Source organism: Moritella sp. (assembly GCF_013215705.1).
Taxonomy (GTDB): Bacteria; Pseudomonadota; Gammaproteobacteria; order Enterobacterales; family Moritellaceae; genus Moritella.
Genome location: NZ_JABSQR010000034.1, coordinates 1 through 56318 on the forward strand (window position 1 = coordinate 1; position 56318 = coordinate 56318).

Sequence of the window (56318 nt, forward strand, 5' to 3'; positions counted from 1 at the left end):
TAACTGGCTTAGTTACTTCAGCAGTAACTGGCTTAGTCACTTCAGCAGTAACAGGTTTAGTCACTTCAGCAGTAACAGGTTTAGTCACTTCAGCAGTAACAGGTTTAGTCACTTCAGCAGTAACAGGTTTAGCTACTTCAGCAGTCACTGGTTTAGCTACTTGTTCTGTTTGTACTTGAGCATGTTCAGTTTTTTGAACATCACTAGTCTTAGCATTTCGAGGGCTACGACGAGTACGCTTAGCTGGTTGAGCGTTTTGATCACGCTGAGGCTTATCAGAAATAACTGATGTTTCAGAATTTTGCTCTGACTCAGTTGTTACTTTCTGCTCGTTGCTGGTCACTCGTACTTTTTTACGCAGAGTGCGGCGTTGACGGCGTTCAGTTAAAACAGCTTGATTTTGAGCGCTACCTTCTTCTTTTGTTTCTTTTGTTTCTTTTACGTCTTTCGACTGTCCAGCTGGTTTGCCTTGAGTCGGTGTTTTTTGTTTGGCTTCGAACTTATTATGTTGTTTTACTTCAACGTCTGCTTTTTTATTGGCGTCTTGTTGTTTGTTCTCAACATTTTCAGGGTTGCGAGGCTTGCGATTACGACGATTGCGTGGTTTACGCTGCTCATCACTATCACGGTTACTCGGGGTTTTATCCGCTACCGGTTTTTTAGGTGCTTGTTTAACTGTTTCTTTAACCACAACTTTTTCATCGCTTGCAAAGAAACCTGTAATTGCTTTACCAAGACGACTAAATACTGATTCTTTATGAGCAACTGGTTTCGCTGGTTTCGCTTGAGCAGGTGCTTTAGGTTTTGTATCGGATGTTGCGTTTTTAACCGTTTGACTTGGTTTAACTGATGCCGCATCAGGTGTATTCATTTGTTGCACAAGCGGCTGAACTGTTTCGTTATTTACTTTTGGTTCGTAACGGGTGAATTCACGAGGTTGTGCTAAATCAGTACTCGATAATTCTGAGCTATCATCATCAGCTTTAACACGAGAAACTTCGAAATTAGGTGTTTGTAAGTTCTCATTTGGAATGATGAAGCTTTTAACTTTATAGCGTTTCTCTAAACGTAGGATTGAGTTACGTTTTTCATTTAACAGATAAGCAGCAACAGGAACAGGAACTTGCGCTACGATGTGATTGGTATTTTCTTTTAGCGATTCTTCTTCGATTAATCGAAGAATAGACAGTGCTAAAGATTCATTATCACGGATCGTACCTTGGCCATCACAACGAGGGCAGACATGCGTACTAGATTCGCCAAGAGAAGGGCGGATACGTTGACGAGACATTTCCATTAAACCAAATCGTGAAATGCGGCCTAGTTGAATTCGAGCGCGATCTTGTCGTACTGCATCTCTTAAGCAATTTTCAACTTCGCGTTGATTTTTAACCGGCCCCATATCGATAAAATCGATAACAACAAGACCACCTAGATCACGTAGACGTAGTTGACGAGCAACCTCATCTGCAGCTTCTAAGTTAGTAGTTAACGCAGTCTCTTCAATATCACTACCGCGTGTTGCACGTGCAGAGTTAATATCAATTGAAGTGAGGGCCTCAGTTGGGTCAATAACAATTGAACCGCCTGATGGAAGACGAACTTCGCGTTGGAATGCGGATTCGATTTGAGTTTCAATTTGGTAATGATTGAATAAAGGTACATCACCTTGATACAACTTAATACGGTCGATAAAGTCTGGACGTATTAATTTGATGCGGTTTTTAGCTTCTTCAAACGCTTTTGGATGATCGATAAGGATCTCACCAATATCACGACGAAGATAATCGCGGATAGCACGGGCTATCACGTTACTTTCTTGATGGATTAAGAAAGTACCTTGTCGATCTTTTGCGCTGTCTTGAATGGCTTTCCAGTGATTTAACAGTACCTTAAGGTCCCAATCGAGCTCTTCTGCAGATTTACCAACACCAGCAGTACGAACAATGAGTCCCATGCCTTCTGGTAATTCTAATGTAGCAAGAGCAGATTTCAGTTCAGTACGCTCATCACCTTCGATACGACGTGAAATACCGCCTGCACGAGGGTTGTTTGGCATTAGAACAAGATAACTACCGGCTAAACTAATGAAAGTTGTTAATGCTGCACCTTTATTACCACGTTCTTCTTTTTCAATCTGAACGATAACTTCAGTGCCTTCAGCAACTACATCCTTAATACTTGGACGTCCGCGTTGCTTACCAGTACCTGATTTGAAGTAAGCTCGAGAGATTTCTTTAAGAGGGAGGAAACCGTGGCGGTCAGCACCATAATCAACAAAAGCAGCTTCTAAGCTTGGTTCTACGCGGGTAATTTTACCTTTATAGATATTTGCTTTTTTTTGTTCATGGCCTGGGCTTTCAATATCTAGATCATAAAGGCGTTGGCCATCTACTAGCGCAACGCGCAACTCTTCTTTTTGAGTTGCATTAATTAACATTCTTTTCATTTTATTATGTTCTTATAAATTAATTTTCATGCTTGGATAAATTAGTTAGATGTACATCTGGCCTTGTGTCTGTAGATAATCAACCTCTCGGCTGTTTAAATTAAGGCGCTGTTAGATGCTCTAAATGTGATCAAGTGTCTTACGATTATTTCTGCACTTATTAGATTCCATCAATAACTAACGTGTATAATTGCATTCGAAAAGGTGTCATACATAGAAGTTGAATTGCGGGAGGTGGTATCCAGCTGGATAAATGAAACTCCCTATCAACGTACACCTTATATACAAAATGTACGCTAAAAATCCGCAGCAAGAATAACGGCATCCTGGTTATTCTGAAATTATTGGTATAAATAAATGATTATTTATACCAATAGCAGATATACTAAAGCCATTATCATTCTTGGCTGTATTTTTTTAGCAGTACAGAGGGTATTATCCCATTGCCTGCATTAATATAGCAAGTTAACTTTCCATTCAATTTAGAAATACTTTTCAAATTGATACTTATACGCATTTTGAGTTAGACAATAAAATAATTATGACCGATAAAATTTCACCTAAAGTAGCATTTGTAACCATTACTGAAGACTATCAAGGACAGCGAATTGATAACTTTTTACGCACCAAGTTAAAAGGTGTGCCAAAAAGTATGATTTACCGCATCATACGTAAAGGTGAGGTGAGAGTTAACAAAGGTAGAATTAAACCTGAGTATAAATTACAGCCAGAAGATATTGTACGCATACCGCCAGTACGCGTTTCTGAAACTGAAGCTATTTCGCCATCAGCGAACCTTGATTCTGTTCGTGCGCTTGAATCGCAAATCATTTATGAGGATGACTACTTAATTGTCATCAACAAACCATCTGGAATGGCTGTTCACGGTGGTAGTGGATTAAGTTTTGGCTTAATTGAAGGATTGCGTGCGATCCGTCCTGATAGTAGATTCTTAGAATTAGTTCACCGTTTAGATCGCGATACGTCAGGTTGTTTACTGGTTGCTAAGAAACGCAGCACGCTTAAAGCGTTACATGAGCAACTGCGTTTAAAAACAATGAGAAAAGATTACCAAGCACTTGTTGCTGGTGCATGGCCACGCAGTTCTCGAATTGTAAATGCACCACTATTAAAGAACACAGTAAGCTCAGGTGAACGACTTGTACGTGTTGACAGCGAAGGTAAGGAATCTCAAACGCGTTTCAGCATCATACAGCGTTATGAACATGGCACGCTAGTGCAAGCAAGTCCTATTACAGGTCGTACGCATCAGATCCGTGTTCACGCATTACATGCCGGTCATCCGATTGCCTGTGATGATAAATATGGCGATACAGGGTTTACGAAGTACATGAACGGTTTAGGCTTAAAGCGCTTGTTCTTACACGCAGCACGCTTACAGTTCTTTAACCCTGGCACTCAAGAAACCCAGGAAGTTGAAGCGCCATTAGATATGGCGTTAGTTAGAGCGTTAGAAAAATTGAAAAAGTGTTAATCATATAAGTAATTAAGTGACATTCACTTAGTCATATTTGATTTTAAAGCCAGTATCTTTGATGCTGGCTTTTTTATGTTCTCTATTTGTTCAAGCTGTTTTCATTTAAGCTTCTAAAACGTTATATCCTTGTTCTTGTAGAATTTCCACTAAACTAATCAGGGGTAATCCAATCAAGGTATTTGGGTCTTTTCCTTCTAATTTCGAAAATAATGCAATGCCAAGTCCTTCACACATAAAACTACCTGCGCAATTATAAGGCTGTTCAGTTTCAAGGTAGTAACGAATTTGGCTCTCAGTTAAGCTTCTGAAATGCACAATAAACTGTTCTACGATCGTATCTGTGCGACCTGTGCATTGATTCACAACAGAAAGCCCTGTGTAAAAAGTTATATTTTGTGCAGAAACGGCAGATAATTGTGCAAAAGCTGTTTCAAAGTCACCTGGTTTACCTATTATTTTGTTATTAATGACACAAACCTGATCCGATCCAATGGATATTGAGTTACTATACTCCCGACTGGCAGATTGAGCCTTTTCTAGTGCTAGGCGTGATACTAGCATTTCAGCCGTTTCGTTTGGTTTGACGGTTTCATCAACTTCTGGGTTGAAGGTATCGAAAGGGCAGTTTAGTTTTTCTAATATCTGTTTACGAAATGGCGATGTGGAAGCAAGGATCAGTTTAGGTTTCATGGTTTATCTATCATCAATTATTTAATTATTTGGTGATTTTAACGACAAGTGACCTATTTTTGTAGGGAAATGTGATTTTTTTTCATTTTCCTTTTGACTCTAACATGATGAATCTATATTATCCGCAACCTATGAAAAAGGTAAAACTACCAGTAACTGTTGATCCTTATCGTACTGCTCAACTAAGATTGGATTTCAACACTTGTGTTGAAGGCAGTCTGTTGAAACGTATTACGGATGCAACGGCAGGTGAACCAAGTGATGCTGATGTATCAATATCGTTCAGTAAAGACAATCAAGGTCTTATAGTGATACAGGGTAGCGTATCACTAACCGTTAATCTTGAATGTCAGCGCTGTGGCGGGATATTTACGCAAGCTTGTGAAACCGAATTTAGATATAGTCCTGTGAAAAATGATTCACAGGTCGACGATCTGCCAGATGCTTATGAGCCCATTGAATTGGACGCAAATGGCGAAATCAATCCGATTTCATTGATTGAAGATGAAGTGATTATCAGTTTACCGCTTGTTGCTTTGCACCAAGAGGAAGATTGTTCAGTGAATCCAAATGATATGAGTTTCGGAGAAATCGAGCCTGCTGATGAGCAGCCCAACCCATTTGCAGCTTTATCTAAATTAAAGCGCAAGTAATCAGGAGTATAGGCCAATGGCTGTACAAAAAAGTAAAGTAACTCGCTCTCGCCGCGGTCAACGTCGTTCACATGACGCTCTAACTGCAGCAGCTACAACTGTTGACGTGACTTCAGGTGAAACTCACCTACGTCACAATGTAACAGCTGATGGTTACTACAAAGGCGTTAAAGTAATTAACAAATAAGTTATATTACTTTGCCTAATCTAACAATTGCGTTAGATGCCATGGGGGGCGATTTCGGCCCCCATGTCACTATCCCCGCCGCAATCAATATACTGAAAAAGTATAAAAATATCTCTATTTACCTTGTCGGTAACGAAACTGAAATAACGCCATTATTGCAGAATACCTCTACATCTATTAAATCTCGTTATACGATAATTCCAAGTCTCGATGATATACCCATGGATCTTGCCCCTGCGCTATCACTGCGTAACTTTAAGCAATCCTCTATGCGTATGGCATTGAACCTTGTCCGTGAGGGCAAAGCACAAGCTTGTGTCAGTGCAGGGAATACCGGTGCACTGATGGTGCTGTCTCGGCATTTGCTTAAAGTCCTGCCTTTTGTTGATAGACCCGCTTTAGTCTCTACACTACCTTCTGTTACAAGACAGCCGGTATATATGCTTGATCTCGGTGTTAATGTCAGTTGCGATGCCGATGCATTATTGCAATTTGCCTTAATGGGTTCTGCACTTGCTGAGCATGTCGGTAATATACCCAATCCAAAAGTCGCTTTACTTAATGTCGGACAAGAAGACATTAAAGGTAATGATCTCGTCAAACATGCCGCTCAATTACTTTCTAAACATCATAATTTAAACTATATTGGTTTTATTGAAGGTAATGATATTTTTTCTGGTAAAGCAGATGTCATTGTTTGTGATGGTTTTACCGGCAATGTAGCGCTTAAAACAAGTGAGGGTGTTGTTGACTTGGTTATTTCTCAATTAACATCTGTATCAAATAAGAACATATTTACTAAATTGTTATCATTATTGGTCAAACCACTGATAATGAACAGTCTGAGACGTTTGAAACCCGACCAGTATAACGGAGCAACTTTGTTAGGATTGCCGGGTATTGTAATTAAGAGTCATGGTAATGCTGAACAGGTTGCCTTTGAGTTTGCAATTGAACAGGCTGTAAAAGAAGTGGAAAGTGGATTAGTAAGCAAAATATCCGCAAGTCTTGATGTGATTGATTAAGATCCAACTTTTATCATTTTATTCGTCTCTTCACTTGAAAAATTCAACAGATATCCTCATATTACTTTTTAGTTAGATAAGTTCATTTTCAAATTGATATATGAATTTTTATTGATTTTTTATAGGTAATTTATGTCAAAGTATGCAGTCGTATTCCCAGGTCAAGGCTCACAAGCAATCGGCATGCTTGCTGATCTTGCTTTAGATCATCCAATTGTAGAGCAGACGTTTTCACAAGCAAGTGAAATTCTTGGCTATGACCTATGGGATTTAGTGCAAAATGGAACAGTTGAAGATTTAAGCCAAACCCATATCACACAACCCGCATTATTGGCTACCTCTGTTGCATTGTGGCGAATTGCCGCCGCGAAAGAAACGTTTAAACCATCATTACTTGCTGGTCACAGTTTAGGTGAATACTCAGCATTAGTATGTGCTGGTGTGATTAAATTCGAAGACGCAATTGCACTTGTGGAATTACGTGGACAATTAATGCAACAAGCCGTACCACAAGGTATTGGTGCAATGGCCGCTGTTATTGGTTTAGATAACGATGCGACAGTTGCAGCTTGTGCAAAAGCGGCTGAAGAAGAAGTGGTATCAGCGGTAAACTTTAATTCACCTGGTCAGGTGGTTATTGCCGGTAATAAAGCCGCAGTTGCGCGTGCGTCTGCATTATGTATTGAAGCGGGTGCAAGACGTGTTATGCCTTTACCAGTAAGCGTACCGTCTCATTGTTCATTAATGAAACCGGCTGCTGATGAATTAAAAATCGCATTACAACAAGTTACTTTTAATACACCTGTCATTAAGTTGATTAATAATGTTGATGTAGCGTCACCAACGGATGCGGATAGCATTAAAGATGCGCTTATACGTCAACTTTATATGCCAGTACGCTGGACTGAAGTGATAGAAGCTATGGCGAAAGAAGACATTACAGCGTTATATGAATTCGGACCTGGTAAAGTACTTACAGGTCTTGTTAAGCGTATTGATAAAACGATTAAAGGTAGTGCAGTCAATAATCAAGCAACAATTGCTGATTTTGCATAACAGTAGGAATAAATAAATGAGTTTTTCAAGTAAAACAGTACTCGTTACAGGCGCAAGCCGTGGTATTGGTCGCGCAATCGCGGAACATTTTGCAAAGTTAGGTGCCAAAGTGATTGGTACCGCAACTTCTGCACAAGGTGCTGAGCGTATTGGCGCTTATTTAGGTGAAGCAGGATTTGGTTTAGAACTTAATGTGACAAATCAAGATTCTGTCGATGCATTATATGCTGAAATAAAAACCCGTGTTGGTCACATTGATATTTTGGTGAATAATGCCGGAATTACAGCAGATAATATCTTCTTGCGTATGAAAGAAGATGAATGGTGTAATGTTATTGATACTAACTTGACCTCTTTATACCGTCTATGTAAGCCTTGCTTACGCGGTATGATGAAGCAACGTTTTGGTCGTATCATTAATATTGGTTCGGTTGTTGGCTCTACTGGTAATGGTGGTCAAGCTAACTATGCTGCGGCTAAGTCAGGCTTATTAGGTTTTACTAAATCACTTGCAATTGAAATCGCGTCTCGTGGTATCACTGTGAATGCCGTCGCACCTGGTTTTATCGAAACTGATATGACGAGTGAATTAACGGAAGAACAAAAACAAACAATATTAGCTCAAGTACCAACCAATCGTCTTGGTAGTACTGCTGAGATAGCTGAAACCGTTGGATTTTTAGCATCTGATGGTGCAAGCTATATTACGGGTGAAACTATCCACGTAAATGGCGGCATGTATATGGCTTAGCCGTTTATATTTGATTTTGTTTGTAAATTTGCGATCTTTTTCACCAATCGTGGTTTGACCACCGAGTTAGGGGTTGCAAGTTTATGAGTAATCAATAAACTACTAATCAAAGCATTAAATATTTTTCAAAGGAAAGTAAACATGAGTAACTTCGAAGAACGCGTAAAAAAAATCATTATCGAACAACTAGGTGTTAAAGAAGAAGAAGTTAAAAACGAAGCTTCTTTCGTTGATGATCTAGGTGCTGATTCTCTAGATACAGTTGAACTTGTTATGGCTCTAGAAGAAGAATTCGATACTGATATCCCGGATGATGAAGCAGAGAAAATCACGACTGTTCAAGCTGCAATCGACTTCGTTGTTTCTAGCGCTGAATAATTCAGCTGATTAGTTTCTCACTGAGAAATAATCAAATTAAAGTAATTATAATGGTGACGTTATAATTATTTTTATAAATATTAAAAGCGGTCGCAAGACCGCTTTTTTTTTGTCTATTTGGAGAACGAGTGTGGCTAATAGAAGAGTTGTAATTACAGGATTAGGTATTGTTTCACCGGTTGGTAACTCTGTTACGACTGCATGGGAAGCAATTAAATCTGGTACCAGCGGCATTGAAAATATTGAGCACTTTGATACCACTAATTTTTCAACAAAATTTGCTGGCTTAGTTAATGATTTTGATGCTGAAGCGGTTGGACTCAACCGTAAAGACTGCCGTAAAATGGATTTATTTATCCAATACGGGATCGTAGCGGCAGAGCAAGCAATTAAAGATTCAGGGTTAGTGATCACTGAACAAAATGCAACCCGAGTTGGTACTGCAATTGGTTCTGGTATCGGTGGACTAGGCCTGATCGAGAAAAATGTGCATAATTTTGTTAAAGGTGGTGCACGTAAAGTGAGCCCATTCTTTGTACCTTCAACGATTGTTAATATGGTTGCTGGTCATGTGTCTATCCGCAACAACCTGAAAGGTCCAAACATTGCCATTGCAACTGCTTGTACTTCAGGGACACACTGTATTGGTCAATCTGCGCGTATGATTGCATATGGTGATGCCGATGTAATGGTTGCCGGTGGTGCTGAAAAGGCATCAACAGAAATGGGCATGGCGGGCTTTGGCTCAGCAAAAGCATTATCAACACGTAATGATGACCCACAAAAAGCCAGTCGACCTTGGGATAAAGACCGAGATGGTTTTGTGCTTGGCGACGGTGCAGGAATTTTAGTACTAGAAGAATATGAGCATGCAGTAGCACGTGGTGCAACGATCTATGCTGAATTAGTTGGTTTTGGTATGAGTGGTGATGCTTTCCATATGACATCACCTCCTGAAGACGGAGCCGGTGCTGCTCTTGCAATGAGTAATGCAATTGCTGATGCGGGTATTAAAGCCAGTGATGTGGGTTATGTGAATGCGCATGGTACGTCAACACCTGCTGGCGATAAAGCTGAAACCGCCGCCGTTAAATCTGTATTTGGCGAGCACGCTTATAAACTTGCTGTTAGCTCAACAAAATCAATGACAGGCCATCTTTTAGGTGCCGCTGGTGCAATCGAGGCGATTTTTACAATCTTAGCTTTAAGAGATCAGATCTTACCGCCTACGATCAACTTGGAAAATCCGAGTGAAGGTTGTGATCTGGACTTTGTCACTGATGGCGCTCGTGCTGTGAGTATGGAATACGCGTTATCCAACTCATTTGGTTTTGGTGGCACCAATGGTTCTCTGCTATTTAAAAAAGCGGACTAATATATCAAAGACCTAACGTGAGATGCTTAATTACTCATTTTGGTATAACAAACATAATAAATAAGTGTTTTCGTTATTTGTTATTCACATGCAAGGTGATTAAACACACCTTGCATGTATCAAACAATTTTTCATTGGTGTAAAATGTGTGCTGAATTTAATTTATGCATCGAGCTATGAAAAAGATAATTACTGCTATTTCCTTACTGTTTACCGTTCTATTGATTGCTGGTGTACTTTTCTATTCACGCTTCCAATCATTTGTATCAGCTGAACGCGTACAAACAGATCATATCCTTACTGTTTCTTCGGGTGATACCGCGCAATCAATAGCTAATCAAATGATTGCGGAGAGTAACTTTGAATCTAAAGTCTTTCTACGTGTCTTTTTTAAACAAAATCCCAGTATTACCAATATTAAACTTGGTTCGTATCAAGTAACAGCAGGCTGGAATTTCCAAACGTTATTCGAGCACCTGGTATCTGGAGATGAATTTCAGCATAAAATCACCTTCATCGAAGGCTCAACATTTAAAGAGTGGCGTAAGCAGTTATCTCAAGCAACGGGTATTATTGATGATACGGCTGACTTATCTGAAGTCGAATTAGCGCAGTTATTACAAATAGAAAACTCAAAGCTGGAAGGCTTGATGCTGCCTGAAACCTATTTTTATCCGCAGGGGATGTTAGTTTCAGCGCTATATTTAAAATCACATAAAAAACTCCAAGCATATTTAAATTCTGCATGGGAAACACGAGATAAAAATTTACCGCTCAAAACACCTTATGAAGCGCTGATTCTTGCTTCTATCATAGAGAAAGAGACGGGATTAGAAAGCGAAAGAACGACAGTATCGTCTGTGTTTATTAACCGATTGAACCGACGTATGCGTTTACAGACTGACCCCACTGTTATTTATGGCATGGGTGACGACTATAAAGGTAATATCCGTCGTAAACACTTACGTCAAAAAACAGATTACAACACCTATGTGATTAGAGGTTTGCCGCCAACACCGATTGCAATGGTTGGAAAAACATCGATTGATGCGGCATTGCATCCAGCCAAAACAAGCTATTTATATTTTGTTGCCAGTGGTGACGGTGGTCATTATTTTTCAAAGAATTTAAAACAACACAATCGTGCTGTTCGTAAATACATTTTAAAAAAATAAATTGAAGAGAGTTATTGTGCAAGCAAAATTTTTAGTAATCGAAGGCCTTGAAGGCGCAGGAAAAAGTACTGCAGTAAGCACTGTGATTAATTGGTTAGCGGAGCAGGGGATCACCGATGTGATAACCACACGTGAACCAGGCGGAACAAAATTAGCCGAAAAGATGCGTGCTATTGTTAAAGACGTTGATACCGAAGAGCCGTTGACTGAATCAGCCGAGTTAATGCTAATGTATGCAGCACGTGCACAATTAGTGGAAAATGTCATTAAACCAGCCCTAGCGAAAGGTCAATGGGTTGTTGGTGATCGTCATGATCTTTCTTCTATTGCTTACCAAGGTGGCGGCCGTGGTTTTGATATTGGTGTGTTGAATACACTACGTCAAGTAGCTATTGGTGACTTCAAACCGGATATGACGTTATTGTTAGATATCGATCCCGCAGTGGGCTTAGAACGCGCCAAAGTACGCGGTGAATTAGACCGTATTGAATTAGAGCAACTGTCTTTTTTCGAGCGTATTGGCGCAAAATACCAAGAACTTGCAGCCGCGGATGACACTATCTATAGTGTTGATGCGGGACAGAATATTGATAATGTTCAAGCACAGATCCGTGACGTATTAGCCAATCATGTTGATTGTCATAATAGAAATGTAGATTAATTAGATGCTATATCCTTGGTTACTACCTCATTGGGAAAAACAACAGACGCAAATGACAGCAGGTCGTTTACATCATGCTCTGTTTATTACCAGTGCTAGCGGTATGGGTAAACTGTCGTATGCGCAGACACTTGCCCAAACATTATTATGCAAAGAGCCAATCGGTTGGGAACCTTGCCATCAATGCCATTCTTGTCAGTTATTCGAGACAAGTGTACATCCTGATTATTATTTGGTTTCCACCGAACCCGGTAAAGTGATTGGTGTTGACAGAATAAGACATATCAGTCAGAAGTTGAACGAGCACTCACAACTTGGTGGTAATAAAGTGGTGATCATCGAGCATGCTGAAAGTTTTAATTTAGCCTCTGCTAATGCATTGCTTAAAACATTAGAAGAGCCGAGTGATGGTAGCTATCTCATTTTGCTTGCCGAAAATAAGTCCCAGGTTCTGCCTACTATTTATAGTCGTTGTCAGAAATTGCATCTTCCGGCCCCGGCTGAGCAGGAGTCAATGGCATGGTTACAACAACAGTTTCCGATAGAAAGTCCAACGCTGACCGCTATTCGTATTAATCATGGTGCACCGTTGCACACGCTAAGTTACTTAAATAATGGCGATGATGATTTACGTAAAGAGATATTCTCTAATATTACGTTGTTAACAACACAGCCAGCGGCGATCACCCGATTATGTGAAATAATCTCTGATCGTACTTTAGAGAAGCTATCTTGGTTACAATTTATCTTACTTGATTTACAGAAAGTTAAGCGTGGGGTGAGCATTGATTATATTGTCAATACTGATCAGCTTGAATGGTTAACACATTTCTCAACGCAATTATCACAAGATAAAATTACTCAACTACAATCAGAATTAACAGGGTTACGTCAGCTATTAATGCAAAATAATAATTTAACCGCTGAAACATTGGTTCTGTCATTTTTAATTAAACTAAAAAGATTCATAAATTAATATGTTAGTAGATTCTCATTGCCATTTAGATGGCCTAAATTACGATACCATTCATACCGATCTTGCCGACGTTGTTAACAAAGCAGCGGAGCGTGGTGTGTCGCATTTATTAAGCGTGTCAGTGACATTACCACGCTTCAAAACCATGATTGAACAGATTGCCGATTTTGATAATATTCATGCTTCATGTGGTGTTCATCCACTTAATCTTGAAGATGAATACGAAAAGTCAGAGTTATTGGCATTAGCACAACATGAAAAAGTTGTCGCTATTGGTGAGACAGGTTTAGATTATTTCTATTCACCTGAAAACAAAGATATTCAGCAAGCATCATTTCGTAATCATATCCAAGTTGCTATCGAACTGAATAAACCGCTTATTATTCATACGCGTGGCGCAGTTGATGATACGATCCGTATTTTAAAAGAAGAAGGCGCAGAAAAAATTGGTGGCGTGATCCATTGTTTTACTGAGTCTGATGCAATGGCTGCTGCGGTATTAGAAATGGGCTTCTATATCTCTATTTCTGGCATCGTGACGTTCAAATCAGCAAAAGATCTGCAAGCCGTGGTTAAAACTATCCCGACTAATCGTTTGTTAGTTGAAACAGATTCACCGTACTTAGCGCCTGTTCCTTACCGTGGTAAAGAAAACCAACCTGCTTATGTGCGTGCTGTCGCCGAGTTCGTTGCTGATTTACGCGGGGTAACCTTTGCAGAATTAGCAGAATCAACGACAGAGAACTACTTTAAGCTGTTTAACGCTAAAAAGTAATATCGACTTGATATAGCATCTTGACGTAACTTGGGTATATACCGCATTCAATTTTTGACGACTGAGTTGAATGTGGTATTATCCACGAAAATTACAGTACTATCTCGATATTCGTGTGACGATGTATCGAATTAAATCATTTTTTGGAGGCATTTTGGCCCACCTAATTACCTATACATATAAAAAACAAGATAAGAAAATTCCATTTTCATACAGACAGTTCCACCATATCTATGAAGCGGCAGCTGCAGAAGAAGGCATCGACTTAACGCAATATTTGATAATGGAAAAACAAGTTGAAGATGTATCGAAAGGTACTAAATCAGTAAGAGAATTCCGTAAAAACCATTTTACTAAATTAGGCTTTACTAATATGTGGTTTATTAAAGATGGTATTGAAGAATAACAAGTAAATGATAAATTGTTTTAACCATTCATGAGTAATCTATGAATATGTTAAAACTACACAATAGGTGGTCAATGAAGACCACCTATTAAATTCAGCATTTATTGAATATTAAGACAGTAAGGTTAAACCTGTAGGTAAACTGTCACCAAAGATACGCTTCATTACCGTGTTATCTGACGACTGTACATCACGTACTAATGCTAACCAAGCGTCCGATAATTTACTCTGTGTTAATTTATCTAGCACAGCTTCTCTTACCTTATCTTGAATATCCATTTCTCTATCACCGGTTTTTCTGGCAATCATCACAGCTGCAAAAGCAATGTGCGGTTCTTTTTGCCAATTAGCGTCAAGTAATGTATTTAGCCAGGTTTCAACAATATGACGTGGGATGACATTATGCTGGCTACCATAAAACGCAACACGAGATGCGACACGACCTAATGCCCACCAATGTAATTGCTGGTTTTGTGGTTTCTTTAATTTAGCCAGTAAGTATTCACCAAACTCAACTTTTAGTGCCACGGGAATATGTTCAAGTGAGGCGGCAAGTCGAATAATATCATCATAGCTGCGTTGTTTCGCTTGATTGATGATTTTGGCATGTTTATTACTGTCTTCAACAAAGTAGATAGAAAGCGTATCGTATATTTCGATCTGCTGTTGTTCGTTAAGGCCACCTGCAATACGGCGCCATAAATTCCACCAATCACTCCATGACTGGGTTGATTTATTATATTGAATAGCGGATTTGAATATTGGCCAAATTTGTTCAATACGCCAATCATCAGCAGGGTAGCCAAAGCCCGGACGAAGTAGGAAGCTGGTTAGCTTTAACCAATTACGTTCATGTTGTTCTGTGCGGCGGCGGTTTTTAGCAAATTGTAAACAAGGGGCTGCAAGTTCACGTAATAAATCGGTATCCCAGGTATCACGTTTGCCCAGACGTTTATCCAGATCATTGCGTAATGATTTAACTAACTTAGGGTCACTCTTTTTACTACTGGCACCATACACAGCTTCAATTAATTGAATTGCATCGGGCAGGTTAGGGTGAAGCTGCTGAATATCCTGGATATCTTTAGAGTCATTTGCTGATGTTTTTTTGGTTCGGCTTGGACGAACAGAGAATTCTAATGCCCAACGTTGTTTACTGTTGGTTTCACTCACACATTCAAGTTGTAAAGTACCAATGCTGCTTAGCTTACAAGACAAGTACACTGATTCAAAACGTTTGTGATCTTTGTGCTCTGGGATCGTGACAACAAAAGGCGGTAACGGCGTTTTACCTTTGAGTTCTGTTTCAATGATATCACCAGGCTTGAAATTGTTTTCATGACTGGTGGTAGCAAGATTAAAGCGAATGGGCTCACCGATCGTTAATGAAAATAAACGGCTATCTAAATTGATAACTTGTTCATCTTCGGTGCCCTTAGGTAACAGGCAAATAGACTGGGGTTGACCCGAACGGTCGGTTATTTCAATGAAATAGTTACGAGGGCTACCACCGCCAATTTGTTTTTGCTTACCCATTTTAGCAAAACCAAATTCAACCGCGCCATAAGCAACCGATAAATCAGGGTTACCATTGTGCAGCATCTGAACTTTTTGTTGTTTCCAACCGGATAACACTTTTTCAATTTGCAATTTCACTTGCTGGCTATTAAAAATACCACCGTTAACAAGGATTGCCGCGGGCACGATTGCGGGATCATAATCTTCAGTTGCGTCTACGTCGTAATAAGTATGGATGAACTCGGCAATGTGTTTTGAAATCGCAGGATCAGACGTATAAGGTAAACCAAATTCCACCACCGCATTTTTTCTGTGTGTTGGTAATTCGTTAAAGCTACTATTTGGTAAGAAGCCATTAAACACCATGTCGATGACTTCATTTTTTGTCAGTTCGCACTTCTTCGATTGTGCGATCAGTTTCGAACCACGTCCAAGTAAGGTAATTGATGTCGTGCTTGGTGGTTGCTCAGACAAAAACAGTTCTTTTGCTTGGCGTGTCTGTTGTATTAGTTGCCCTAATGCAGCAGATTTTAACCGTTGATCTGGTGATATTCTTGATTCAACAATATGAGCTAACGCCAAGTCGATGTTATCACCACCGAGCATTAAATGATCGCCCACGGCAACCCGGTTTAAATTCAATTCACCATGTTCTAATGACATTTCGATTAAACTTAAATCTGTTGTACCACCACCGATGTCACAAACTAGCATCGTTTTATCGTGTTCGATTAAATCAATTTTGGCTTGTTTATTACGGTGATACCAGTCGTAACAAACGGCTTGTGGCTCTTCCAATAGCGTCACGCTTGTTAAGCCGACCAGATCTGCGGCTGCCAGTGTTAAGGCTCGGGCTGTATCATTGAATGACGCTGGCACTGTGATGGTGATGTTTTGATCGGCAAGTAAATGGTCTGGATTGTGGTAATTCCAAGATGCTTGAAAATGGGCAAGGTAACTTGCACTGGCAATCACAGGCGATACTTTTTCAATATTATCTTCAACAGCCCAAGGCAAAATCGCAGCTTGGGCATCGATACTTGGATGGGACAGCCAACTTTTGGCGCTTGAAACTAAGCGACCTTTGGTTTTTGTGCCTAAATCGCGGGCCCATTGACCCACAATTACATTGCTAATTTCACCGTTAAAGTTAATTTTTTTCCACGGTAAAACACAATCGGTTGGGGAAATTTCGTTGTCATTAAAGTGATAGCGGAATGAAGGCAATAACGGTTTTCTTGCGACTTCGCCAGGTCCAACCAATTGGTCTACGAGAAAAACGGACGCGCTGGCTTGATAATCATCGATATTTTTATAAGAAAGAACACTGTGGGTAGTGCCAAGATCGATGCCAATTACATATTGCGCTGTTTTAGAAACAGGTGAGGGCATTAAAAACTCCATATAATAAAACTCAGGGCAAAGCGCCCTGAGTTAAGTACACGTGGTATAAATATATAGTATCAATATAAAACGGTGTAGTAATGATGCTAAATCATGTTTATTGGCGAACAGTTAGTTCAATTTCCCAAATTTCATCACTGTCGTTCGCGATAGCTTCAACTTTAAGTGTACCCACTTCAGTGACAGTCACTGACAGTGATACAGGGACTACATCACCGCTATTGCGGTTAGCAGAGTCAAGCGTCACTTCGATGTCGGGTAGTTGCTCAAGATCTTCTGGTTGCCAGAAATCAAGGTGGGTACCAACAACATCTTCACGGCGGACTGTTGAACCGAAAAACTTAAACTTAACCGGTTGACCGACAACTAAACCAAATTGGTGCGTTGCCACATCAACATTCGTCCCTTCTTCAAGACCAAATGGGGCGATACAAACAGCTTCTAATGGCGGTTCAAAACCGGGAATTGCTGGCATTGAGCTTTCAACACCCACGTAATATGAGCTCGCTAGGCCGCCTTTAATACGAACACCTTTACCTTGTTTTGCATAACCGTGATAACAAGCGCCATTGGCAACGGCAAGATCGAGATCAATACCGGTCAATAGTTTTGCTTCTTCTTCAACGTCAGCTGTAATTAACCAGTCGTTAATAATACCGATTAACTTAGAACTAATCGCATCAGATTTAAACACACCGCCATTAAACAATACCGCCGTTGGCTTAATGAAATCACCAGCATCTGACTCGATAGCGTCATGCTGTTTATTCAAGAAATGGGCAATGTGTTTGGTGATCGCCGCATCTTGTGCATACGGTAAACCAATCTGGGTTAATGCCGAACGGGTAGTTTGTTGTGGCATTTCGGTCACTGCTGTCGCAGGGAAGAAACCATCGAGAATAGTTTGCTTAACTTCATCGCGTGTAAGTTCTGTTTGCATGGTGCCCGCAATCAGTTTCGAGCCACGACTTGGAATAACAATTGGCATTACATCAATGTCAGCGTCGGATAACAACTTCTCTTTTGCATCACGACAAGCATGGGTTATCGCTTGAATTTGCCAAGGTTGTAATTGTTTACCTTCTTGCATTAATTTCATTTTCAGACGATACGCAAGTGCAAGATCCATATTATCACCGCCAAGTAGGATATGTTCACCTACGGCAATACGTGATAATGTTAAATTGCCTTCTGACTCTTCAACCGAAATTAATGATAGATCCGTTGTACCCCCACCGATATCGACAACTAAAATGGTATCACCAACATTGACTTGGTCACGCCATTCATCACCGCATGCCTCTAACCAGCTATATACCGCCGCTTGTGGTTCTTCAAGTAGATTTAAGTGTTTAAGGTTTAAATCTTGTGCCGCTTGAGCGGTTAAGTTACGCGCGGCGGGATCGAAGGAGGCCGGAATGGTAATGGTGACATCTTGCTCTGCAATCGGTGAATCAGGGTGTGCATGATTCCAAGCTTCAGCTAAATGGTTTAAGTATTGAGATGTTGCTGTTACTGGTGATATCTTTTCAACTTCATCAGGGCTTGCGAAGGGTAATATGGCATCATGCGGGCTGACTGTTGCGTGACTTAACCAGCTTTTAGCACTCGACACTAAACGAATCGGTGTTTTAAGCCCAAGGTTGCGTGCTACATCACCAACCAGCGCGGTATTGTCCGCGTTCCAAGGTAATGGCGTTTGATCTTTACCGATCTCATCTTCATGCGCTTGATAGACAAAAGAAGGCAGTTGATATTGTTCAGTTACCGAGCCAAGTGTAGATAATTGAGGAATTGCAAATAGCTGTTTAACTGCTTTATCACCTTCGTGCTCTAAATTGATATACGATAATACACAGTGTGTGGTACCTAAATCGATACCAATACTGTATTTTGGCGCTATTTCACTCATCGTTATGTCGCTCATAGTTCCACCTCTGCAGCAGCAACGATATTAGCGTTGTGGCCTTGCGCTAGTTTAGGCAAGTTAACGTTTGTTATTTTCCAACCTGCGTGTACTAAAATGCCTTGGTAAGGGGCTGAGCCCAACACATTACCAATTAGCTTAACTTCAGATGGGTTAAAGCCCTCTGCTACGGTTACTTGGCTTTCTTCTTCTTCACTGCGGATTGGCGTGAGACTAAAGTATTCATTGATTACTTTTTTACTACCCGTATGAATAATACGTGCAGCGGCACCGATTTGTTCGTCAGTGGCAGCCGTTAAATCTTCTTGGATAAAATCGACGAAACGTGCTTCACTTTGTAGTAGTGATAACAGCTGACAAGCGGCTGCAGGACTTGCTTCTTGTAAGGGTGCTTTGATTTCGACAATCTTTTCAACTTCAACGATTTTCTCAATTTCTACGTGTTTGATAACCTCTACAATCTTTTCAACTTCCACTTCTTTTTCAACAATTTTTTCTATTTCAATTGTTTTTTTACCACCTCTAACGAGGGTAATTAATAGCAGGATAAGGGTGATCGCGAATAAGGCTATATGCGCTGCATCAGGGCCTGTCGGGAGTTCAGAGATATTTGTAAGGTCGAAGTTCATATATTTTACTCAAGTTTGTATACATCAATATTATCGGCAATTTTATCATAGTTATTTATGTTACGGAGTATAATGTGATTTTTTAGCTTATTTACCTTGTACTTAGGAACAAAGAATAGCCATATTAGCGGGATTAATTAGAAACGTATTTTAAAGCTTAGTTATTTTTTAAAATAAATAAAAAAAAGCCCAGTACAAATCCATGTAATGAGCTTAGGGAAATTGGTATCGCTGTAATATTAAATATAGTAAATTATTTACGTATATCAAATTAGCATTAAGTTATTGTGCGCCACATCGTAACAAACGTGACAGAATAACTGACGAACTTATTCGTTAAACAAGTTGTTATCACGCACCAGATCACGCGGGTAGTTGTTTTTTAAACGTTGGTTTACGCGTTTACCTAAACCAAGCACACTGCCTTCAAGCAAGACGACAAGTTCACCTTGGAGTTGATCTAAATTATCAATCTCGATATCAGAGAAGTTAATATCACGTCCCATGATGTATTGTTTCGCTTGTTCAATGCCGAGTGACACGGTATTTCTATCACACTGATGACCAAAGGTACGCGCCCATTCATGTTGCGCACGGAAGCCTTTTTTGAATTTCTCAGCAATCTTAATACCGATACGATCGAATTTAAACTTACCAATGAACGCAGGGAATTCTTTCGGGAATAACCAGATCTCGCTATCGCGATGATAGAAAACACCACTTTCAAATTCAAAGCTAAATGCATCGCGGAAATAATCACGAATTGCGTCATTTTCATCACGGCTAACGGGACTGAATGGAAACACTAAACGCTTTTTCTTTTTAATAGGGCGTAAACCCAGCGTTTCTTTTTTGGTGAACTTAGCAACAAAGAAGCCTTCACTATCATAAATTTGTGGCCAAACGTGTAAGAAGCCTTCGGCAGTTAAACAATTATTCGCGGTTGGGAATAAATCGTTAAGCGGGATAACTTCTGCATTGTCAGGGTATAAATCAAGTAGGTGTTGGCAAACAGCTTGGTTTTCAATTTCGTTTAATGTACAGGTTGAATAAATTAAAGTACCACCTGGTTTTAACGCTTTAAATGCACTGTCAATTAACTCTTTCTGAATGTCGGCGATGTCATTGATACTTTTTAAAGACCAATTAAGCATTGCTTTGTCGTCTTTACGGATAGCGCCTTCACCAGAACAAGGCGCATCAAGCAATACGGCATCAAACATTTCTGGTAACCAAGTACCAAACACATTTGCATCATAGTGACTAAGCGCTATATTTTTGATACCACAGCGTTTAATGTTCGCACTAAGCACTTTTAAACGGCTTGATGATAATTCGTTAGCCACGATGAAATTGTTATTATTACAGAGTGCTGCGATCTGACTTGTTTTTGAACCCGGTGCGGATGCGCAATCGAGGATGGTATTATATTGTGCGGTTGGGCCTGAAACTTGCTCTTTGAATAGTGCTGTAACAGGCAGCATCGAGCTTGCTTCTTGAATATAGAAAAGGCCCGCAATATGTTCCCAACTATTACCGAGTTTGGTATCGGTATTTTCTTGTTCTAACCAAAAACCTTCTTCACACCATGGCACTGGAGTTAATAACCATTGTTTTGTTTTAGCTAGTTGCTTAAATGCTTCAACAGAGATCTTAAGTGTATTGACACGTACACTGGTTTTCAATGGTGTTTTGCAGCAAGTTATAAAGTCATCCATAGAGAGATGGTCGGGAATAATGTTACCCATTAACGTCAGGTAATCTTCAGGCAGTTTTATATTGGAATGCACTTTACAGGCTCAATTGAATAATTAAGGGGGCATTTTATCATATACCCAAGTTACTTCAAGATGCTGATTGTGTATATTGAGATAGCTTGGGTATATACCGCAGCTACTTCAAGGTTGGGATGGTTGAAGTAGCTGGAATGGCAGGTTTACATCACTGGTTTTTCTATCTTAGTATTCCACTCAAGCCAATCTGGATTAACTTCTTGGGCTAAATCAAATGTTGAAAAGGGCGCTGCAATCTGACTGTTTTGGTTTGTTTTAGGTGTCGCAAACGCAATACCACCAGATAAAATTGTTTTTAATGACTCGGCTTTTAAGGTCGCACCTGTGAGACCAATATCAACATTAAATCCAGAAACAGCCCAAAATTGACTATCGTTGCGCACTAAGTGTTGATACTTAGGTTCAATATTCAAGGTGATGAGTACTTTATCACTTTGCGCTGACAATTCTGAGTGGGTTATTGAGCCGACTTCTATCTGACGGAAGTAGACTGGTGTACCCGTAGTTAACCCCATTAATCGTTCACTGATGACGGTGACAGATAATCCGACATCAGCAGACGCAATTTCGGGTGCGCTGTTGAGGACTTTAAAGCGTTTGACAGTATTGCCGTTACCTTTCGTCACGTTGATATAAGCACCTGATAGTAAGGTATTCGCATTTTTAATACCATCTAACCCTACTTTAATACGTTCTAACCAGTACTGGCTGCCTTGTTGTATGAAGTATTGTGCATAGTCAGTGTCTAATTTCGCGGTTGCTTCGATAAAACCTTGCTCTACTTTTAGTTTTATCGCGCTAATCTCGCCCACCCGGATACCCTTGTGTTTGATTTCAGTGCCCACATTGATATCAGTACCTGATGTGAAGGTTAATGTCACTGTTGGGCGGTTGTCGGTTGCGGCCGCAAAGCTACGAAACAGTTTGTAATGTGTTGCGTGTGATTTAGCAAGGCTGACTTTGTTGTTATTAACCGGTTTGATGTTATCAAAGTTAATGCCACCAGCGATAATAGTCAGTAACGATTCAGTTTGCACTTTTAAGTTACTTAAACTACCAGAAATATCAATCCCTGATACATCCCAAAACACGCTGTTTTTATTAATTAAGTGTGCATACTGGCTGAGGATATTCAAGGTGATTACAATATGCTCATTGTCGGCAGCCAAACGGAAATCAGCTACCGAACCCACTTTTAATTTACGATAATAAACTGGCGCACCATTTGCTATCACATGGCTAGGCTTACTCAATAGGGTAATGGTCTTATTGGCCTTAAACGCATTGCTACCTAATTTTGCAAGGGCAAGGGAAGGGTAAAGTTGATATTGTTGGTTGCGTCTTTTCGATTTGAACACCGGATCATTAACAAGTTCGATACCACCACTGACTAATGCTGCAATGGGTGACGATTTGATATTAAGACCTGAGATACTGGCATCGACTGATACACCGCTGATATTAATAAAGCGTGTCGAACGGCGAAGTAGATGTGCATAGTCTTGATAGATGTGGACGTTTAAATCAATCAAATTGGTTTTGATGTTAAACGTCACACGGCTGATGTGACCTACCGGGTAATTTTTGTAATAGATTTTATTGCCTACCGCTAAACCATTAGCATCATTAGCTGAAATCGAAATTTGTTTATGCGGAATGAGATCGTCAACGTTTGATACCAGATCAAATGTGGTTTGTAGTTCGCCTTTTCCGGGGGTGAAGAGTATAAAGTTACCTGTGACAAGGTTCGCTACATTCTTACTTTCGGAAAGTGACAGGGTGGCTTTTTCCACCCAGAATTGGGTGCCTGTACGCAATAACGCCACAACTTCGGGGTCTATATCTGCAAATGCTTTTGCCGTTGGTGTTGTTTGTTGGGTTTCAACGTCAATCAATTGGGTGATGACTTGGGTTATTTCACCGACCTGTTGGCCATTTAAGTAGATATTGTTACCAATTTTAATGTCATTGGTATTCGCCAAATTAAATTCAATTTCAACCGCTCGCTCAGCATCACTGACATTGTTATATAAATTATAGGCGCGGTTATTTTCTGCTGGTTTACCATCAACCGGGGAATCAAACGCCAGTGCACCACTGATAATCGCGGTCAGACTTTCTGTTTGAATTTTCACCCCATCAAAACCAAACTCAGCATGGATACCACTTGCATTCCAAAAGCGCGAAGTGTCTTTTACCAGGTAGCTGTATTGTTCCTTAATCACGGCTTCAATTAATATTTTATCGGTGTCTTTATCTAGTTTGAAGTTATGTACTTGGCCAACGGGGATCTTTTTATAAAAAATTTCTGACCCAGGACGAACTGACGCTAACTTATCTGCAGTTAAGCGTACAATTAAACCTTGGTCGTCAGGTAAGGTATTCGGTGCCGTTTGTACCGCATCAAATTCAATACTATATTCACCATCGCCGGGTAATAAATTGATATAATTACCCGTGACCAGCGCATCCAAACCTGAAATTCCAGCGATTGAAGCTTTGGGTGCAACTAACCAAAACTGTGTTTCACGGCGTAAAACGGGTTCCGCTTTACTGTCTATTTCGGCGGTAACATAAACACCTTTAAGGTCATCATCTAATGCGATTTTCTTCACTTTACCGATATTCAAACCTTGGTACTTGATCAGGGTTTTACCTTCAACAATGCCATTCGCATTGTCAAAATGAACACGTATTTCAATGCCAGCTTGCGCAATGCTTTGGTACATGAGGTAAATCCCAAGTAAGACGGCGACAATTGGCAGTAACCAGATAGGCGACATCACATTCGGTTTGTGTAATACCGGTTTAGGTGCATGACAGTTATCCGGCATTTGTGGTTCGTTATTTTCTTTCATTTTTATGGTTTAAATCCCAAATTAAACGTGTGTCAAAACTTTCAGTGGCTAAGATTGTTAATACGACAACCAAACCAAAGCAAGTTGCTCCATATCCGGGGTCGACTGAGAGTAAATTACCTCGGTTGATCACCGCGACCATAATCGATATAACAAACAAATCCATAATGGACCATTTGCCAATCCAATGAATTGCATTAAATAATAATAATTTTCGTTTTGGTGCAATAAATATCTTATTTTGAACAGATAATAAAATAAGCATTAAACCAATGATTTTAAATAAGGGCACTAAAATAGACGCGATGAAAATAATAATCGCGATGCCTAAGTTATCACTTTTTGCCAATGCGATAGTACCTGACATGATGGTATCCGGCGTGGACTTACCGGTACTGGTCAAGGTGCTAATAGGTAAAAAATTGGCAGGGATCATCATGAACGCTGCTGTGATTAACAAGGCCCATGTTTTTTGGATACTACGTGGTATTCGAAAGTGAACACGGGTAAAACAACGCGGACACCGCTGACGTTTTACATCCTGCTCAACACTGATAAGTAGGCTACATTCTTGGCATCTTACGATTTGATTGTCTTTAGCGTTTTGCATTTCTTTCCATCTTTTGCCAGAAAAGTTCCAGGTTGAGTCCATACATAATAAGGCTTGAAATAAACATAAGTGAGACGAAACTCAATAAACCGAGTTGTAATTCAATGTCTGCAATGTCAGAGAGTTTAAAGACGGCAATTAAAAAACTCACCAGATAAACTTCTAACATACTCCATTCGGTAAAAAATTTAACCAGTTTGAGTAATAATATTAGCTGTGGCGTATTACGTTTGGTGAGTAATAGTAAACAAACTTGTACCAGACAGGATAAAAATAGAAAAGGCGCAATAAAACTACAAAAGATAACGAGTAGACCGACGAAGTAAAATTTTTTCTCGAATAAAACCCATGCCCCTTGAATAAGTGTGGCTGATTCTTCAACCCCCAACATGGTGATGGTAAACATTGGAAATATATTCGCAATCATCACGAGAAAAAGGCCTGTTAATGACAGTGCGAGTATAGTGCTGATAGAAAAAATTGTATTGGTATATAATAGTGTATTACAGCGAGGACAATGCGCATGTTTGTTTTTTTCTAACATAACGTGCTCAACAATCAGATCACATTTATTACAGACATTAATATTGGTCATTTATACCCGCTAATAGCTAATTTACTATGTTTTCTTCGTATGTTGAAATGCAGCACATATGTAGAGCGTTCATTAATAGCATTATTTTATCGTAAATATCAACAGCATCACAAGTTATCATCATAGGTTTCTGCTAAATAAGGCTTATTTAGTATGTGGTAACGACAATCAAGCATATTTTATGCGTTGTTTACGTGATAGCTCTAAAGTGGTTTGTCATACCCCAACTGCCACGTGAAGACGATTTATAGTCTGTTTGGATAAAATCAATGAAGCAATCTGCCATCGAATGTTGGGTGATAATCCCGTCACCTTCCATCATGGTCAATGCTTCATAACCTTCTTTACCTTTCATGGTATAAGCGGAGGAGCTTCCGTAATAAATCATGTCATGATCGATATCGTTCCAACCATCTTCTTCTGTATAAATAGTAAGCTTAGCAATTCGCCCCCCAAGGGGGCGCTGAGCGTAATAGCTAAAATTCAGGTTGTAGGTATAAGGGTAACTTCCCGAGCCAGAGCCAAGAACCCCATTATTGGTGGCGTTGTTGATTGCACCCTCTAGTGCCTGTGCAATGTATTTGCCTTTGATGCGATAGACACCAATGGGTACGGCAAAGGGCAGTAGCTTACCTGCAATATCACCAATTGAAATATTACCGCGGTGTAAAGAGGTTCTCACACCGCCAGCATTATGAATTGCAAAGTCGACGCGATGACCATTTTTATTCATCATATGAGCAAAAGATTCAGCGACGAGCGGGGCAATATCACTGCCTCCCTTCAGGTCGGGAACGCGGATGTGTCGCATATCCTCTGCTAACTTAGCGATCACGGTATTTTGCAGTTTATGTACTCTAGGGATATATTTATCCTGTAGCAAGCTTTGTAGTATCGGATCTTTTTTACATACAACCACGTTTTTATGTTGAGTTAGGTAGAGGCTCGCCTTTGCATGGATGTCATCATCATTGGCTGTTAACAAACTTGCATCGATACAAAGTCGGCGACCAATAAGCAGTTCATTTTTGCCCTTGAAAGTGCTCACCGAACCATCGGCGGCGAAATCAATGTCACAGTGACCAAGTGCCTGTGAGTGAAATCCCGCTTGAACAATATAAGTGCCATTAACCTGATGTCCGTATTCAGATTCTTTTTTTAGTCCTAAATCACTGAAATCTCCGAGAAGAGTGTGGCTATGACCACCAATAATTAAGCCGATACCATCCACTTCTTTAGCTAATTCACAGTCACCATAAAAACCAAGATGGCTCACTAATATTATCTTATTAATGCCTAATTTTCGGATAGCTCGAACAGTATTTTTGGCGGTTTCAAAGGCATTAACAAATGGCGTATCCGGATCTACATTCGCTATATCGGCCATCTTATCCAATGATACCCCGAATATTGCCACGGGCTCGCCATCTACAACACGAGTCATCCAGCGTGCAGTTTGCTGATCAGGCTGATAAGAGAATAAATTAGGGCGGCCGTTTAAATGATGCGACTTCGTTTTTATTTCGTTAGAAAGGTCCCAGTTACCCGCTAACAGTGGAAACTGAATACGATCTAAAAATGCCGCCACAGGTTCATTACCCATATCTAATTCATGGTTACCAATTGTCATCACATCAATGCCCAGTGCGTTGAGCATATCTGAGTTGGCCTTACCTTTAAATAGCGAGAAATAGAGCGTCCCTTGAAAGCAATCTCCAGCATGAACAAATATAAAGTCGCGATCATGTTGCAGGGCTGTCGCTTTAAGTTGTTTAGCTCTGGTTGCTATACGGGAAAACCCGCCATTACTGACATAAGGCGATATACTCTGGCCATCAATGTTAAGCTGTAATTGCAGTGACTGAGGTTCAAAGTAGGAGTGCGTATCATTTATATGTGCGAGTGTTATCCTAACTGGCTTATTATTCTTTATCATCATGTTTCAATTTTCATCTGTATTTTAATCGTTCGTTTTCACTGAATGGAAAGCCCTTCCAGATAAGTTTAACATATTTGATAATATTGAATATAGGAACCTTGTTGCGCATAATCCTGTGTCAGATACAAAGTATTAAAATTTATCTTTACTAGCCTTGGTATAAACAACTATGACAAACCGACTGCCTCAGAAAACCTTTTCGACTATATCGACGCTCAACGATCTTGCGAAGTTGGCAAACTATTCCCTCATGGACACGCTCAACTGTGATCCTGATGCGACAGAAAACGGTGCCGACCACGCGCCGCGACAAGTCTTCACGGGCCATTATGTCCCCGTCAATCCTACTCCAATCAAAGACCCAGAGTATGTAGCGCACAGCAAAAACTTTTTTTCCGAGCTTGGCTTCGCCGACAGTATGGCAGAGACCTCTGACTTCGTCCGCATGTTCTCCGGCGACATTTCTCAGGTCCCAGAGCCGATACGCAAGGTCGGTTGGGCGAGTGGGTACGCACTTTCCATCTACGGCACTGAATACATCCAGCAGTGCCCGTTTCAAACCGGTAATGGATATGGAGACGGTCGTGCAATTTCTGTGCTTGAGGCCGTCATCAACGGTCGACGCTGGGAAATGCAGCTGAAAGGTGGCGGCCGCACGCCATATTGCCGCGGCGCGGACGGTCGCGCGGTCTTGCGGTCTAGTATCCGCGAGTTCTTGGCTCAGGAGCACATGCACGCACTGGGTGTGCCCACATCACGGTCTTTGAGTTTGTACGTTTCAAAAACTGAGAAGGTGAAGCGACCGTGGTACTCGGAGGGCTCGCGCTCGGAGAATCCCGACATGCTTATATCTGAAGCCGTCGCCATCTCGACACGTGTCGCACCGTCGTTCATCCGCGTCGGCCAACTCGAACTTTTCGCTCGCCGTACCCGTAAGAACGAAAACCTGAAAGCGATGGAAGAACTCGAGAAGATTGTGCTGCACTTGATTGATCGTGAGTACGCTGACGTTGTCGATAGGCAACTCACCACCCCAGAAAAAGTGGTGTTGCTGGCGCGCGAGTTTCGCAGCCGTCTCACGTCACTGATGGCCAACTGGATCCGCGTCGGATTTTGCCAGGGTAACTTCAACAGCGACAACTGCGCAGTCGGTGGCTTTACACTTGATTATGGTCCCTTCGGTTTTTGCGATGTGTTTAACCCGTATTATCAGCCTTGGACAGGTGGCGGTCGTCACTTTTCGTTCATGAACCAACCAAGCGCAGCGCAAAGAAACTTCGGCATGTTTTGTTCGGCGTTGCGGCCGTTGCTGACGTCGCATCAGGACTATTTGCAAGAGCTCGACGAGATTCAAAGTGGATTTTCGAAAGTAATGCACACGCAAATGGAAGAGATGTGGGCTGCCAAGCTGGGTCTTAGCACGTTAAACACCGCGTCTCACAAGGCACTTTGCAACGTACTGCTCAGCGAGCTAGAAACACTCATGATGCAAACGCCTGTCGATTACACTATTTTCTTCCGAGAGCTGTCGTCGATACCCGACGACATTGGCCCACTCAAGAAAAGCTTTTACGATAGCTTATACAATAATAGGGCGCATGACTCTGACCCCGAAAAGAGGGATAAGCGCTGGGCGCAGTGGCTCGCAAACTGGAAAATGCTCCTCAACAGCGCCTGTGACGTGAATGCGACTTCGCCCCGAACCCGTGAGGAAATATCGAGGCAGATGAAGCTCGTCAACCCAAAATACATTTTGCGAGAGTGGTTTGTTATGCCGGCTTATCAGCAAGCAACTGCGGGAAATTACTCTCTAATTCGAGAGCTGCAGGACGTGATGACACAGCCATATGCAGAGCAGTCGAAGGACGTGGAGGATAAATACTATAGGTTGACACCGACTGAGTTCTTTGAGGTGGGTGGATTGTCCCATCTTAGTTGCTCGTCGTGATTCTTTGAACTTAAAAAAGTAATGCCAGAAACAACTTAATAGTGAACGCGGCGTTCAGTAACGCGAATCATATCCTTTAAGCCCTAACTCTAAGCCATTGTTGTCCATCAATGGCTTAGGAAGCCGAAACTGCCTCAAAGTGGCTTGGAGTCGTAACTCAGACTCGATATTCTTACCTTCTATTTCTTTTTTTAACCTTTTTTTTGACTTTTTTAGGCGCTTTTGAAAACTCTTTATGGAAAGGCTGTTCTGTAACAACAGGAATGGCTTGCCCTATGATCTTTTCAATATTATTTAATAGCGTTATATCATTTTCTACAGCAAATGAAATGGCCATTCCACTTTTCCCGGCACGAGCAGTTCGTCCTATACGGTGTATGTAGTTTCTTGGATCTTCAGGAAGGTTATAGTTAATGACTAAAGTAATATTATCAACATCAATTCCACGAGCAGCAACATCAGTTGCAACTAATACGCTCAAATTAGAATCTTTAAAGTTTTGTAACGCTTCTTCCCTAACTGCTTGTGTTTTACCACTGTGAAGGCTAGCGGCAGTGATTGATGCTTCTTCTAGTGCTTGAACAATGATGTCAGCGCCAGGCTTTGTTTTACAAAAGATGAGCACTTTTTCATAGTTAGTTTCTTTCAGGATATTAAATAGCAAAGGTACTTTATTCGATTTTTCAAGATGGTATATACTTTGATTAATCAGATCGATAGTAACCGTTTCCGCCGTAATTTGAATTTTTGTCGGGTCCGTTAATATGGCGTCTGCAAGTATCTCTATTTCAGCAGGCATAGTAGCTGAGAACAATAGTGTTTGTCGGTGCTTTGGCAGTTTAGATATGATGCGTTGAACATCCTTAAAGAACCCCATATCAAGCATTGTATCTGCTTCATCTAATACAAAAACTTCTAACGCCTTAAAATTTATATCGCCGGTTTTAATTAAATCCAATAACCGGCCAGGGGTGGCCACTAAAATATCAAGTCCAAGTGCGATAGAGTCAACTTGATCTTGTCTTCCTACACCACCATAAACCACCTTAGTTTTAAGCCCTAAACCATCAGCGTAGTCATCAATGTTTTGCATTATTTGTGAGGCAAGCTCTCTCGTGGGCGTTAGTATGAGCGAACGCGTGCTCTTAGCGTTGATATCTATTTTATTTTGCCCAAAATTATTGATAATAGGCAATGAAAAGGCCGCAGTTTTTCCTGTTCCCGTTTGCGCTATACCAAGAAGATCATTCCCATTAATAAGAACTGGGATACATTCTTTTTGGATCGGTGTGGGCTGTTTATAGCCTTTAAGACTAACGCGGTCAATAATTGACTCTAAAAGTGAAAATTCTTTAAACTCTGACATGCTGCCTCGGTATTCTTTAATCAATAGCCTATTATTCTAACAGAATGCTTTAACATATTTAAGACGTATTCAAGGTGGCTTTTCTGACAAATTCCCACAAAACATCTCACAAAAATAGTTCAGTAATCAAGTGTTTTGACTCCTTGTAATTCGCCTTTATTTTTCGTTCACTGCAGATTTTTTAAGGGATTAGATAATTAAAAAATGGATGTATTGACAGTAAGCCTTATTAGAGCAAAGCATGTAGATTGGATTAAATAATTATCAATCACTTGAATAAATCAGGAATACTAAATACACTGTCATAATATACAGTGTATTTAGGGGATTGGCTCATGGCCGTAATAGTAAAGTATGTAGTTGAACGAAATGGTGTGGAAAAAATGACGTCTACAAGTAAAAAAGAAGCTGATACATACGACAAAATGTTAGATGTAGCCGATGGTCTTACTGACCTGATTAGTTCATCATCACTTGATATTGATGATCGCCTTACTGAAGAATTATCATTATATCTGGCACAAAACAGTGCATCACTACAGATAATATTGAAGGGTGGTAAATTAAAAACGCCTGAAGAGAGCAAAGAAAAGACACCAAAAGCGAAAAAGGCGTCAAAAAGCGCGGTAGAAAAAGAACCAGCTTAATCTTTCATGCGGTTAAATATTGTTTATCAACGCATAAAAAACCACCAGAATAGTTATTTTTTAACACCTTGTAGGGTGAAGTTAACGGATTAAAGATAGCATTTAATTGCAATCGCTCTATAATAGCGATAAATTTTATACATGCGATATAGCAAGATTACTGTTTTGTTATATCTGAACAATTAGAAGTAATTTAAGGTCATTCATGGAAAACATTGAAAAGCTAAAAAATAGCAAAGAAGTTATCGCTTATTTGGTAGAAATATTCCCAAAATGTTTCAGCGCAAAGGGCGAAGCTAAACCGCTAAAAATTGGCATTTTTCAAGATCTGGCTGAGCGTCTTAAAGAAGACTCTAAAGTTAGTAAAACGTTATTACGTACGGCTCTTCGTCAGTATACTGCAAGCTGGCGTTACCTTCACGGCGCTAAAAAGGATGCTGTACGAGTTGACTTAGATGGCAACGACGCAGGTGTTTTAGATGCTGAGCATATCGAGCATGCACAAAAAACACTTGAAGAAAGTAAAACCAAATTCTTCGCTGAACGTAATAAGAAAAATGCAGAACAGAAGGCCAACGCTGAAAAGAAAAAGCCTGCTGTTAAAAGAGCGCCTAAAAAAGTAGTTAAAAAATCTGCACCTAAAGCGGATCAAAAACCTACGATTAAAGTTGAACGTCCAATAAATGAGTCGGAACTTAAATCAGGCCAATCTGTCAAAGTTGTAGTTGGTAAAGCACCGGTACAAGCAACTATCGTTGAAGTATCTAAAGATGGCGTTCAAGTTGAACTACTATCTGGACTTTCTCTAAAAGTAAAAAGAGAGCACCTTTTTGTATAAAGCAATAAGCGTGTTCTAAATTTTTAGTAGTTGAGTGTTAGCTAAATATATGAAAATTAGCTAATACTTGACTATTATTAATTTAGCGTTACTTATTCTCAAAAGGATTTTTAATGAAAAAAGTTTTAACACGAACTTTTATCAGTGCTTCGGTACTATTAGCCACTTATGCGCAAGCATTTGAACCCGCTATATCAATTCAAGAACTCCCTACATTAAAGCAAGAAGCTCAGCATTCTGAAGCAAGCAAACGTCTCGTTAATCTTTTCACGCGCTCTCACTATAAATCGGTTGATTTTGATAACGCTTTTGCGGTTGAAGTTTTTGATCGTTATTTAAAACAGCTTGATGCTTATCGTACAATCTTTTTGCAGAGTGATATAGATAGCTTTAATAAGTATGCGCTTTCGTTCAAAAACGATTTCCGTCAGGGTCGTCTTGCACCTGCTTATGATATTTATACGGTTGGCTTACAACGTCGTTATGAACGCTTTGCTTTTGCATTATCCTTACTTGACACTGAAATTAAATTCGATACAGATGACGAATATTATTTCGATACATCTGAATCAGAATGGGCTAAAACGACAGCACAACTTGATGAACTATGGCGTCAGAAGGTTAAATATGAAGCTCTTAATTTAAAGTTAACCGGTAAAGACTGGCCTGAGATCAAAAAATTACTGCATAAGCGTTATGATACTGCAATCAAACGGTTAAAACAGACACAAAGTGAAGATGTTTTCCAAACATTGATGAACTCGTATGCTCGGAGCATCGAGCCGCACACGTCCTATTTATCACCACGTAATGCTGATCGTTTCAAAACAGAAATGAACCTTTCTTTAGAAGGTATTGGTGCTGTACTGCAAACTATTGATGATTACACCGTGATCCGCTCTTTAGTCGCTGGTGGACCGGCTGACGCAACAAAACAATTAAAAGCTGAAGATAAAATTGTTGGTGTTGCACAAGACGATCAAACAATTGTTGATATTGTCGGTTGGCGTCTAGATGATGTCGTTGATAAGATTAAGGGTCCCAAAGGCACCAAAGTCCGTCTTGAGATTGTGCGCGGTGAAGGTGCAAGTGCCAAGCACAAAATTGTGGAAATCATTCGAGACAAAGTACGTCTAGAAGACCGAGCTGCAAAATCAAAAGTTATCGATGTTGATGGCGAGAAGGTTGGTGTTATCGAAATTCCAAGCTTCTACGATGGTCTAACTAAAAATGTGCTCACTGAATTAACTAAGCTAAACAAAGACCATGTGAGTTCTATTATTGTCGATTTACGTGATAATGGTGGCGGCGCTTTAAAAGAAGCAAACTTGCTTTCAGGATTATTCTTTGATTCAGGCCCAACGGTTCAAGTGCGTGATGCCAGAGATAAGGTTAATGTATTAGAAGACCGCGATGGTAAAACTTACTACGCTGGCCCGCTTGTCGTATTAGTTAACCGTTATAGTGCTTCTGCATCTGAAATTTTTGCCGCGGCATTACAAGATTATGGTCGTGCATTAGTTGTTGGTGAACAAACATTTGGTAAAGGTACTGTGCAGCAACATAGAACCTTAGCACGTTTATATGATCTATATGACAAACCTATTGGTAGTGTGCAGTATACGATTTCTAAATTTTATCGTATTAATGGTGGTAGTACTCAGCTACGTGGTGTACTGCCTGATATTACCTTCCCATCGGCTGTAAAACCAGAAGATACGGGTGAATCAATAGAAGATAATGCACTGGCTTGGGATCAAATCCGTAAGGCTAGTTACCAGCAATCACTGGCTCTGCAATCCTCACTTAATACGTTGACACTAAAGCATGATAAACGTGTTGCAGTAAACCCTGAATTTAGTTATATCCAAGAAGATATTATTAAATATAAACAAGAACTTGATGTCAAAACTATTTCTTTAAAAGAATCTGTGCGTATTAAAGAGCGTGAAAATAACGAAGCGATTCGTTTAAATCGTTTAAATGAACGCTTAGAACGTAAAGAATTACCTACGGTAAAATCATTAGATGACAAACCTGAAGATTTTGAATTTGATGATGCATTCCTGTTAGAAACAGCCAACATAGCCATTGATTTAAGCAAATCTAGCTAAACCACTTCTATTTTTACTCCAAGTGCAGCAGGATGCTGCACTTTTTTTCTTTATTTTACGTCTCTATCCATCGATAGATTAGGACTATAAATGACAATTACGCCTAATGCTAAGCATTTAAAAGACTATACAGCACCAAATTATTTTATTGATAATATCGATCTCGACTTTAATCTTGATGATTGTAAAACTAAAGTTGTTGCTATTAATAAAGTACGTCGTAGTGGTAGCCATAATGATCCGCTTATATTAGATGGTGTTGACCTAACTTTACTGGCCGTTTCTATCGATGGTCATCAAATTGATAATTACTTAGTTAAAGATAACCAACTGATCATCTCTGACTTACCTTCTGAATGTGTATTAATCATTGAGACCGAGATTAACCCTTTAGAAAACACCAGTTTAGAAGGGCTCTATAAATCAGCTGATGCATTCTGTACACAATGTGAGTCTGAAGGTTTCCGTAAAATTACTTATTATCTCGACCGTCCAGATGTGCTGGCTGTTTTTAGCACCAAGATCACGGCTGATAAAGCGGCATTCCCATATTTATTATCGAATGGTAACTGCGTTGATCGTGGTGAATTAGATAACGGCCGTCATTGGGTACAATGGCGTGATCCTTATCCGAAACCTGCGTATCTGTTTGCTTTGGTGGCGGGCGACTTTGATGTACTAAGCGATAATTACATGACGACGTCTGGCCGTGATGTGAAGCTAGAATTGTTTGTTGATAAGGGCAACTTATCACGTGGTCATCATGCAATTGAATCACTGAAAAAGTCAATGAAGTGGGATGAAGATCGTTTCGGTTTAGAATACGATCTGGATGTCTACATGATTGTTGCGGTTGACTTCTTTAACATGGGCGCAATGGAAAATAAAGGCCTGAACGTATTCAATTCTAAGTATGTATTAGCGGATGCGGCAAGTGCTACTGACGTTGATTACTTAGGTATTGAAGCGGTAATTGGTCATGAATATTTCCATAACTGGACGGGTAATCGCATTACTTGTCGAGATTGGTTCCAGTTAAGCCTTAAAGAAGGCTTAACTGTATTCAGGGATCAAGAATTTAGTTCTGATCTTGGGTCTCGTGCCGTTAATCGTATTCAAAACGTTAAAGTGTTACGTTCTGCACAATTCCCTGAAGATGCTGGCCCGATGGCACACCCAATTCGTCCGGCCTCAGTCATTGAAATGAATAACTTTTATACTGCGACTGTGTATAATAAAGGTGCTGAAGTTATTCGTATGATCCACACATTATTAGGCGAAGCTAATTTCCGTGCGGGTATGGATCTATACTTTAAACGCCATGACGGACAAGCGGTTACCTGCGATGATTTTGTAGCATCCATGCAAGATGCATCAGGTATCGATCTAACACTCTTTAAGAATTGGTATTCGCAGTCCGGTACACCGCAAGTTACGGTTACTGATCATTACGATGCGAAAAATAACACTTATACCTTATCAATGCAGCAGCATACCCCAAGTACTGCTGACCAAAAGGTAAAGCAAGTACTGCATATCCCTGTTGATATTGAATTACTTGACGAGCAGGGCAACAACATTGCTTTAACCTGTGAAGGTAACCCTGTTCACCATGTATTGAACCTTATCGAAAAACAGCAAGACTTTGTATTTGATAATGTCATGTCACCACCCGTACCAAGCTTGTTTAGAGAGTTCTCTGCGCCGATCAAGCTTAATTATGCTTATACCAATGAACAACTGGCGATGCTAATGGTGCATGCAAGTAATGATTTTGCGCGTTGGGATGCTTCACAGTTATTAATTAATAAACATGTAATTGAAAATGTTGCCCGTGTTGGTGATAAGCAGGAACTGGAATTGCCCGCAGCATTTGGTCAAGCTTTTCGTGACTTAGTTGATAATGAACAGTTAGACCCGGCTTTGAAAGCAGAGATGCTACAGTTTCCATCAACTAATAGCTTGATGGGCTTGTTTGATGAGGTCGATGTTGATGCTTTGTTAACAGTAACTGGTTTTATTAAGTCTCAAATTGCCGTAAATGTAGCGCCAATATGTAGTGCTATTTATGCCAATATGCCAACACGATCTTATGAAATAGCGCATGATCATATAGCATTACGTTCATTAAAAAATGTATGTCTAGAGTATATTGCATTGGCGGATGTTACTGGTGTTAATGAATTGGTGTTAGGTCAATTTGAACAATCAGACAATATGACCGATACCATGGGCGCGATCAGTGCTGCCAATAAAGCCCAATTGCCTTGCTTTAAAACCATGATGTCTGCATTTGAAACTACTTGGTCGCATGACGGTTTAGTCATGGATAAATGGTTTGTGCAAATAGGCGTTAGTCCGAGTGAAAGCTGTCTGACGGTTGTCAAAGAAACCCTCGAACATGGTAGTTTTTCTTTAGCTAATCCGAATCGAACACGTTCATTAATAGGTAGTTTTTCTGCGCTTAACACTAAATCCTTTCATGCAATTGACGGTAGTGGTTATGTGTTTTTAACCGACATTCTGTGTAAACTAAATAGCAGTAACCCGCAAGTTGCATCGCGATTAATCACGCCGCTTATTGAATTTAAGAAATTTGATTCAATACGCCAAGCATTAATGAAAGCGCAATTGATTAGACTCAGTAAAATTGATGCTTTAGCAGCCGATTTGTTTGAAAAAATAGATCGTGCTTTAGCTTAACCTTTTCCACTAAACAACAAATTTAACATTAAGTTAAACGTTTGTTTTTATAAAAAGTGGGTATTTCTAGCTATTTTGGCGACATATACCCACCTTTAGTAATTATTCAATGTTTTATTCTTAAAAACCTGCATTTATCTTTCTATCTTGTTGCCTCTGTAGCATTTTTATTACAAATATTAATGTTAGAATGCCCGCTTGAAATACCTCATAAGTTACTTTTTTAGCTAGACTTAATAAACCAAGATTTAAAGGATTGCTAGTATGTTGAATAAAACGCCTATTCCCGTGTTACTGGAAAACGTAATCAGCCTTGTAAAGACCAAAGTAGATGCGAAAAGCAATACTTTAGTCGAGCAGTTTGTCACTGCATTATATGCTGGAATGAGGCAAGAAGATCTCTCTTCGCGTAGTGATAGTGATCTGTATTGTGCTGCAATTAGCTTGTGGAACAGATTAAACAGTGGAAACAATAGCGGCCCTGATATTTGTGTTTACAATCCTGAAATCAGTCTTAATGGCTGGCAATCAACACATACGATTGTCGAAATTATTGTACCTGATTCACCTTTCCTCACTGAATCTGTCATTATGGCGCTATCTCGACTTGGCGTTATTTCACATTTGATGTTGCATCAGCCGATTGCGTTGAAACGAGATGATCGCGGTCGTGTGAACAAAATTCTAACAAATCCTAAAAATGCCAAGAATTTTACTTCTGAAACAGTATTTTTAATTGAAATCGATCGTCAAACAGATAGCAGTAAATTAGATGCAATTAGCGCAGAGTTAACGTCTGTATTAAATGAAATTGCGTTAGCAGTTAACGATTGGTCTCCGATGCAAGATAAATTGCTTTCCGTTATCGAGCAGTTGTCTGCAAAACCAAAGAAAAAAGGTATCGATTATACTGATACGCTTAAATTCTTATCATGGTTAAGTGATCATAACTTCACCTTGCTGGGTTATCGTCATTACGATATCGAACCGGTAAAGGGTGACTACGTGATCACGCCTGATTGTGACTCTAGCTTGGGTATCATGAAAAACTCGGTAAATAACCAAGGTTATGGTTTATCTAATTTATCTGCTGACGCAAAAAGTGAAGTATTATCACAAAATACGCTTATTTTGACAAAGAGTGATGCAAAATCACGCGTACACAGACCTGCAAATATTGATTATGTTGGCATTAAACTGTTTGATGAAAACAATAATGTTATTGGTGAAGAGCGTTTCATTGGTTTATACGCGTCATCAATTTATAACAGCAGTGCAATTGATATTCCGTTAATCAGCGATAAAATTAAACATGTGCTGGATGCATCGGGTTATAACCCTGCTAATCACTCATACAAAGCACTGTTAAACATTTTAGAAACCTATCCTCGTGATGAACTAATCCAATCTAGCGAAGCAGATATTTTGCATTGTGCGTTGGGTGTTCTGCACATGCAGGATCGCGATCAAGTTAAACTGTTTGTTCGTAAAGACTTATTCGGTCGTTATTATTCTTGTATGGTTTACGTCACTAAAGAGCGTTACAACACGCAATTACGTGAGAAGACACAGCAGGTACTGGCTGACTACTTAGGTAGTGAAAAGGAAGTTGAATTTAATACCTATTTCTCTGAAGGTAATATGGCTAGAACACAATATCTTGTACACGTCGGTTCAAATGATAAACATATAAATGTAAACCTGGCTGAAATTGAGCAAAATTTAACAGAAGCAGCTAAATCTTGGAATGACAAATTAAAAACATCCATTGTAAGTCATTATGGTGAAGAAAAAGGTCGTTCTCTATCTGAGAAATACATCCATGCTTTCCCACAGTCTTATAAAGAGTATGTGTTACCAAATTCAGCGGTAGCTGACATTATTAAGTTAGAAAAGCTGTCTTCTGAACATAAGCTTGAAATGATCTTCTACCGCGCGCAAGAAGAACAACATGACTCTAATCACGTACGTTTAAAGTTATTCCATAAAGATCAACCGATCCATTTGTCAGATGTACTACCTATGTTAGAAAATATGGGATTAAAAGTACTTGGCGAAACCCCGTTTAAAGTTAAAACAGCTGACGGTACGGAATATTGGGTACTTGATTTCACCATGCTTTATACGGGTGATAATGTACTTGATACCACAGCGCGTAGCGCTGACTTTATGTCAACTTTTTATCAAGTATGGGAAAACCGTTTAGAAAATGATGGTTTTAATAAATTAGTACTTAAGACTAACTTGTCTGGTCGTCAAATCTCGGTACTGAGATCATATGCAAAATACATGCGTCAAATTGGTAATAATTTTAGCCAAGCGTATATTGAGAATACGTTAGCGTCGTTACCTGAATTGGCGAATAGCTTGTATAGCTATTTCCACCAAAAGTTTGCAATTGATCAGGGTGAAATTGATAGCTTAGATATCATCGCTAACTTTGAAACTAAGCTCGAGCAAGTTAACAACTTGGATGATGACCGTATTATTCGTCGTTTCATCGACCTTATCACGGCTACATCACGTACTAACTTCTATCAAGTTGATTCAAAATTAAAAACGGCAGATCAAAGCAAAGCGTATATCTCATTCAAATTTGATTCATCACAGATCCCTGATATGCCATTGCCACTGCCAAAGTTTGAAGTGTTCGTATATTCACCGCAAGTTGAAGGTGTTCATTTACGTGGTGGCAAAGTTGCACGTGGCGGGTTACGTTGGTCTGACCGTCGTGAAGATTTCCGTACCGAAGTGCTTGGCCTAGTAAAAGCACAGCAAGTGAAAAACACGGTAATTGTACCTGTTGGCGCTAAAGGTGGTTTTGTTTGTAAACAAATTCTACCTTCTCACAGCCGTGATGAAGCGTTCAATATCGGTAAAGAGTGTTACCGCACGTTCATCCGTGGTTTACTTGATATCACCGATAATATTATCGATGGTGAACTGGTTCATCCAGCAAATGTCCGCTTCTATGATGAAGATGATTCATACTTGGTTGTTGCCGCGGATAAAGGGACCGCAACTTTCTCTGATATCGCTAACGAAATCAGTGATGAGTACAACTTCTGGCTCGGTGATGCATTTGCATCTGGTGGTTCAGTCGGTTATGACCATAAGAAAATGGGTATTACGGCTAAAGGCGCTTGGGAGTCAGTTAAACGTCACTTCCGTGAAATGGGCATAAACTGCCAAGAAGAAGAGTTTACTTGTATTGCTATCGGTGACATGGCGGGTGATGTGTTCGGTAACGGCATGCTGTTATCAAAAAGCACTAAGTTAATCGCGGCCTTTAACCACATGCATATCTTTATCGATCCCAATCCAGACTGTGCAACAAGTTATGCTGAGCGTGACCGTTTATTCAATTTACCGCGTTCAAGCTGGTCGGATTATGATCGTTCAATTATGTCAAAAGGCAGTGGTATCTTCTTACGTTCAGCAAAAGCGATCACGCTAACGCCTGAAATTAAGAAAATGCTGGGTACGAATGTATCATTAATGACGCCTACAGACTTAATTAAAGCTATCTTAACATCACAAGCAGATCTACTGTGGAATGGTGGTATTGGTACTTATGTTAAAGCAACGTCTGAAACCAATAATGATGTTGGTGATCGTGCAAATGATCATGTTCGTATTAATGGTAATGAATTAAACGTTAAGATTGTCGGCGAAGGTGGTAACTTAGGTTGTACACAGCTTGGCCGTATTGAATACGCCAAAAATGGTGGCCGTATTAATAGTGACTTCATTGATAATGTTGGTGGTGTTGATTGCTCTGATAACGAAGTTAACATTAAGATCTTACTTAACAGTATCGTCAGCAGCGGTGATTTAACACGCAAACAGCGTAACGAATTACTGTATTCAATGACGAATGAAGTATCTGAAATTGTACTTGATAATGCTTACAAGCAAACCTTATCCGTCTCTGTTACTCAAACACGTGCTGCGGAGCAATTAAAAGAACAAATTCGTTTCATGCAAATCCTTGAACGTACGGGCAAGCTTAACCGTCAACTTGAATTCTTACCAAGTGAAGATGAATTGGCTGAACGCCTGGCTAAAAACGAAGGTTTAACGCGTCCAGAGCTGGCTGTATTACTTGCATACGCAAAAATGCAGTTAAAAGAACAGCTTAATTGTCCTGAAGTATTTGAAGATGAATTCTTATCTGAATTACTTATCACTGCTTTCCCACAGTTGTTACAAGACAAGTACAAAGCAGAGATGCAAGATCATCCGTTAAGAAATGAAATCATAGCCACTCAACTTGCAAATGAAATCATTAATGACATGGGGTTGAACTTTGTTGGTCGCATGCAAGATGAAACAGGCTCTCCAGTGGTAGAAATTGCGAAATGTTTTGTTATTAGTAAGCATGTAATTGGCATGAAAAATATGTGGGATGCTGTGACCGGGTTAGACAACACCGTTGACTCTGCAACGCAGCTCGACATGTTATTTGAAAGCCGCCGCTATATTCGCCGTGCCACATGTTGGTTAGTGCGTTACCGCGATCGCAACATGAGTATTACAGCTACAATTGCTTTCTATAAACCGATTTATGATGGTATGAAAGAAAATATTGAGCAAGTACTTGTTGACGTAGATAAAGAAAAACAAAGTAAACGTATTGATAGTCTAATTGAAAAATCAGTACCAGCCGATGTGGCACATGAGATCGTGCATCAAAATACATTATTCTCAGCTTTTGATATTGCAGATGTGTGCAAGCAGCACCAAGTACCAATGTCTTTAGTACAACCTATTTTCTTCTCGTTAGGTAATAAGCTACAGTTACACGACTTTATGCATCAAATTAACTTGCAACCAGTTGCTAACCATTGGCAAGCACTTGCAAGAGCTGCGTTCCGTGAAGAACTTGCGCTACAACAACGTAGCTTAACATCAGTGGTGTTATCTACTTGTTCATCAACAGGTAAGTGCGATACAATAATAGACGAATGGTTATCTGATCATGAAGTACTTGTTGTTCGTTGGCTGCAAATGTTGACTGATTTTAATATGAGTTCTTCGCATGAATTTGCTAAATTCTCAGTAGCGTTACGCGAATTGAATTTACTTCACTTAAGCTGCAGAAGTGCAAGTTAACGAGTAAATTGATGTTTGTTTAGGCACACATTTAAAATGATTTAATTATGAAGCACTGTTGATACAGTGCTTTTTTATGAGGAATAGAAAATGTTATATCGTATTGTACGTGAATTTTTATTTATGCAAGACCCTGAAGTAGTACATGAAATGACAATTAAAGGGTTAAAATTAACAGGCTCTACTCCTTTAAGTTGCTTATATTCGCAGAAGTTACCAAGCAAACCAGTGACCGTAATGGGACTGACGTTTGATAATCCAGTAGGTTTAGCGGCTGGTCTGGATAAAAACGCTGAAAGCATTGATGCATTTGCGGCAATGGGCTTTGGTTTCATTGAAGTAGGTACCGTAACACCACTGCCACAATCTGGTAATGAAAAACCGCGTATATTCCGAATTACACAAGCGGAAGCGATTATTAACCGCATGGGCTTTAACAATGCAGGTGTTGACGCACTTGTTGAAAATGTAAAAAAAGCCAACTATAAAGGTATCTTAGGTATTAACATTGGTAAAAACAAAGATACACCAATCGAAAAGGGCAATGAAGATTACCTGATTTGTATGGATAAGGTTTACCAATATGCGTCTTACATCGCCATTAATATTTCATCACCAAATACCCCCGGATTACGTACACTTCAGTATGGTGAGGCGCTTGATAGTTTATTAAGTTGCCTTAAAGAGCGTCAGGCTGAATTAACTAAAACGCACGAGAAATACGTACCGTTGGCGGTTAAAATTGCACCAGATTTAACCGATGCAGAGTTGGCTCAAGTTGCCGAGTCATTAATTAAATATAAAATGGATGGGGTAATTGCAACTAATACCACACTCGATAGAACATTGGTACATGATATGCCTCATGCGAGTGAAGCGGGTGGTTTAAGTGGTCGTCCGGTACAGCACGCGAGTACTGAGATCGTCCGTAAATTAGCAGTATTGCTTGATGGTCAACTACCTATCATAGGTGTAGGCGGTATTGATTCTGTTGTTTCAGCAAAAGAAAAGTTTGTTGCAGGTGCAGAATTAGTACAAGTGTACAGCGGATTTATCTATAAAGGCCCTAAATTAGTTAAGCATATCGTCAAAAGTCTGTAATTTTTAACTTGGTTTTAGTCTATTTTTCTGATAAGGCTATTTACTTATGGATCTGGTGTAGTTACACTAGTAGGTCGTTAATTACACTACTGGTATCAGGATGTTACTAGAACCAAGCAACAAATGGTATTGGCAATATGACTGCGCAAGTCGATTCATCGTTATTCAATTATCTGATGGGCTTGCGATGTCTTGCCATTTAGATAAACGAAACATGAATAATTTGTGCAAAGGCCGTATTAACTTTTGTGCGGAAGATTCAAGCTATTATTACTATTTCTTAGAAGCACTCAAAGGTTTAGATTTTAACGTGCCTGAAAAAGTTCAAATAGCATTAAATGCGGTGACTAGTTTACGTTTCCAAAAAGTTAAAATGCCACAAAGCTGGTTCTTTGACTATAACGATTCTGATGTTGCGTTTAGTACTGGCGATATTATCACCTTGTCTGTAAAAGGCCATAATGTTCAGTTCGTGATACTTGAAGCCGATGAGCGTGTATCCACGTGTATGCTGTTAGAAGACACAGTGCAACTTTCTGATGCTAAAAAATTAGCTAAATTTGATGTTATTCGTGTTATGAACGACCGCGTTCAGTTACGCAAAAGCGTGGCAAACAAATTAACAGATGATTCATTTTCCTACGTTCAGATCATGGCATAGCATAATCTATCAATAAACCTCCGTTTATCTAACAATTTCCTCAACATGACTATGCGACAATAATGCCGCGTGCTATAGTTCGCCCCCATAAATAATCACATAACTTACTTTCTTTTTACCAGAAAGTATCTCGAAATAATATAGGCTTTCAAATTGACTACACTCAACACTTATTTTGCTTCTTCACCTAAGGGTTTAGAGCTTCTACTAAAAGAAGAGCTAATTGAACTTGGCGCACAAGACTGCCGTGAAACAATGGCCGGTGTCTCATTTAAATCAACTCAATTAACAGCGTATAAAATTTGTTTGTGGAGCCGCTTAGCATCTCGAGTGACCTTACAATTAAAAACATTTAAAATCTTTGATGTATTAGACCTTTATCTTGCGGTAACAGGTATGCATTGGGAAAAAATATTTGATATCGATAAAACATTTGCTGTTTCTTGCTCAGGTACTAATGACAGTATCCGTGATACGCAGTTTGGTGCATTGAAAGTTAAAGATGGTATTGTTGATCGCTTTAACAAAAGCATGAGCGACCGTCCCAATGTGGCTAAAAATGATCCAGATGTGCGTATTCACCTGCACATTCGTCGTGAAGAAGCGACGCTTTCTCTTGATCTATGCGGTAATGGTTTACATCAACGTGGCTACCGTCAAGGTACGGGCGCAGCACCATTAAAAGAAAACTTAGCAGCAGCTATCATTAAACGTAGTGGATATACGGATGGTTTACTTGTTGATCCTATGTGTGGTTCAGCGACCTTACTTATCGAAGCTGCATTGATGGCTTTAAAAGTACCTGCCGGTATTTTACGCTCACGTTATTGCTTCCAACAACTGAATGACTTTGATCAGTCTGGTTGGGAAGAGCTGGTTGCACAAGCTAAATATCAAGCGCGCAAAAACATTGCGAACAGTGATCTAAAAGTATACGGCTTTGATAAGAGCTGGCGTGTACTTGACCAAGCAAAAGCCAACGTACGTGCAGCAGGCCTAGAGCACATCATCGAATTAGAAACGGGTGATGCTAAAAACCTGGTTAACGATTTCACCAGCGAAGGTACATTAATTTGTAACCCTCCTTATGGTGAACGTATGGGTGAGCAACCTGAACTGATTGTGTTACACCAAGTATTAGGTGAACGTCTGAAGAGTGAATTTTCGGGCTGGAATGTTGCATTTTTCTCATCAAGCCCTGATTTACTGTCTCGTTTAGGTATGCGTGCCAATAAGCAATACAAATTGTTTAACGGTGCATTAGAGTGTTTCCTTAAGATTTACCAAATTTCATCGATTGCGCGTCAAGCCAAAGCACACGTTGAAACACAAATGACCCCTGGTTTTGCCGAAGACTTCCGTAACCGTTTAAAGAAAAATATCAAACAGTTAACGAAATGGGCGAAAAAAGAACAAGTTAACTGCTACCGTCTCTATGATGCTGATTTACCTGAATACAATGCTGCCATCGATTTATACGGTGACTGGATTGTGGTACAAGAATATAAAGCACCGAAAGATGTGCCAGAACAGAAAGCCAAACAACGTATCATGGATATTGTTGCTGTTACGCTTGATGTGACTCAAATTGATCCGAACAAACTGGTATTGAAAGTTCGCCAAAAACAAAAAGGCAGCAATCAGTACGAAAAAATACAACAAGTTAAGTCGGTGTTTACGGTAAGTGAATATGGTGCTCAGTTTGAAGTGAACATGAAAGATTATTTAGATACCGGTCTGTTTATCGATCACCGTCTAACACGTCGCATGCTCGGCCAGATGAGTGCGGGTAAACGTTTCTTAAACCTATTCTCATATACTGGCAGTGCAAGTGTTCACGCAATTTTAGGTGGTGCAGAATCATCTGTTACTGTTGATATGTCGAATACTTACCTTGATTGGGCAAAACGTAACTTTGCGTTAAACAACATCAGCATGCGTAAGCATGAAGTGGTACAAGCGGATTGTTTAGCCTGGTTAGCGCGTTGTGAAGACAAGTTTGACCTTATCTTTATTGATCCACCAACATTCTCAAACTCAAAGCGTATGGAAGACAGCTTCGATGTAGAACGTGATCACATACAACTGTTTACTTGGTTAGAGAATATTCTATCTGCACGTGGTGAAATTATTTTCTCTAATAATAAGCGTAACTTTAAGCTCGATTTTGAAGGACTCGAAAAACTTGGTCTTAAAGCAACCAATATTACTGAAAAAAATCGCTCTAAAGATTTCGCGCGTAACAAAAATATCAGTAACTGTTGGCTTGTTGAACGAGTAGCATAATGACTAAATACGCATTCTATACCACAGAAGGTTGTCACTTATGTGAACAAGCTTGGGAACTGGTGACTGCTCAACACTTGGTCAGTGAAATGACGAAAATAGAGATCATCCATGATGAAACTGACATCGCCCGTTATGGAATTCGTATTCCCGTTATTAAGGACACTGTGACTGATAAAGAAATTGGTTGGCCATTTGATACTGAACAATTGGCTGATTTTATCGCACAAGACTGATTTAGGTGACTCAATCCGAGTGGATTCTCAATTACAGGTTAATTGTTAACGCTCGGATTTTTTCTATTTTACAACTTTATGTTAGAATCTATCTAACTGCTTGTTTCAACATTCCTATAATGGTTTGATTTTTTGAAACAATTGAATTTTATATTGAGGAATTATCGTGGCTGTTATCACGTTACAAAATGCATGTTTAGCCTTCGGCGACTTACCGTTATTAAACCATGCCGATGCTGTATTTGAACGAAAAGAACGTGTTTGTCTTGTAGGCCGTAATGGTGCAGGTAAATCAACAATGATGAAAGTTATTGCTGGTGATATTCAACTTGACGAGGGTGTAGTTCGTATTGAACAAGATGCCGTAGTTTCTCGTTTAGAGCAAGATCCACCGAAAGTAAGCGGTGTTACTATTTTTGACTTTGTGGCCGGTGGTTTAGCTGATATTGGTCAGGTATTAAAAGACTACCATCATCAATCTATTTTGGTTGCGGATGATTACAGTGAAAAATCGCTGAATAAATTGATGCGTCTACAAGAAGAACTCGATAATCGTAATGGCTGGGAATTCGAGCAAAACATTGAGCAAGTATTGACGCGTTTAGACTTAGACCCAGAAATGATGCTAGATAACTTATCCGGAGGTTGGTTACGTCGTGCCGCACTTGCGCGTGCATTAGCTTGTAAGCCTGATCTGTTATTACTTGATGAACCAACCAACCACTTGGATATCGAATCTATTCTTTGGTTAGAAGAGTTCTTAAAAGATTTCGCCGGTACCATCATTTTTGTAAGCCATGATAGAAGTTTTATTCGTTCAATGGCAACGCGTATTATTGATATTGACCGTGGTAACCTTTCATCTTTCCCTGGTGACTATGACCAATATTTAGTCGCTAAAGAAGAAGCGCTGCGTGTTGAAGACGAACAAAATGCATTATTCGATAAGCGCTTAGCGCAAGAAGAAGTATGGATCCGTCAAGGGGTTAAAGCCCGTCGTACCCGTAATGAAGGTCGTGTTAAAGCACTGAAAGAAATGCGTAATGAACGTAGCGACCGTCTAAGTGTACAAGGTAAAGCTAAGATCACAGTGGATGAGACTTCTCGTTCAGGTAAACGTGTATTTGAAGGCGAAGATGTAACTTACGCTTACGAGAACAAGCAGATCGTAAAAGATTTTACGTTCAACATTATGCGTGGCGATAAGATTGCATTTGTTGGTCCAAATGGTTGTGGTAAAAGTACCTTAATCAAATTGTTACTTGAAGAGTTACAACCACAAGCAGGTGTTATTAAATGTGGTACTAAGTTAGAAGTTTCTTATTTCGATCAGCACCGTACAGAGCTTGATCTTGAAAAGACAGTAATGGATAACTTAGGTGACGGTAAACAAGAAGTGATGGTTAATGGTAAACCACGTCACATACTTGGTTACTTACAAGACTTCTTATTCCACCCTCAGCGCGCTCGTACTCCGGTAAAAGCACTGTCTGGTGGCGAACGTAACCGTCTGTTATTAGCTAAATTGTTCCTAAAACCATCTAATCTTTTGATTATGGATGAACCAACCAATGATTTAGATATCGAAACATTGGAACTTTTAGAAGAATTACTTGCCAATTATCAGGGTACGTTATTATTAGTAAGCCATGATCGTAATTTCATTGATAACACAGTAACAAGTTGCTGGATGTTTGATGGTAAAGGGCAAATTACTAATTTTGTTGGTGGTTACCATGATGCTAAGAACCAACAAGCAAACACACAATCTATGTCAGCAAAGCCAAAGGCAAAAGCTGCGGTAGTTGCTAAACCTGTAAAACAAGAGAAATCAACTCAGGCTGTTAAGACTAAAAAACTGCCATACAATATACAAGTTGAACTCGATAAACTGCCTGCAAAAATGGAACAACTTGAAGAATTAGTTGAAACCTTGCAAGCTGAAATTAATCAACCTGATTTCTTTAATAAGCCAGCTGACGAAACGAAAACAATGCTTGAAAATCTTGCTAACAAAGAGCAAGAACTAGAGACTGCTTTCGCGCGTTGGGAAGAGCTTGAAGAAATGAAAGGCTAAGGAACATTAAAATAATGCAATTAAAAAAGACTAAGCTAGCAGGGATTATTAGTCTCCTTTTGTGTTCGAATGCAATGGCGGTTGAAATTAGCGATCCACCGATTGCACGTCCTACTGATGGCAGGTTCGGCCCATTTGTATCTGCTATGGATACGTCTAGTGCTGCTACTGCAACAACAAGTACTGCTATTTATACTAATACATTCGCACAATCATTTACGTATGATATTGGTGCACCTTGGACATATAACGAATATTGTCAATATGACGATGATGTTTGTGAATTGCTTTGGGAGGGTACCAAAAATGGTGATGGTAGTGACGGGCTAAATGTATGGCGTCGTAATATCTTAAATACCTTCGGTGGTTATAATGGTACTTATAAATCTGAAACTGAAACATCAGTAGACGATATCGTTATTTCAATCCCTAGCGACCTAAGTGAATCTCGCAAGATTACGGCAATAATATCTACTGATCAGGCGGGCTATGCCACTGACTCAGGTCGTAAAATTGTTAGACGTGGTTTTTATAATGATGTAGAACTAATACCTTCAGATATTAATAATGGTGGTTTCAGTTCCGCACATGATTTTGCTGATGTTGCTTTAACTAGCAGTGATGGTCATAATTATGAGTTTGCTACGAAAAGGCTTATTGTAGGTCAATCTAGTGTCCAGTGGTCAAACGCTGATGACAATAGCCGTTTTACTTATTGCTTCAATTATCCAATTGACGATGATCGTTATGATTATGATGATCTTTATAATTGTCCTGGTTTTGATTTGCAAGCGAGTTTTTGGACTGTAAATGGTGCGAATGTTGATACCGTTGCATATTTGACTGGCAAGAATAACTGGCTAAATACTGGAAGCGATGCAACATTCATTGCTAATGCATATGCGATTAACGAATCAGGCTTCGCGGTCGGTTTTTCTACGCAACAAATCTATTCATCAACGAGTGGTGGCCGTGCTAGAGCAACTATATTTAAGCCGACTGTAGTTGCAACAAACACGCTTTCTTATACGATGAGTGAGATCACTAAGCCCAAAACGGATGTAGGTAGTGATTATGATGATGTAATTCGCGATACAGTTGCAATTGATATTACAGATAAGGTTTATGTTTCGGCTAACGTCCCATTTGAAGCCGCAGATGGCACTGATAATGTCTCACAAGCATTTATTGTTGTTGGTAACCGTACTTTTGAGGCCGTTAAAAACAGAAGTCGAGTAACTGATTTTTACACTTATGACGTTGCTAGTGGAGCGGTTCGCTATCCATTTAATGCCAATCCAATTAAAGGTGCTACATCTCAAGTTAATAAAATTAACAATGATGGCTTGATTGTAGGTTGGCGTGATGCCCGTGGTGAAACATCACCAAGGGAAGATGGCTCAGCGCGTTTTCAAAGTGCCTTTATCTATGACTACAAAACTCAAAAATCAGCCTATTTAGATGACTTATACTGTAAAGAAGTTATTGATCCGAATGGTTCCATTTCTGGAGAGATACGTTATCGTTTTGCTAATGCAATAAGTATTAGTGATCCAGATAGCAATGGTGATGTTGTTGTAGTTTCTAATGCTTTGGACTATAAAAACGTTGAAAACTATAAAAATAGAAGAGGTTCTAACCCGGTAGTCTTAACAATGACTATTACTAAAGATGATTTAGATCACTTGTCAACGACATCTCAGTGTCCTATTAAAGCGGATGAAAATTACAAGCGTAATGGGGCAGGCATGGGATGGTTTATACTATTACCAACCATGATGCTGTTGTTCCGTCGTTTCAAACGTTAGTCATTAATCGCTAAACATCATTTTTTGTCAAAGGCACAGTAATTTTATTACTGTGCCTTTTTTATTTGATTTGTCGAATATCTTGACCTATTACTTAATAGAGGCACGGAAAGTCTCAGGTTTAAGTTATATCATTTTTGAGGAATATAGAATGAAGAGACAAAAACGAGATCGTTTGGAAAGAGCATATTCGAAAGGTTATCAAGCTGGCACCGCTGGTCGCTCGAATGAGGTTTGTCCATTTCAAAGCGCAGATTCGCGAGGTCAGTGGTTAGGTGGTTGGCGTGAAGCACAAGAGATCCGAAGTACAGGGCTTTTCATGAAATAATAAGTGAATAGAACAGCAAAGCCCCGGTGATAGGGGCTAATAGAACCCCGTCATAACAGGCTTCGCCCCTGTTTACGGGGTTCTGTGCGTTTAATAGGTAGCAGTAAATGCCACCAAATAGTACTAATTTGGTCATAATGTGGACACTAGGTTGTACTTCATTGCCTCATTTAGATAGTCTGGTGCAAGGTGTGAGTATGTCATGGTTTACATTATGGTGGCATGTCCCAAGATCTTCTGTAACGTTAATATATTGCCACCGATCATCATAAAATGACTCGCAAACGAATGTCGTAAAACATGCGAAGCCTGACCAACGTGCGCCGGTGGATGAACACAACTTAGCGATATGTAATTCGTCACCACTCAAACTTGCCAATAATTGCTTTATCTCGGCTTTAATCAATGCGCTAAATACACTACTTAATCTTGTTTGATTACGGTTGATTGATGCCGACTTCATGCCTCCTGCCATTTTATCGGCTCGATATTGCATGAAGCGTTGCCGTGTTAGCTGGTCAGCTCTAAGGTTGCCCAAGTCCGCGCTAATCGTGATTAAGTGCTTAAGCTCTCTAGGGCCCGTTTTTAACTGTTGACCATGTAATGATACCAAAGATGGATTAAATCGATGAGAGGGCGCTTATCAGCCGTTTTCTCAACCCAATCTTTTTAGTTTTGAGTCGATAACAGCCATCGCTCATACTTTTGCGCTTAACCTTGGGTTGTAAACTTCTTTCTGTAGCGCTTACCGTTTCGACCTTGTGGACGACAATCGACTTCATAGCCGTTGGTTATGGATTTAATAGACATTAAGTTGCTCCCCTAATGCAACTGAGATACCAAACTTTGAAGTCCCTTTTTCTTCTGAAGGTTACTGTTCTGTACAAGAATTCCAGCCATTCATGTATGATTGTTCAGTAATTAGTTCGTAACTCTGGCACGCCGAATTTTAATGCGGTGCACGGTCACGTTGAGCCTAGCGTAAACTTGATACCTAGAATACCTAAACCCCAAAATAAACCTCTCTCAACAGAATAGGCATAGTGATAAGATAAAATATGCCTACTATCATCGAAGTAGAAAAGGCCCAGCGCATATTAAACAGCTTCAATCGAGTCTTATCAATTTTCATACTTAGTTCTATTCGTTCAAAGTCATAAGTCCGTTCATCATTAGTTCAGTCATATTTTCATCTTTAGTGGGGGGGATGCTATAAAGTTAGCCCCAGAATTATGCTTGGCAAAAATATTGAGTACTTTGGTTTTAAGTTGTGAGTTAGTTTACGGGCATTAACACTTGGGCGTGATGTTTGTCTTTATTTGAAGGTAAACGCCTAAAATAGACGTTTTAGATACATTAAACGGATTTATTGATAGCCACAATGTGTACTGTATTTCACTTTTATAAAAATCCATTTAGAATAAAAGATAATACATAATAGGAGGTCAAAAGTATGAAAATCATAACCAAAACAACTCGACTAATCATTCGAGAGTTCACCCTTGATGACGCTGAATCGGTACTCTACTTTAATACCCCGGAAGAAGTTAATCTGTACACCGGAGATGCGGGGTTATGTAATAATATAGAAGATGCCGTAGCAATAATTGAGAATATTTGGTTAAAAGAATATGCGAAATTCGGCTTTGCGCGTTGGGCTGTAGTACTAAAAGATACCGGAAAAGTGATCGGTTTTTGCGGTTTTAAAAATGACTCTCGTATCAATGCTATCGACATAGGCTATCGTTTTCACCCCGATTACTGGGGACAAGGCTTTGCAACCGAAGCTAATCAAGCTTGCATTGATTATGCTCGCGAGTATATGGCGCTTAATGTCATTTATGGCGAAGTGATACCAAAGAATACAGCATCAAGTCATGTTTTGAAAAAACTAGGAATGCAATACGACAAACAGTATCAAGAAAATGGATATACTATTGACCGTTATTACATGAGTTTAAAGTAATCACAAAGCCATCAACACGACTTTTTCATTCGATATTCTTATTTTAGTCTATAACTCTAATCCGTTCATGCCCCAAAGTAAGATAGAACAGATTAACTTAAGCGCAAACTAGTCTGTTCTATCCAAAATCACATCTTCTGTCCAGTCCAAACACACGTCCTATAAGCGCCAGTTCTTCACCATCCAATTGCGACTTAGTTATCTGCCAAGGGTCATACATGGAATTATCAGACTTAACGCGAATAATGCCGCCTGGTAACATCTGTAGTCGCTTCACTAATAAGTTATTGTCATGACGCATGACATAAACGCCATCAGATAAATTATCCACATCACGATTAACCATGATCATAGAGCCGTTCTTTAATGTCGGCAGCATGCTGTCTCCGTCTACCAACATCAAAAATACATTATTAGGGCAAACGCCAATTTCACTACGTAGCCAGCTTGGCTCAAAGCTTATCGATTTTGGACGATCTTCAATTTCTGCTAATAAACCAACACCAGCAGATGCAGATATTTCGTAGAAGGGGAGTTGGATATGTTTAACTTCTTTTTTATGTGAAAACGATCACGATTCACGATTCATGATTCATGATTCACGATTTTATCTAACTTTTCCAACCCGATAGCTTTAATTCTTCCTGTTTCATATTGAGCTATCGTATCAGAGCTAATGCCAATTAAATCAGATTGTTGACTTCTTGTTAGCGATTCATTGTCTGTGAAAATTACGAGCAGATTTAGAAGTGATCAGCGAACGTAAAAATTTTGCGAAGCGTAATTACATCCAACGTATCAAAGTGAAAGCGGGTCAGCTTAAAACAATAACAGTTAAAGAATTCAGAGCTCAATACGGTAACCCTTGTTAATGTACACACCAATCAAAGATACCAAGAACCCGCTTAAAAAAACACGGTTTAAAACGTGCGGTTAAATTTATTGAAGATCGTAGTGCACACATTGCTGCTAGTTTCGGTGTATTACCAGAATCTTGGTATCGCGTAGATACTGAATATAAACGTGTTCATCTTGCTGATGAGCTAACAGGACGCGCACGTTTACATTTAGATCTAGCACTCAAAGCAGGTAAAAGACCACTTGAAGCATTAGAGGAAATCAACGAATTCGCAGGGCTTGCATTGCGGATGCCGCATTTCGAACCTAAAAAACGCGATAGTGATGATGACGTATATTTAGGTCTAATCGCCCGAGCTTGTGACGATGCAGTTTGGTTACGCGCAATAAACAAAAAGGTAATGATTGCCTTCGAATCTGCTCGACGTGCTGCGGGAATTGTTTCACCTCACGTAAGCCCTTACGCTTCATTCACTACCTGCCAATGGCTTAAAGACCGCAAGAAACAGCAATTAGATTGGCTTGATAGTATGGCTATCGAAAGTGAATGTGGTGAAACGCTTGAACTTAAAGATGTGCATGATGCATCAGTGTCTAACGCAGCGAATCGTCGCCATGAATTAATGACACCGTTACGCGGTTGCCAGGAATATGCAGATTCTAATGAGCACGTGGCGTTAATGGCCACTTTGACTGCAGCTGGCCGTTATCATCGATTAAAGAAACACGGTAAATACTTTGTCGAAAATCCAAATTGGAACGGTGCTAATCCTATTGACGCCCATGAATGGTTAAAAACATCTTGGCAGCGTTTTCGTGCTGCTGCAGATGGAGCAAAGTTGACTTATTACGGCATGCGGGTTGTAGAGTCGCATTCAGGTACCGGAAATTGAAAATCCACCTTTGATAGGTGAAGCGATATGTTAAGTAAATAAGGAAATTAAGATGCAAATAGATAAATTAAATTTAGAAGTAGGGAAAGCATACTCAGCGCTAATGAAAGGGTATGAGATTGATGATGAAGAGGGCAATGTATTCATATTTATTTTCCATATATTTACTTATGTGAGGAATTGCTCATATCACAACAGCACACGCGAGCCCTATTGCTAGGTACAATAGGCCGTATATTGACGGTTTTATCGACAGCTTGAAAAACATTCGATCAGACGGTCTTATTTACTCTTACATTACAATGTGTTACATATGTGGTTATACACTGAAATAAAATATGGAATACAAGTAAAAATGAAGATGTATTTACCTGTTTGCTTGCTGGTTGTAAGCAGTATTGGTTTTGTGAGCGCTAAGAGTACAACGGAGTTTTCAACCTATGAAGACACTTATTTTTTAGGTACGTATGCTGACAATATTAATGAAGATTTATATTCGGATGCCGGAGAAACAGAATTATCTAAATTAGATGATTTTGAAATTAAATATCAAATATCTTTTTCGTTACCCTTATTTCAATTTAGTAATAAATCGGCTTTGATGGCTTCATATACGCAACTTTCATTGTGGCAAATAGCTAATAATGAAGCATCTTCTCCCTTTAGAGAAACTAATTATAAGCCACAATTATTCATGATGCATCAAGGTGAATTCCTATTATTTAACAGCATTGAATATGGCTATAGGCATCAATCTAATGGTCGTGGTAATAAAATTTCTAGAAGCTGGGAGCGCTTTTATCTGTTACTTGAATCTCAAGGCAATTATATTGACTACGGTATAGAGTCTTGGGTTGCTTCCGGCTTGTCTGATAATAAAGATATTGAAGACTACATAGGACCTTATTCTGGTTGGATAAAAATAAATGGTGTAGAGGCCTCTGCTAATATCAAACTTACCCATAATTTCAGCACTCACCGTTCTGGTGTTGAAGCCGGTTTTACTTATTATGTCAATGAGGTGGTTGGTTTTTATGGCCAAGTATGGAAAGGTTATGGCGAAACTTTGATTGACTATAATAACGATCAAACACGAATTGGTGTAGGTATCATGTTAAGGCCGTTTTAATTTATGCCAAACATTGGTGCTGGCATTAAGATTCCTTCATTAGCCCTACAAATATATAATGTGTATTACTATCGGTTAGAAAAATAACACTATCAAGGTTTTGTCCAAAAATGTGCAGGATTGGCGAATTGTGGAGAGGACTTGATGTTTGTCGGATAGATGACGATATTTTTACAAAATAGAAAGTTGTAACTGCAATTCTTGGCGCTGTTCTGGCGCTAATGTCCTAACTAACTCTATAGCCAATTGACTTGAGCTTTTTGCCGAAGGGCTCAACGTATGACTAAAACTAAGATTCATTACAAACGAATGACCACATTCCGCATTATTACAGCTGCAGTATAAATCTGTATAACTATTCGAAATTCTATTCGTTTTTTGAATTCGGATTTTAACGCCGCACTCTGGGAAAACTACTCGCATAAACATCCACTTAATTCAAATGCTGACCTGTCAATCATATGATATTCAACTGTTTTTTATACAGTCGTATGGAGTGTTCGTTATAATACATAGCTATTGATTACGGGTGGGTGAAACATTTGATCGTGCGGGCGTACCCACGATAAATTCACTCCTCTTCGCCTACCGCATTTTCGCAATTTTTTTGTGTTTTTGACATAGCGATGGACAAGCCGATATTGCTTAAGCCTTATCTAGAAAGGATCTAAACGATCATTTAAGGATCGCTAATGTCAAAGTAGTGACACCTGTTGTCACAAAGTGACAAGCGATTCCAATATATCGAGAGCATTTCCCTCGTTTTTTGTTTCAATGAAAGCCCCTATAAATTTAACTTAAAAGACAGAGTAACTGACAACGGCGTTGTTGACTAAATCAGGGAACCTTTCGTAAATCTTGTGATCCGATCATTATCACGGATTTAAAAAGGTTCATCTGATGGGTAAGTCGAAGA

At 39.6% G+C, this 56318-nt stretch carries 43 protein-coding genes; 29 read left to right on the forward strand and 14 right to left on the reverse strand.

The features are described 5' to 3' along the window. Positions 1-2449 (reverse strand): ribonuclease E (gene rne / locus HRT96_RS18855; protein ID WP_293159752.1); only part of this gene is annotated, 2449 nt, incomplete at its 3' end. Positions 2450-2990: 541 nt separating this feature from the next. Between rne and rluC the strand changes: the two genes are divergently transcribed. Continuing rightward, positions 2991-3944, forward strand: a complete 954-nt coding sequence (gene rluC, locus HRT96_RS18860; RefSeq protein WP_293159754.1) for a 23S rRNA pseudouridine(955/2504/2580) synthase RluC — start codon at positions 2991-2993, stop codon at positions 3942-3944. Positions 3945-4049: 105 nt separating this feature from the next. On the opposite strand, the gene HRT96_RS18865 is transcribed toward rluC, so the two are convergent. Then, positions 4050-4637, reverse strand: a complete 588-nt coding sequence (locus HRT96_RS18865; protein ID WP_293159756.1) for a nucleoside triphosphate pyrophosphatase — start codon at positions 4635-4637, stop codon at positions 4050-4052. 104 nt (positions 4638-4741) lie between these two features. Here HRT96_RS18865 and yceD point away from each other — a divergent pair, with 104 nt between their 5' ends. The 12 genes from yceD to HRT96_RS18925 all read left to right on the forward strand — a co-directional run bounded on the left by yceD (position 4742) and on the right by HRT96_RS18925 (position 14055). Beyond that, entirely contained in the window at positions 4742-5290 is a 549-nt protein-coding gene (gene yceD / locus HRT96_RS18870) for a 23S rRNA accumulation protein YceD (RefSeq protein WP_293159758.1), read from the forward strand. 16 nt (positions 5291-5306) lie between these two features. After that, positions 5307-5477: a 50S ribosomal protein L32 gene (gene rpmF, locus HRT96_RS18875; RefSeq protein ID WP_006033904.1), complete on the forward strand. Its 171-nt coding sequence runs from the start codon at positions 5307-5309 to the stop codon at positions 5475-5477. Between the two features lie 11 nt (positions 5478-5488). Further along, positions 5489-6502: a phosphate acyltransferase PlsX gene (gene plsX, locus HRT96_RS18880; RefSeq protein WP_293159760.1), complete on the forward strand. Its 1014-nt coding sequence runs from the start codon at positions 5489-5491 to the stop codon at positions 6500-6502. A gap of 132 nt (positions 6503-6634) precedes the next feature. After that, positions 6635-7558 carry an ACP S-malonyltransferase gene (fabD, locus tag HRT96_RS18885; RefSeq protein ID WP_293159762.1) on the forward strand — a complete coding sequence of 308 codons (924 nt, stop codon included), beginning with the start codon at positions 6635-6637 and terminating at the stop codon, positions 7556-7558. A gap of 16 nt (positions 7559-7574) precedes the next feature. Next, positions 7575-8309 carry a 3-oxoacyl-ACP reductase FabG gene (gene fabG / locus HRT96_RS18890; protein WP_293159764.1) on the forward strand — a complete coding sequence of 245 codons (735 nt, stop codon included), beginning with the start codon at positions 7575-7577 and terminating at the stop codon, positions 8307-8309. A gap of 141 nt (positions 8310-8450) precedes the next feature. Continuing rightward, positions 8451-8687, forward strand: coding sequence for an acyl carrier protein (gene acpP, locus HRT96_RS18895; RefSeq protein ID WP_067049274.1), 237 nt, complete (start codon positions 8451-8453; stop codon positions 8685-8687). A gap of 130 nt (positions 8688-8817) precedes the next feature. Continuing rightward, positions 8818-10062 (forward strand): beta-ketoacyl-ACP synthase II, encoded by a 1245-nt coding sequence (gene fabF / locus HRT96_RS18900; RefSeq protein ID WP_293159766.1) that lies wholly within the window; start codon positions 8818-8820, stop codon positions 10060-10062. A gap of 176 nt (positions 10063-10238) precedes the next feature. Beyond that, the gene (gene mltG, locus HRT96_RS18905; RefSeq protein WP_293159768.1) at positions 10239-11237 is read left to right on the forward strand and encodes an endolytic transglycosylase MltG; all 999 of its coding nucleotides are present in this window, start codon (positions 10239-10241) and stop codon (positions 11235-11237) included. A 16-nt stretch (positions 11238-11253) separates the two neighbouring features. Further along, entirely contained in the window at positions 11254-11898 is a 645-nt protein-coding gene (gene tmk, locus HRT96_RS18910; protein WP_293159770.1) for a dTMP kinase, read from the forward strand. 4 nt (positions 11899-11902) lie between these two features. Beyond that, the gene (gene holB, locus HRT96_RS18915; protein ID WP_293159772.1) at positions 11903-12874 is read left to right on the forward strand and encodes a DNA polymerase III subunit delta'; all 972 of its coding nucleotides are present in this window, start codon (positions 11903-11905) and stop codon (positions 12872-12874) included. Position 12875: 1 nt separating this feature from the next. Continuing rightward, positions 12876-13649 (forward strand): YchF/TatD family DNA exonuclease, encoded by a 774-nt coding sequence (locus HRT96_RS18920; RefSeq protein WP_293159774.1) that lies wholly within the window; start codon positions 12876-12878, stop codon positions 13647-13649. A gap of 154 nt (positions 13650-13803) precedes the next feature. After that, positions 13804-14055: a DUF2960 domain-containing protein gene (locus HRT96_RS18925; protein ID WP_043994895.1), complete on the forward strand. Its 252-nt coding sequence runs from the start codon at positions 13804-13806 to the stop codon at positions 14053-14055. A 111-nt stretch (positions 14056-14166) separates the two neighbouring features. Here HRT96_RS18925 and HRT96_RS18930 read toward each other — a convergent pair whose 3' ends face one another. The 8 genes from HRT96_RS18930 to HRT96_RS18965 form a co-directional block, all read right to left on the reverse strand. Further along, positions 14167-16965 carry an Hsp70 family protein gene (locus tag HRT96_RS18930; RefSeq protein WP_293159776.1) on the reverse strand — a complete coding sequence of 933 codons (2799 nt, stop codon included), beginning with the start codon at positions 16963-16965 and terminating at the stop codon, positions 14167-14169. A 109-nt stretch (positions 16966-17074) separates the two neighbouring features. Further along, positions 17075-18904 (reverse strand): Hsp70 family protein, encoded by a 1830-nt coding sequence (locus tag HRT96_RS18935; protein WP_293159778.1) that lies wholly within the window; start codon positions 18902-18904, stop codon positions 17075-17077. Continuing rightward, positions 18901-19533 (reverse strand): DUF2760 domain-containing protein, encoded by a 633-nt coding sequence (locus HRT96_RS18940; protein ID WP_293159779.1) that lies wholly within the window; start codon positions 19531-19533, stop codon positions 18901-18903. Before HRT96_RS18940 ends, HRT96_RS18935 begins: the two co-directional genes overlap by 4 nt. A gap of 329 nt (positions 19534-19862) precedes the next feature. Further along, complete coding sequence (gene rsmF / locus HRT96_RS18945) at positions 19863-21323, reverse strand: 16S rRNA (cytosine(1407)-C(5))-methyltransferase RsmF (RefSeq protein WP_293159781.1); 1461 nt, start codon at positions 21321-21323, stop codon at positions 19863-19865. Between the two features lie 146 nt (positions 21324-21469). Beyond that, on the reverse strand, positions 21470-24184 hold the full coding sequence (locus HRT96_RS18950) for an MlaD family protein (protein WP_293159783.1): 2715 nt from the start codon (positions 24182-24184) through the stop codon (positions 21470-21472). Continuing rightward, entirely contained in the window at positions 24171-24794 is a 624-nt protein-coding gene (locus HRT96_RS18955) for a paraquat-inducible protein A (protein ID WP_293159785.1), read from the reverse strand. The genes HRT96_RS18950 and HRT96_RS18955 overlap by 14 nt, the downstream gene beginning before the upstream one ends. Then, positions 24781-25389 carry a paraquat-inducible protein A gene (locus HRT96_RS18960; protein WP_293159787.1) on the reverse strand — a complete coding sequence of 203 codons (609 nt, stop codon included), beginning with the start codon at positions 25387-25389 and terminating at the stop codon, positions 24781-24783. The genes HRT96_RS18955 and HRT96_RS18960 overlap by 14 nt, the downstream gene beginning before the upstream one ends. A gap of 190 nt (positions 25390-25579) precedes the next feature. After that, entirely contained in the window at positions 25580-27328 is a 1749-nt protein-coding gene (locus tag HRT96_RS18965; protein WP_293159788.1) for a bifunctional UDP-sugar hydrolase/5'-nucleotidase, read from the reverse strand. A gap of 169 nt (positions 27329-27497) precedes the next feature. On the opposite strand from HRT96_RS18965, the gene HRT96_RS18970 reads away from it, so the two are divergent. After that, positions 27498-29276: a protein adenylyltransferase SelO family protein gene (locus tag HRT96_RS18970; protein WP_293159789.1), complete on the forward strand. Its 1779-nt coding sequence runs from the start codon at positions 27498-27500 to the stop codon at positions 29274-29276. Positions 29277-29448: 172 nt separating this feature from the next. Here the strand turns inward: HRT96_RS18970 and HRT96_RS18975 are convergent, their stop codons facing one another. Beyond that, entirely contained in the window at positions 29449-30642 is a 1194-nt protein-coding gene (locus HRT96_RS18975) for a DEAD/DEAH box helicase (protein ID WP_293159791.1), read from the reverse strand. Positions 30643-30977: 335 nt separating this feature from the next. On the opposite strand from HRT96_RS18975, the gene HRT96_RS18980 reads away from it, so the two are divergent. The 12 genes from HRT96_RS18980 (at position 30978) to rmf (ending at position 50556) form a co-directional block, all read left to right on the forward strand. After that, positions 30978-31289: a YebG family protein gene (locus tag HRT96_RS18980; protein WP_293159793.1), complete on the forward strand. Its 312-nt coding sequence runs from the start codon at positions 30978-30980 to the stop codon at positions 31287-31289. A 205-nt stretch (positions 31290-31494) separates the two neighbouring features. Beyond that, positions 31495-32127: an RNA chaperone ProQ gene (gene proQ / locus HRT96_RS18985; protein ID WP_293129550.1), complete on the forward strand. Its 633-nt coding sequence runs from the start codon at positions 31495-31497 to the stop codon at positions 32125-32127. A gap of 113 nt (positions 32128-32240) precedes the next feature. Then, positions 32241-34241 (forward strand): carboxy terminal-processing peptidase, encoded by a 2001-nt coding sequence (gene prc / locus HRT96_RS18990; RefSeq protein ID WP_293159795.1) that lies wholly within the window; start codon positions 32241-32243, stop codon positions 34239-34241. Between the two features lie 90 nt (positions 34242-34331). Next, entirely contained in the window at positions 34332-36944 is a 2613-nt protein-coding gene (gene pepN / locus HRT96_RS18995; RefSeq protein ID WP_293159797.1) for an aminopeptidase N, read from the forward strand. A 264-nt stretch (positions 36945-37208) separates the two neighbouring features. Beyond that, entirely contained in the window at positions 37209-42059 is a 4851-nt protein-coding gene (locus HRT96_RS19000; protein WP_293159799.1) for an NAD-glutamate dehydrogenase, read from the forward strand. Positions 42060-42149: 90 nt separating this feature from the next. Continuing rightward, on the forward strand, positions 42150-43160 hold the full coding sequence (gene pyrD / locus HRT96_RS19005) for a quinone-dependent dihydroorotate dehydrogenase (RefSeq protein ID WP_293159801.1): 1011 nt from the start codon (positions 42150-42152) through the stop codon (positions 43158-43160). A gap of 100 nt (positions 43161-43260) precedes the next feature. Then, positions 43261-43821, forward strand: a complete 561-nt coding sequence (locus tag HRT96_RS19010; protein WP_293159803.1) for a cell division protein ZapC domain-containing protein — start codon at positions 43261-43263, stop codon at positions 43819-43821. Between the two features lie 153 nt (positions 43822-43974). Beyond that, positions 43975-46107 (forward strand): bifunctional 23S rRNA (guanine(2069)-N(7))-methyltransferase RlmK/23S rRNA (guanine(2445)-N(2))-methyltransferase RlmL, encoded by a 2133-nt coding sequence (rlmKL, locus tag HRT96_RS19015; RefSeq protein ID WP_293159805.1) that lies wholly within the window; start codon positions 43975-43977, stop codon positions 46105-46107. After that, complete coding sequence (locus HRT96_RS19020) at positions 46107-46343, forward strand: glutaredoxin family protein (protein WP_293159807.1); 237 nt, start codon at positions 46107-46109, stop codon at positions 46341-46343. The genes rlmKL and HRT96_RS19020 overlap by 1 nt, the downstream gene beginning before the upstream one ends. 166 nt (positions 46344-46509) lie before the next feature. Then, a complete protein-coding gene (locus tag HRT96_RS19025; protein WP_293159809.1) occupies positions 46510-48420 on the forward strand; it encodes an ABC transporter ATP-binding protein in 1911 nt (636 codons plus the stop codon). 14 nt (positions 48421-48434) lie between these two features. Continuing rightward, the gene (locus tag HRT96_RS19030) at positions 48435-50228 is read left to right on the forward strand and encodes a DUF3466 family protein (RefSeq protein WP_293159811.1); all 1794 of its coding nucleotides are present in this window, start codon (positions 48435-48437) and stop codon (positions 50226-50228) included. Positions 50229-50379: 151 nt separating this feature from the next. After that, complete coding sequence (rmf, locus tag HRT96_RS19035) at positions 50380-50556, forward strand: ribosome modulation factor (protein WP_019440203.1); 177 nt, start codon at positions 50380-50382, stop codon at positions 50554-50556. A gap of 166 nt (positions 50557-50722) precedes the next feature. On the opposite strand, the gene HRT96_RS19040 is transcribed toward rmf, so the two are convergent. Further along, entirely contained in the window at positions 50723-51052 is a 330-nt protein-coding gene (locus tag HRT96_RS19040; RefSeq protein WP_293159815.1) for a hypothetical protein, read from the reverse strand. A gap of 957 nt (positions 51053-52009) precedes the next feature. Between HRT96_RS19040 and HRT96_RS19045 the strand changes: the two genes are divergently transcribed. Further along, complete coding sequence (locus HRT96_RS19045; RefSeq protein ID WP_293159817.1) at positions 52010-52522, forward strand: GNAT family N-acetyltransferase; 513 nt, start codon at positions 52010-52012, stop codon at positions 52520-52522. Between the two features lie 118 nt (positions 52523-52640). Here the strand turns inward: HRT96_RS19045 and HRT96_RS19050 are convergent, their stop codons facing one another. Continuing rightward, positions 52641-53063: a helix-turn-helix transcriptional regulator gene (locus HRT96_RS19050; protein WP_366051541.1), complete on the reverse strand. Its 423-nt coding sequence runs from the start codon at positions 53061-53063 to the stop codon at positions 52641-52643. A 607-nt stretch (positions 53064-53670) separates the two neighbouring features. On the opposite strand from HRT96_RS19050, the gene HRT96_RS19055 reads away from it, so the two are divergent. Together HRT96_RS19055 and HRT96_RS19060 are read left to right on the forward strand one after the other, a co-directional pair. Continuing rightward, positions 53671-54273: a replication endonuclease gene (locus HRT96_RS19055; protein WP_293159819.1), complete on the forward strand. Its 603-nt coding sequence runs from the start codon at positions 53671-53673 to the stop codon at positions 54271-54273. A 313-nt stretch (positions 54274-54586) separates the two neighbouring features. Beyond that, positions 54587-55402, forward strand: coding sequence for a phospholipase A (locus HRT96_RS19060; RefSeq protein ID WP_293159821.1), 816 nt, complete (start codon positions 54587-54589; stop codon positions 55400-55402). 171 nt (positions 55403-55573) lie between these two features. Here HRT96_RS19060 and HRT96_RS19065 read toward each other — a convergent pair whose 3' ends face one another. Continuing rightward, positions 55574-55831, reverse strand: coding sequence for an ogr/Delta-like zinc finger family protein (locus HRT96_RS19065; RefSeq protein ID WP_366051476.1), 258 nt, complete (start codon positions 55829-55831; stop codon positions 55574-55576). Positions 55832-56318: the final 487 nt, after the last annotated feature.

Excerpts from the sequence above, each read along its gene's own strand:
- rpmF (WP_006033904.1), top strand. The coding sequence starts at position 5,307 with ATGGCTGTACAAAAAAGTAAAGTAACTCGCTCTCGCCGCGGTCAACGT.
- HRT96_RS18865 (WP_293159756.1), bottom strand. The coding sequence starts at position 4,637 with ATGAAACCTAAACTGATCCTTGCTTCCACATCGCCATTTCGTAAACAG.
- HRT96_RS18960 (WP_293159787.1), bottom strand. The coding sequence starts at position 25,389 with ATGACCAATATTAATGTCTGTAATAAATGTGATCTGATTGTTGAGCAC.
- HRT96_RS18980 (WP_293159793.1), top strand. The coding sequence starts at position 30,978 with ATGGCCGTAATAGTAAAGTATGTAGTTGAACGAAATGGTGTGGAAAAA.
- pepN (WP_293159797.1), top strand. The coding sequence starts at position 34,332 with ATGACAATTACGCCTAATGCTAAGCATTTAAAAGACTATACAGCACCA.
- HRT96_RS19010 (WP_293159803.1), top strand. The coding sequence starts at position 43,261 with ATGTTACTAGAACCAAGCAACAAATGGTATTGGCAATATGACTGCGCA.
- HRT96_RS18955 (WP_293159785.1), bottom strand. The coding sequence starts at position 24,794 with ATGCAAAACGCTAAAGACAATCAAATCGTAAGATGCCAAGAATGTAGC.
- HRT96_RS19000 (WP_293159799.1), top strand. The coding sequence starts at position 37,209 with ATGTTGAATAAAACGCCTATTCCCGTGTTACTGGAAAACGTAATCAGC.
- acpP (WP_067049274.1), top strand. The coding sequence starts at position 8,451 with ATGAGTAACTTCGAAGAACGCGTAAAAAAAATCATTATCGAACAACTA.
- pyrD (WP_293159801.1), top strand. The coding sequence starts at position 42,150 with ATGTTATATCGTATTGTACGTGAATTTTTATTTATGCAAGACCCTGAA.
- HRT96_RS18930 (WP_293159776.1), bottom strand. The coding sequence starts at position 16,965 with ATGCCCTCACCTGTTTCTAAAACAGCGCAATATGTAATTGGCATCGAT.
- HRT96_RS19020 (WP_293159807.1), top strand. The coding sequence starts at position 46,107 with ATGACTAAATACGCATTCTATACCACAGAAGGTTGTCACTTATGTGAA.
- HRT96_RS18975 (WP_293159791.1), bottom strand. The coding sequence starts at position 30,642 with ATGTCAGAGTTTAAAGAATTTTCACTTTTAGAGTCAATTATTGACCGC.
- HRT96_RS18935 (WP_293159778.1), bottom strand. The coding sequence starts at position 18,904 with ATGAGCGACATAACGATGAGTGAAATAGCGCCAAAATACAGTATTGGT.
- rmf (WP_019440203.1), top strand. The coding sequence starts at position 50,380 with ATGAAGAGACAAAAACGAGATCGTTTGGAAAGAGCATATTCGAAAGGT.
- HRT96_RS18940 (WP_293159779.1), bottom strand. The coding sequence starts at position 19,533 with ATGAACTTCGACCTTACAAATATCTCTGAACTCCCGACAGGCCCTGAT.
- prc (WP_293159795.1), top strand. The coding sequence starts at position 32,241 with ATGAAAAAAGTTTTAACACGAACTTTTATCAGTGCTTCGGTACTATTA.
- fabG (WP_293159764.1), top strand. The coding sequence starts at position 7,575 with ATGAGTTTTTCAAGTAAAACAGTACTCGTTACAGGCGCAAGCCGTGGT.
- HRT96_RS19045 (WP_293159817.1), top strand. The coding sequence starts at position 52,010 with ATGAAAATCATAACCAAAACAACTCGACTAATCATTCGAGAGTTCACC.
- HRT96_RS19030 (WP_293159811.1), top strand. The coding sequence starts at position 48,435 with ATGCAATTAAAAAAGACTAAGCTAGCAGGGATTATTAGTCTCCTTTTG.
- mltG (WP_293159768.1), top strand. The coding sequence starts at position 10,239 with ATGAAAAAGATAATTACTGCTATTTCCTTACTGTTTACCGTTCTATTG.
- yceD (WP_293159758.1), top strand. The coding sequence starts at position 4,742 with ATGATGAATCTATATTATCCGCAACCTATGAAAAAGGTAAAACTACCA.
- HRT96_RS18970 (WP_293159789.1), top strand. The coding sequence starts at position 27,498 with ATGACAAACCGACTGCCTCAGAAAACCTTTTCGACTATATCGACGCTC.
- proQ (WP_293129550.1), top strand. The coding sequence starts at position 31,495 with ATGGAAAACATTGAAAAGCTAAAAAATAGCAAAGAAGTTATCGCTTAT.
- rluC (WP_293159754.1), top strand. The coding sequence starts at position 2,991 with ATGACCGATAAAATTTCACCTAAAGTAGCATTTGTAACCATTACTGAA.
- HRT96_RS19040 (WP_293159815.1), bottom strand. The coding sequence starts at position 51,052 with ATGCAATATCGAGCCGATAAAATGGCAGGAGGCATGAAGTCGGCATCA.
- HRT96_RS18920 (WP_293159774.1), top strand. The coding sequence starts at position 12,876 with ATGTTAGTAGATTCTCATTGCCATTTAGATGGCCTAAATTACGATACC.
- fabD (WP_293159762.1), top strand. The coding sequence starts at position 6,635 with ATGTCAAAGTATGCAGTCGTATTCCCAGGTCAAGGCTCACAAGCAATC.
- HRT96_RS18950 (WP_293159783.1), bottom strand. The coding sequence starts at position 24,184 with ATGAAAGAAAATAACGAACCACAAATGCCGGATAACTGTCATGCACCT.
- HRT96_RS18965 (WP_293159788.1), bottom strand. The coding sequence starts at position 27,328 with ATGATGATAAAGAATAATAAGCCAGTTAGGATAACACTCGCACATATA.
- HRT96_RS19065 (WP_366051476.1), bottom strand. The coding sequence starts at position 55,831 with ATGTTTATGCGAGTAGTTTTCCCAGAGTGCGGCGTTAAAATCCGAATT.
- holB (WP_293159772.1), top strand. The coding sequence starts at position 11,903 with ATGCTATATCCTTGGTTACTACCTCATTGGGAAAAACAACAGACGCAA.
- HRT96_RS19055 (WP_293159819.1), top strand. The coding sequence starts at position 53,671 with ATGCCGCATTTCGAACCTAAAAAACGCGATAGTGATGATGACGTATAT.
- HRT96_RS19060 (WP_293159821.1), top strand. The coding sequence starts at position 54,587 with ATGTGGTTATACACTGAAATAAAATATGGAATACAAGTAAAAATGAAG.